Here is a 56,899-nt window from a genome sequence, read left to right as displayed (position 1 = left end):
ATGCGGTGACCGTCGGAGCATCCGCGGTGAACTGCTCCCGCGCGGGCACGAGCTCAAGAGCACCTGCGCGGCCGTGCATCAGAGCGTTCGCCACCGTGAGGATCGGGGGCTGGGATCGGTAGTTCGTCTCCAGCCGCACCACGGTGGCGTCAGGGTGACGACGCTCGAACTCGAGCAGGAATCGCTGCTCGGCGCCGGCGAACGAGTAGATGGTCTGGCTGGCGTCGCCGACCACGCAGATGTCGTGCCGGTCACCGAGCCAGAGTTCGAGCAGGCGGTTCTGCAGCGGAGAGACGTCCTGGAACTCGTCGACGGTGAAGTGACGGTACTGCTCGTGGACGGAGGCGGCGACCCGCGGCTCGGCCTCCAGCATGCCGGCGCACGCGAGGAGCACGTCTTCGAAGTCGAGCTGGCGACGGTCGTCCTTCAGCGCCTCGTACCCGCGCATCAGCTCGACGAGCTGGCCGGCGTCGACCCCGCTGATGGGGCGTCCGAGCGCGGCGTACTGGTCGATGGAGAGCATCGAGACCTTGCGCCACTCGATCTCGGAGGCGATGTCACGGAGGGTCGCGGTGGTGGGCCGAAGGCGGATCGCATCGGCTGCCTGCCCCAGCATCCGCACCTTGTTGTCGATGATCGACGGGGCCGGCGAGCCGGCCAACGTGGGCCAGAAGAAATTCAACTGCGCAAGCGCGGTCGCGTGGAAGGTGCGGGCGGCGACCCCCTCCACGCCGAGCGCGCGTAGCCGGCCCCGGAGCTCGCCCGCGGCTTTGGCGGTGAAGGTGACCGCCATCACACGCGACGGCGAATACGCACCGGTATCGACACCGTGCGCGATGCGGTGCGTGATGACGCGCGTCTTTCCGGTCCCTGCTCCAGCGAGCACGGCGACGGGTCCTCGCAACACGGATGCTGCCGCCCGCTGCCGCTCGTCGAGGGCATCGAGTGCGCTCACGCGCGATCCTCGTACCAGTCGATGATCAGGGCGCGGGCGATCGATGCGGGACCTGGGAGTCCGACCGGTCCGTCTCCGGCGAGCGCGGATCCGATCTCGGCGCGCGTGAACCAGCGCACCTCGATGATCTCCTCACCGTCGGGGCGCGCCGCTGACTCGTCATCGACGATCGCACGGAACCCGACCATGAGCGACCGCGGGAACGGCCAGGCCTGAGAGGAGATGTATCGCAGGGCGGACAGACGCACCCCTGACTCCTCCTCGATCTCGCGGTACGCGGTCGATTCGAGCGACTCCCCTGCCTCGGTGAAGCCCGCGAAGCAGGAGAACATCCGTCCGCCCCAGTTCGCGTTGGCTCCGAGCAGAAGGCGTTCGCCGTCGCGGCTCTCGACGGCGACGATCACGGCCGGATCCGTGCGGGGAAAGTGCTGGCGGCCGCATACGAGACAGCGCCGAGACCACCCGGCTTGTTGAAGTTCTGTCCCCCCACCGCACGTCGGGCAGAACGGTGCATCGCGAAGCCAGCCGGCGAGGGCGATGGCACCGATGAGCAGCTCTGACTCCTGCCCGTCGATGCGTCCGCCGAGGTCGCGCAGCCCGAGCCAGATCTCATCGGGTGCGGCGTCGAGCGCTTCGGTCTCCGGCGGGGCAGCCGCCAACAGCAGCACCGAGCCGTCGGCATCGCGTCCCAGAAGAGCCCACGTCGCTTCCACGACCGCTGCGGGCGGAACTCGCAGCAATGCGGAATCGACGACTCGGACCCGGCCTTCACGCACCACGATCACGCGGGTCATCGGGTCGTCGCGCAGGCGATCGAGCACGTCCGGCTCCTCGCGGAGTTCGGCTGCACGGTCGAGGGACGGGCGCTGAATGGTCATCGACTCCCTCTTTCACGGGCGTGGCGGAGGCGGGACCGCCCCTGAGCCCACCTACCCTGGGGGCATGGGACGCTCTCCATTCACTCTAGCCGCGGCAGTGACCGCCGCACTGCCCGGGGCGGAGGTCACCGGCGCCCGCGGTCTGAGTGCAGACGGCGACGGACGCTTCGACTCGGCCATCGCCACGCTGGCAGACGGCCGTGAACTCGCGATCCGCGTCGCCGACGACGATGAGACGGCGCGCGAACTCGCGGCCGAGGCGATCGCGCTGCGCGCGCTGACCGACGGCGCGCGGGCCATGCTCCCCTTCCGCGCCCCCGCCTACATCGGCGAGACGCGCATCGGCGACGGACGCGCGCTCGTCACAGAGCTCCTCCCCGGTTTCCAGATCGAGGCCGCGATGGTACCGGCCGGGCGCGGCGCAGCGGAGTCGATGGGTACGTCGATCGCCGCAGTGCACGGGCTGCCCACTTCCGTCGTCCGCGGTGCAGGACTCACCACTCGCAGCGCCGAGGAGAGTCGCGCAGAACTCGAGCGGCTGATCGACACCGCGGCGGCCACCGGCCGGGTTCCCGCTCGTCTGACCGTCCGCTGGCGCGATGCCGTCGCTGACGACGACCTGTGGCGGTTCGAGTCGACCGTGGTGCTCGGCGGCGTCCAGGCGACCTCGTTCCTGTTCCAGGATGACCCCGAACGCGGGCCGGAGGTCGTCGGCCTCCTCGGCTGGCACGGGCTCTCCGTCGGGGACCCCGCCGTCGATCTCTCCTGGCTTTCTGCCGCGGCCGAAGCCTCCGACGACGTGCACGCCGCCTACGCGCGCTCCATCGACCGGGCGCCGGACGGCGGTCTCGAGGTGCGCGCTCGCCTGCTCGCCGAGCTGGAGTTCGCGCGGTGGCTCGTGCACGGCGACTCGATGCACCGGCCCGACATCGTCGACGATGCGGCAACCCTGCTCGTCGCCCTCGCCGAGGGACTGCACTCCGAAGACCTCAGCATCATCGAAGAACGCAGCGCCGGCGTCGACTCCGCCCTGGATGCGCTCGACCGCGTGCCCAAGGACGCCGTCGTCGAGGTCGACACCTCGATGCACACCGATGCCTACAACCCCGAAGAGCTGTGGATCGAGATGCCGGAGGAGTCGGACTCGACCCAGACCGACACGGCCTCCGCTGAGCCCTTGCCCGATGCCGCAGCCGATCGGGATCAGGATGACAGCGGCCACCGTTCCGAGATGCTGAACGTCGAGACCGAGGACCTGTCGGCCGCGAGGAGCATCTTCGCAGGAACCCATGCCGCCGACGACCGCAACGGATCGCGTCCTAGCGCGTCGGACACGGGCGCCGAGTACGACGAGGCTGACTCGAACGAGGCTCAGCGTGCGGCGCGAGCAGCACTCCAGCGATGGAAGAGCTCCTCCTCGGAGTAGACGCGATCGCCGCGGATGATCAGGTCGTCCGCCACGTAGTACAACGCCACATCGATGTCGTCCAGCGGCACGTCGAAACGACGGTGGTACGCGAGTCGATAGAGCGCGAGCTGCAGCATCCGCTCGTCGCGTTCCTTCGCTGTGCGCGGAGCCTTACCCGTCTTCCAGTCGACGATCTCGATGCGTCCACCGCGATCAGCCCGTCGGTACACGGCGTCGAGCTTGCAGATGACGATGTGGGATCGTGGTTCGCCGTCGTTCTCGGGCAGACCGGCACCGAGTGCGAAGTCGATCTCGATCTCCACGGCGATCGGTTTCAGCCCGCCCCATTCGCTGCGCTCGAAGATCTCCTGCAGAACCGAGAGGTCGGCAGCGTCGGCAGCGGCGCCCGGCCCGTCGGGTGCCTGCGTCGTGGCATGCGCGGGATCGGGGGGCACCTCGTCGGCATCGATCTCCCAGAGCGCCTCGTCGACGCGGCTGCCGACGCCGACGAGCTCGGAGCGCTGCTCGACCCAGGCGTGGAAAAGGGTGCCGAGGCGAGTCTGCCGGTACGGTCGCTCGGGCATCGGCCTGACGATCGACGACAGCGTGCCGGAGAAGTCGGTGACGTAGTCCTTGAATCGCGATGCCGGCACGCGGGTGGGGGCCTCAGCGTCGGTACCGCGCTGGCGGGCCGCACGCTCCGCGAGCAGACGCGTGAGTTCGATCGACGGCTCAGCCGTACCGGAACGGGTCGCCTCGCCCACCACAGCAGCGGCCGCAGCGACGACTTCTCGCCGCGCACCCAGCGGGTCGAGCGGCCAACGAAGGGTTGCTCCGGGGCCGTCATAGGGGTTCTCATCCGGATCCACCGTCTCGATGGGATCGAGCCCCCGCACCTCGATAGCCTCGGCGAGATAGGGACTCGGTGTACGCGGCGCCTTCTGCCCCGCCCAGTGCGCACCACTGAGCAGCAGATCGGTCCGCGCACGGGTGACCGCGACATACGCGAGACGCCGCTCCTCCTGCTGCTGGTAGGTGCGGTAGGCGTCTTTGAAGCGCTTGAGTGCACCGCCCTGCGGATTGGCCTTCGTAGCCCCTCCCGACAACGAAGCCTGAGCGAGCTTCTGACGTTTGTCGGGATCGGCCTCGTCGCCCATCGCCTCCACCGGATCCCACTCGAAGCGGGGCAGCGCATCGCGATCACCTCGCAGAGCGAACGGCACGACGCCGAACCCGAACCAGCCGGAGGTGTCGGACACGCGGCTGGGAAGTTCGTCGACCACGAGGCGGACCACCGCGACGGCGTCCCACTCCAGCCCCTTCGACCCGTGGATCGTGAGCAGCTGCACGACCCCGGCCTCCGGAGGCTCAGGACGAGGCATCAGCTCATCCGTGCTCTCGGCCTTGTCGAGCCAGGCGAGCAGGCTGCCGATACTCCCCCGTTCGTCTGCGGCGAGGAACGCCCGCACCTCATCGGCGAAGGCTCTCAGCTGCGTCGCCGCGATGCGAGCCGGCCCTCTGGTCTCGTTCGCGGCCAGCTCGATGTCCAGCCGCAGCTCGAGCTCGATGAGACGGATCAGCTCCGGGATCGGCTGCGAGGACGCACGGCGAAGCCGTTCCAGCATCTCGCCTGCCGCACGCACCCGTACGCGACCGTCGGGGGTGATCGTCTCGAGCAGCCGATAGTCGTCACGCACCGCCCGCACCACGTCGACCGCATCGATGATGGAGACTGCTTCGTCGGCGCCGCGCGAGGAGCGCAACCGTGCCCGTACCTCTTCGGGCAACGGCGCCATCGCGGTGTCGCGCTCGGAGAGCGTGCGACCGAGATCGTAGAGAGCAGCCATGTCGGCCACGCCGACTCCGAAGCGTGGCCCCGTGAGCAGACGGATCAGCGCCGAGCCCGCGGTCGGGTCGTGCACGACCCGCAGAGTCGAGACGACGTCGACCACCTCCGGCGTCGCGAGCAATCCGCCCAAGCCCAGGATGCGGTGCGGGATGCGGCGAGCGGCGAGCGCGGCCGCGAAGGTCTGCATGTGCCGCTTCGACCGGAAGAGGATCGCCCCGGTGTGCGGTCTCGCCCCTTGCGTCTCGCCGGAGCCGGAACCGCGGGCCTCGTGTGCAGCCCGACGCTGGGCGAACCACTCCGCCACCGCGGATGCCTCCTCATCGACCGTGAACGGATACTCCACGGTCACGGTGCCATCGCCCGCTCCCGGGCGGGGCTCGAGAGGCGGTACATCGAGCCCTGGCCGCTGTAGCGGGCTCAGCACGCTGTTCGCGATGTCGAGGATGCCGCGGTCGTTCCGCCAGCTCGTCATGAGGCTGTAGGTCTCTGCCGTCGCGGTGCTCGAGAAGGTCCGGGAGAAGGCATAGAGGTTGTCGGCGCTCGCACCCCGCCAGCCGTAGATCGACTGATGGGGATCCCCGACCGCCATCACCGCGGAGTCCCGGAAGAGTTCTGCGAGGAAACGCGTCTGGATGACGGACGTGTCCTGATACTCGTCCAGCAGCACGACGCGGTGCTGCTCACGCAGCTCGGCGCGCACGTCCGGTGCAGACTCGACGATGTCGTAGGCGCCGCTGACCTGGTCCGCGAAGTCCAGCACTCCACGCCGTTCCTTCTCCGCGATGTAGTCGCGTACCAGGCGTGACAGCGTCGGCAGGCTGAGAAGGTTCATCGCCGCCTTCTCGACATCGCCGTTGCCGCGGTACGGCTCGAACGCGACGGCCTGCTCGTGCGCGATGCGTTGAGCCAGATCGAGGTCCACCCGATGATCGAGGGCGTCTCCCGCGAGTCGTTGCACAGCATCGATGACAGTGCCCAGCGCGAACTCGATGCTCTCCAGTTCCGGGATGTCACTGCGGAGCACGACCTCGCGCGCCAGCATCCAGGAGGCGGCCTGAGAGAGCATCGCCACGTCGGGATCCCGACCGATGCGCGCCGCGTGCTCGCGGACGATGCCGTCGGCGAAGGCGTTGTAGGTCGAGACCCGAGGGCGGATCATCAGATCTTCGGCCGACCGAGGCGTCACAGGGTCCCACCCGGTGACGCGATGCGCGGCGAGCTCATCGAGCACATGCGCGCGCACCAGTTCACGTTGCCGACCCTGCGCGGCCTCGTCGACTCGGCGGAGCGAGCCCTCTGCCACGATCGCGGCAAGGTGGGGCAGCAAGCCCCGGCGTCCGTACTCATCGATGACCGCGAGGCGATGACTGATCCGCTCCGCGAGCTCCCCCGCAGCCTTTCGAGTGAAGGTGAGGCCGAGGATCTCGTCTCGCCGGACATGCCCGTTGGCGACGAGCCAGACCACACGCCCCGACATCGTCTCGGTCTTGCCGCTGCCCGCGCCGGCCACGACGAGGGCAGGCTCCGGCGGCGCTTCGATCACCCGCTGTTGGGCAGGCGTGGGCGAAGGCAGGCCGAGCGCCGCGGCGATGTCGGTCGCAGAGATGCCCTCGCCGCCGCTCCAGCCCGTCACGAGCTCACCGCCGGCACCGTGTGGATGCGACATGGATGCACGCGACGCTGGGTGTCGGCGCAGTGCGACTCGACCTGCGCGGTGAAGCTCGATGCCGTCATCCCGTGGGCGGCATGCGACACCCGCCGCAGGAATGCCGAACGCGACTCGTCATCGAGTGTGTGCTGATGCGCGATGCGGTAGTCGCTCTTCGCGAGGGTCTTCGAGACGATGACGAGGCGCGCCCCTGCCAACGACTCCGGCGGAGCCCCCTCGACCAATCCCTGCTGGACAGCCACCTGATAGGCGGCCAGCTGCGCATGTTCGAGCACCCCGGAGTCTGACTCCGGGTCGTTCTTCCCGGTCTTCAGGTCGACGACAACCGTCGGACCGTCCTGACCACCGGACATCCGCTCCCATCCGCGTCCTCGGGCCTGGGCGTGCTCGCCGGCGCCGGCGGGGTATGCCTCGACGCGGTCGATGTACCCGTGGATGATCGCCTGATTCGCACTGTCGTCTCCCACCGGGTGCACGGCGGGAGCGGATTCGGTGTCGGCCGCGGCTGCGACGTCGACGGCGAAGCGGAACTCCATCTCGCTGCCGATCACACGTCCGCCCTCCCGGCGCACATCGCCCAGATACGTGTGCAGCCGACTGACGAGCAGGTCGGCACGACGTCGCTCTTTGCGGCCGATCCACTCGGTTTCGAAGTCGAGCTCCGGCCAATGCTCGGCGACGATCGCCCGCATCTGCTCGAGGTCGCCGTCTGGAACCCGCTCCATCGCCTCATGGACGATCGTGCCGATGCCGGCGGTCGGGGGCATCACCGTGTCGCCACCGAGAGCCGAGACGACCCAGTTCAGGCCGCACTCCTCATAGGACTCCATCTTCGACGGCGACACCCGCGCGCCGGCGACGGCCAGATCCCGCAACGGCGCATCGGTGGAAGCAGGTGTCACTCCGTACCACTCGCCGGGATCAGCGCCGGGGACGCCCTCCCGTGCGAGCACGGCGAGCTGTCCGGCGGCGTCTCGTCGAGTCGATTCCGCGCGGGCCGTGGTGAGGGTGCGTCGATGCCGTGCGACCAGACCCCGCAGAGTGAGCGGATGCTCGGCCGAGGCATGTCGCTCCGGTGGCTCAGGGGCAGGCAGGAAGCCGAAGAACGCGCTGGGCGTCAGGTCGTCATCGTCCACTGCCGTGATCAGGAGTCGGTCGCGCGCCCTCGACACGGCGCGGACGAACAGCCGCAGCTCGTCGTGCAACGCTGCACGCCGCCGATCCAGAGCTCCTGGCGGCTCGATGAACTCCCCCGTGCGTGCGGCCTGGATCGCGTCGGCCAGACGCCACGTCTGGAGCAGACCGCCGCGCAGCCGTACGTTCGGCCAGATGCCGTCTTGCACCCCGGCGACGACGACCGCGTCGAACTCCGTCCCCAGCGCCGTAGCCGGAGTCAGCAGTGTGACCTTTCCCGGCCGGTCAGGAGTGGACAGCGAGTCTTCGGGGACCTCGCTGTCGAGGATGTCCCGCACGAACGTCTCGGGCTTCTCGTTGGGCGTGCGCTCGACGAAGCGCTTCGCGGCATCGAACAGCGACACCAGCGCATCGAGCGAGCGCGCGGTCTCCGCACCGGTCGGCAGCAACGAGATCTCGCGCCAGGCGACCTGCAGCCGCCTGCCGTCGACGGCGCGCGCCTGATCCCACACCCGCCACAGCAGGTCGTGGATCGTCTCGCCGGAGGCCGCACCGCGCGCGACGGCCTCGATCGTCTCGGCGAAGCGCTCGGCGGTGCGCGACTCCGGCGCGTCGATCAGCGTGAGGTGTGACGGATTCGCCATCGCCTGACGCAGCAGTTCGCGGGCCGGCGTCGAGCCTCCCTGCTCGAGCTCGATGTGCCGGAGTCGAGCACGCAGTCTCCGCAGTCCGATCGCATCCGTCCCGCCGAACGGGGTGCGCATCGCCTCTTCGAGTGCCTGTGATGTGCGCTCATCGACCGGAGTCAGGGCCAGCCGCACGATGCCGACGATGTCGCGCACGATCCCTTCGCTGCCGAGCGGGCGCTGCACCCCGGCGGCGCGTGTCGGGATCTCTCGTGCCGCCAGCTCGGTCTCGAGCGTGGTCACCTGGCGGGTGTCGTGCGCGATGACCGCCATCCGATCCCAGCGGATCCCGTCGGTGAGGTGCCAGCCTCGCATTACCCCGGCGATGCGATCGAGCTCTTCGTAGGGCGAAGGCGCCAGAAAGGTCGAGACTCCGGCATCGACCTCGTCGGCGGTCACCGGCACGGGCGCCCGGCGGTGCTCGACGCGGCCGGACACACCGATCGCCTGCGTCACCGTGCGTGTGAGAGCCGTGAGAGCCGATCGCTGGCGATGCGTGCCGTCGAGCACGTGCACCTCGCCCAGCACGCCGGCGAGCTGGGCGAAGAGCTCGGGACTGGCGCCGCGGAACGATCCGGAAGAGATGTCGGGGTCGCCGAATGCGAGCACGGCGATCCCGCGGCTGCGCAGAGCCCGCACGATGCCGATCCCTCCTCGGGTGAGCTCCTGGGCATCGTCGATGAGCACGACCCGCAGAGGCGCGAGGGCGCCGAGGGTCGTCGCCTCCGCCGTCTGGAGGATCATGCTCGCCTCGCTCAGCAGATCGGCGGCGTCACGGTGGGCGGCTCGGAGCGCGTCGAGCACAGCGCGGTACTCCACGAGGAAATCCGCTGACGCGGCCCAGACCTCGTTGCCGGATGCCCGCAGCTCATCCGCAGTCGCCCCGATCTCGGTGCACTCGGCGAGGAACGCCCGCAGCTCCGACCTGAAGCCCTTCGAAGCGCGCACGGAGGCGCTCAGCGCATCGGGCCAGCGGATCCGCTCGTCCTCCGCATCCCCTGCCAGCAGCTCCGCGATGATCCGGTCCTGATCGGCACCGGTGAGCAGCGCGGGCGGCTCTGCCCCCTCTCGCACCATCGCCCCGCGCACCAGCTGGAACGCGAAAGAGCCCAGCGATCGTGCCAGCGGCCCAGGGGTCGCCTGACCGATCCGCACCCCGATCCGGTCTCGCAGCGCCGTCGCCGCCTGACGGTTCGGGGTGAGGGCGAGCACCTGCTCCGGGTGCATCGCCTCGGCATCGAGCAGGTGCACGACCCGGTCGATGAGGGTGGACGTCTTCCCGGTTCCCGGTGCACCGATGATGACCCCGGACGCGGTCGGCTCGGCGGCGATCACAGCACGCTGAGCGGCATCCGGTGTCATGTCCTCCACGCTATCCGGACGCGCGGACATCGTCGTCCGGCCGCGCCCGATACATCCTCGTCCCCGTCTGTGCGCTCACGGCGAAACCGGCCATGAGGGCCGATCCGGCCCGGTGCGCGCGGGGTAGAGTTGGCGCAGTCCCCGAACTTCAAGGAGCACGCGTGGAAATCCGCATCGGCATCATCAACACCGGCCGTGAACTGAGCTTCGACACCGGCGCGAGCGCCGACGAGGTCCGCACTCAGGTCACCGCAGCGCTGGAGCAGAGCACGACTCACGTGAGCTTCGCCGACGTGAAGGGCAACTCCTACATCGTCCCCACCGCGAACCTCGCCTACATCGAGCTGGGCACCGAGGAATCGCGCCGCGTGGGCTTCGTCGCCTGAACCGTCGATGTACATCCTCCTCGCACTCATCGGCGCGTGCGCTCTGGGTATCGCCGCGCACTTCCTGATCCCCGACCGGCAGCTGCGCGGCGTGGCACTCGTTCCTGCGATCGCGACCGCCGTATCGGCGATCACGTACACCGGCCTGCAGTGGGCCGGCGTCGGTGAGGAGAGCATCTGGCTGTGGCTTGCGAGCGTGCTCGGCGCTGCCCTCATCGCGGGGCTCGCCGCACTGGCCCTCACCGTGCTCCGCAAGCGCTCGGATGCTGAGGCCAGGGTCGCGCTCGGCATCTGACCGACGCTGAGCCGACGAGGTTTCGCCTAGGAAGCGAGGCCCATCGCGTCCATCCGTCGCGCGTGCGCGCCCATCAGCTCGGTGTAGACCGGTTCGATACGCTCTTCGTCGACGTCGAGACGCTCCGGCCGAAGGGCCGAACGGCAGACGAGAATCGTGTCGCCGACCAGGCGACGTGCCCACATCGACAGCAGTGAGCGCCACTCCTCGTCGCTCTCGATCGTCTCCTGCATGATCGCGACGATCTCGTGACGAGCGTCGTCTTCGCGGAGGATCTCGGCCACGCGACGCCCTGTATCGCCGTAGCTGGAGGCCAGCGCGAGATAGAAGTCGTCGAGCATCCCGGCCGTGGTGTACACCGCGAGCAGCGTCTCCCGAGGGCGGGCGCCGATCGTCTTGCGGCGGAACGCGTCGAGGTTCTCCCGGAACGGGAGCATCAGCTGCGTCGGGTCGTCGCCACGCTCGGCGATGAGCTCGACGATCCCGCGGTGCTTGGTCAGGGCTGCGCCGGCCGCGCGCGACAGCGATTCCTTCTCCGACAGCTCAGGCGTGGCGCGGATGAGGCGGGTGAGCGTCTCGAAGTAACCCAGCTGCAGGTAGGCGGCCTGGCCGAGGAAACGGTTGAGCTCCGGGGCGAGTTCGGCGAAGTCGATGCGCGTCGTGTCACCCTGCTCACCCCTGCCGCGCAGGGCGAGGGTGCGCCTCGGCGCGTCTTCGCGCTGCCAGAACCACTTAACCACGAGGTCGTCCTCCCGAGTCCACCACGTCGTTCACAATACTCGTGCGCGGGCGTCCTTCCTGGTCGGCGGCACCCCTCGGGTAGGCTGGGCGTGTCCCCGCCGTCGGAGCGGGGCCCCGCGCCTGTGGCACAAGAGACGGCGTGGATCCGTTAACGTGGCGATCCCGCAGGGTCGCCGGACAGGCAATCTGAATATAGTGACAACTTTCGCTGATCTCGGCGTCGATCAGGACATCGTCGACGCACTCGCCGCCAAGGGCATCATCGACGCGTTCCCCATCCAGGAGCAGACCATCCCCCTCGGCCTTCCCGGCCAGGACATCATCGGTCAGGCGAAGACCGGAACCGGAAAGACCTTCGGCTTCGGCATCCCGGTCGTCCAGCGCCTCGGAAAAGACCCGGAGCACGGCGTCAAGGCACTCATCGTGGTGCCGACGCGTGAGCTCGCGGTGCAGGTGTACGAAGACATCGACCTGCTCACCAGCAACCGCTCAACCAGCGTCGTCGCCATCTACGGCGGCAAGGCATACGAAGGCCAGATCGACCAGCTCAAGGCCGGCGCGCAGATCGTCGTCGGCACGCCCGGTCGTCTGATCGACCTCGCGGGCCAGCGACTGCTCGATCTGTCGAACGCGACTGAGGTCGTACTCGACGAGGCCGACAAGATGCTCGACCTCGGCTTCCTCGCCGACATCGAGAAGATCTTCCAGAAGGTCCCGGCGGTCCGGCACACGCAGCTGTTCTCCGCGACCATGCCAGGACCGATCGTCGCTCTGGCACGTCGCTTCATGACCAACCCGATCCACATCCGCGCGAACGACCCCGACGAGGGCCTCACGCAGGCGAATATCAAGCACCTCGTCTACCGCGCGCACTCGATGGACAAGGACGAGGTCATCGCCCGCATCCTGCAGGCAGAGGGTCGCGGCAAGACCGTGATCTTCACACGCACCAAGCGTGCGGCCCAGCGCCTCGTCGACGAGCTCGGCGACCGCGGCTTCAACGTCGGCGGTGTGCACGGCGACATGGGCCAGGACCAGCGCGAGCGTTCGATGGCCGCGTTCAAGGCGGGCAAGCGTGACGTGCTCGTCGCGACCGACGTGGCCGCCCGAGGCATCGACGTCGACGACGTGACGCACGTCATCAACCACACCATCCCCGACGAGGACAAGACGTATCTGCACCGCGCAGGTCGTACGGGTCGCGCCGGCAAGACCGGCATCGCGGTGACCTTCGTCGACTGGGAAGACCTGCACAAGTGGGCCCTGATCAACCGTGCCCTGGAGTTCGGCCAGCCCGAGCCGATCGAGACGTACTCGTCGAGCCCGCACCTGTACGAAGATCTCAACATCCCCCAGGGCACGAAGGGCCGTCTGAGGTCGGCCCCGAAGACCGAATCCGTGAAGACCGAGCGCACGCGTCGCCCCGAGCGCGCGGCAGATGTCGCGGCCGAGGGCACCGATGAGACCGGTACGCGTCGCCGTCGTCGCCGTCGCAACAGCACCACCCCGGTCGGCTCGACGTTCGCAGAGGGCCCCACCGAGGCCGTGTCCGACGAGGGACAGTCCGCTCCGTCGGCAGACCGCAGCGCCGAGGGCGCCGGTACGCATGACGGTGCCGGCAAGGAGCACCACGACGGAAAGCCGACTCCGGCTCGTCGTCGTCGTCGCCGCCGTGGCGGCTCTGGCGCGGGCGCCGCTCCCGTCACCGGAGCCTGAACCCCGCACTGACCTCAAGGGCGCTTACGGCCGGGAGTCCTTCCCGGCCGTAAGCGCCCTTCGTGTGTGCGGAACGCGATGCCGGTCGGAGGTCACTCGATCCCGGCCCGCTGTCCCCTGACCTCGTCGACGCCGACAGCGCCGTCCCCGGAGTCGCGCAGCAACCGGGCGGGGACTTGTGGCGGATACACCCAGGCGACGAGAACGACCGAGATGATCATCAACAGGAACCACGAACTCAGCTTGCTCAGTGACACCGGCTTCCATCCCTCCGCCTGATCGGGGTATGCCCACGCGCCCGCCCAGGTGCCGATGTTCTCCGCGAGGTAGATGAACACGGCGACTCCCCCGAACACCGCGAGCAGTGGCAGCCTGATCGTCCGGCGCCAGATTCGCGCATGCATCACCGTGGGCAGCCAGAGCAGCACGACGCCGGCGAGCAGCACCCAGCGGGCATCCCACCACCAGTGGTGCGCGAAGAAGTTGACGTAGATCGCCGCCGCGAGGATCGCCGTCATCCAGCGTCGCGGGTACTGCGTGAAACTCAGGTCGAACAACCGGTACACGCGGACCATGTACGAGCCGATGGCCGCATACATGAATCCGCTGTACAGCGGGACTCCGCCGATCCGCAGGAATCCATCCGCAGCGTACGCCCACGAGCCCACGTCGGTCTTGAAGAGCTCCATGGCCGTGCCGGTGATGTGAAAGAGCACGATCACCCACAGTTCGCGACCGCTCTCCAGTCGGAACACCAGCATCGCGACCTGAATGAGCACTGCGGCGATCGTGAGAGCGTCATTGCGGGCGAGCGCTGCATCGTCGGGATACCAGAGGCGCGCCGCGACGATCACGACCAGCAGCGCCGCACCGAAGATGCACGCCCACGCCTGCTTGACCACGAACACAGTGAACTCGATCAGGCCCGCGCGGATGCCGTTGGACGGAGCGCCGACGAGGAGGCGATGAGCCCACGCGTCGACGCGTCGCTCCAGGGAAGTCGCTCGCTGCATGCCTCGGACGGTATCGGTCCCGCTCGACAGGCCGCCGGGAGGTGACCGACAGAATGCCGAGGATCAGGGAAAACGCGGGGCGGTGCCGGTGCCGCGTGCTATGAGCCTTTCCACCATCTCCTCGGAGGTGGTGTTCTCTCCTGGACGGTTCGGCTTGCCGGTGCCGTGATAGTCGCTCGAGCCGGTGACGATGAGGTCGTGCTTCGCGGCGATCTCGCGCAGCATCCTCTTGCCCGCCTCCGTGTTCTCGCGGTGCTCGATCTCGAACCCGCCCAGGCCCGCCGCGATGAGTCGCTCGATGAACGGCACGGGCATCATGCGGTCCCGCCCCGCCGTCACGGGATGCGCGATGATCGCCACTCCCCCGGCTTCGGTGATCAGACGCACCGCGGTCAGCGGATCGGGGGCGTAGTGCGGCTCGTAGTATCCCTCTCGTGGGTGCAGGATGCCGTCGAAGGCCTCGGTCCGGTCGCGCACGATGCCACGGGCGATGAGGGCGTCCGCGATATGCGGGCGTCCGACGGTCGCATCCAGCGTCGTCTGGGCGACCACGTCGTCCCACTGCAGGTCGTAGTCGCGGCCGATGTTGCGGACGATGCGCTCCGCACGACCGATCCGATCGCCGCGGATGCGTTCGGTCTCGGCGCGCAACGCATCGTTCTCCGGGTCGAAGAGGTAGCCGAGCACATGGACGCTGCGCCACTCGTGCTTCGCCGAGAGTTCCATCCCCGGGATGAACGTCATCCCGAGCGAGACGGCAGCGTCTCCGGCCTCAGTCCACCCGGTGGAGCGGTCGTGATCGGTGAGGGCGAGCGTGCGCACCCCGTGCGCGTGAGCCTGGGCGACCACCTCTGCCGGTGACTCCGTGCCATCGGAATGGTTGGAGTGCAGGTGCAGGTCGGCGGGACCTGTGAACCCCTGGGACGAAGTGGCCATCCTCTGAGCGTACCCAGCGCCACCCGGACCGGGCGCGCGGACGCACGGAAGCGGATGTCGGGGCAGGGACTTCACAGGCGGCGCTTCTAGGCTGGAGGGGATGTTTCGACTACTGGGGATCCTCTTCACCGTGCTGTTCGCGATCGCGACGGCGGTCGTGGTCTGGCCGCAGTTCTTCCGCCTCGAGCAGACATATCCGTTCGCACAGCTCGTATCGGTGCGCGGTCTCGTGCTCGGTGGACTCCTCATCGTCGCGGTGCTCGCGCTCCTGCTGCTGTTCGCTCGCCCGCTGCGGGGCTTCGCCGCCTCCGTGCTGATCGTGGCGCTGCTCGGAGCCGGCGCGACCGCGGCGATCGGGGCCACTCGCGGCTTCGGCGCCTCCGCCCTTCCGGACAAGACCGACGGCAGCGTCCGAGTGCTCACCTGGAACACCGCGGGCGAAGCCGTAGCCGCCGAGGTGATCGCCCAGCAGATCCTTGATCAGGGCGCCGACATCGTGGCGCTCCCCGAGACGACCGAGGCCGTCGGCGAGCGCATCGCCATCATGCTGCGAGAACAGGGACACCCGATGTGGGTGCATCACGTGCAGTTCCGCCCCGACGTACAAGACGGCCCGCAGTCTTGGCAGACCACGGTGCTGGTGGCCCCCGACCTCGGCGAGTACTCGGTGATCGAGTCGTCGAAGGACGGCACGAGCAACACCGGCTCGGTGCCCAGCGTCGTGCTGATGCCGATCGACGGATCCGGCCCCACGATCGTCGCCGTGCACGCGGTCGCTCCCCGCATGGAGGAGATGCAGCAGTGGCGCAGCGACCTGCAGTGGATCGCCGATCAGTGCCCCCAGGGCGATTTCCTCCTCGCCGGTGACTTCAACGCGACGATCGACCACATGGCCCCGCTCGGAGTGGAAGGCGGTGACATCGGCTACTGCCGCGATGTCGCCTCCCGCACCGGCAACGGCCTCACCGGCACCTGGCCGAGCTCGCTGCCTGCCCTGGCCGGCGCCCCGATCGACCACGTGATGGCGTCGCAGAACTGGAAGCCGACGGGCTCGGTCGTACTCGACGATGCCGGGGGAAGCGACCACCGCGCCCTGGTCGTGCAGCTCGAGCCCGCCGGCTGACTCCCGTACCAGCCCGCCAGGTGACAGACTGGAGGGATGAGCACAGGAGAGCGCGACACGATCGCTGAACCCACCGTCGAAGCGTCTGTCGAGAACGGCACCACGAACCGCAAGCAGCCCTTCCCCCAGGGCTTCCTCGACACCATCTCCACCGGCTGGGCCGAGCGTCCCGAGACGCTGCCGGCTCCGCGGGCGCAGGCCTCGTACGCCGCCGTCCGCCGGGCAGCGGTGTCCGCTGCCTTCCCCGGCAAGCGCCTCGTGATCCCGGCCGGATCCCTCAAGCAGCGCAGCAACGACACCGACTACGTCTTCCGCGCGCACTCCGCGTTCGCCCACCTCACCGGATGGGCATCGGATGCCGAGCCCGATTCGGTCCTCGTCTTCGCACCGACCGACGCCGGCCACGACATCACGCTCTTCTTCCGCGAGCGTGCGGACCGCACGACGACGGAGTTCTACGCCGATGCCACGGTCGGCGAGTTCTGGATCGGACCGCGTCCGTCGCTGGCGGGCGTCGCGGCCGACCTCGACATCGCGACCGCGCACCTGGACGAGCTCGAGGCCGTCCAGGGCGAGCTGGTGCTCGACGACGATGAGGCTCTCACCCGTTTCGTCTCCGAGCTGCGCCTGATCAAGGATGAGTTCGAGATCGCCGAGATGCGCCGTGCCGTCGAGATCACGGCGAACGGCTTCGACGACATCATCCGCGAGCTTCCCGCCGCGACGGCTCACGCACGCGGCGAGCGCGTCGTCGAGGGTGTCTTCCACCGCCGCGCGCGCGAAGACGGCAACGGTGAAGGCTATGACACGATCGCGGCTTCCGGTCCGCACGCCTGCTACCTCCACTGGACGCGCAACGACGGCACGCTCGTCCCCGGCGACCTGATCCTGGTGGACGCGGGTGTCGAGGCCGACAGCCTGTACACCGCCGACATCACCCGCACCCTCCCCGTCTCCGGCACTTTCACCGAGGTGCAGCGTCGGGTCTACGAGACGGTGCGCGAGGCCGCTGACGCCGCGTTCGCCGCCGCCCGGATCGGAGTGCGCTTCCGCGACGTGCACGGCGCCGCCATGAAGGTCATCGCCGAGCGCACGGCCGAGTGGGGGCTGCTGCCCGTCAGCGCCGAAGAGGCTCTGGACGCCGATAAGGGCGGCCAGCACCGTCGGTACATGGTTCACGGCACCTCGCACCACCTCGGCATCGACGTGCACGACTGCGCCCAGGCCCGCCGTGAGATGTACTACGACGGCATCCTGGCACCGGGAATGGTGTTCACGATCGAGCCGGGACTGTACTTCCAGATCGACGACCTCACGGTGCCGGCCGAGCTTCGCGGCATCGGCGTGCGCATCGAAGACGACATCGTGATGACCGAGGACGGCCCCGTGAACCTCTCGGCCGGCATCCCCCGCACGGCCGACGAGGTCGAGGCGTGGATCGCCCGGTTGCAGGGCTGACGTCGTCGGATGCATGAGGGCGAGCTCGCGCTCGATGCCGGGGTCGCGGCGCGCCTGATCGCCCGCCGCTTCCCCGAGCTGCGCGGAGAGACGCTCCGACCGGTCCCCCTCGTAGGGACCGTGAACCGGATCATCCGGGTGGGCGATGGACTCGTCGCCCGCTTCCCGCTGCTCGGGGCATCAGGGGTCGAACTCGAGAACGAGGTCGCCGCGCTCGAGGAGTTCCGCTCGGCGAGCCCGTTCCCCGCACCGCGACCGTACGGCACCGCCGCGCCTTCGGAAGAGTTCGCCTCGGCCTGGGCGGTCCAGACGTGGGTCGATGGCGAACCGGCCGACCCCGTACGTTCGGCCGCGTCCGAGTCACTCGCCCGTGACCTGGCAGCCTTGATCCGTGCCTTGCGCGCCACCGACGTGCGCGGCCGCGTGTTCGACGGGCACGGCAGAGGCGGGCGCCTCGGCGACCACGACGAATGGGTCGCGGAGTGCCTGGCCAGGAGCGGACACCTGTTCGATGTGCGACACGCCGAAAGGCTCTGGGCAGCGCTGCGCGAAGTCGCGCCCGCCGAGACCGCGGTGATGAGCCACCGTGACCTCACGCCGTTCAATCTCCTGGTCGCCGAGCACGAGGGCGACACCCGTCTGGCCGGAGTGCTCGACGGCGGGGGCTTCGGCCCTGCAGACCCCGCACTCGACCTCGTCGCCGCCTGGCACCTCTTCGACGCCCCGGCACGGCGCCTCATCCGTGATGGCCTGGCTGCCGGCGACGCCCAGTGGCAGCGCGGCGGCGCCTGGGCGCTCCAGCAGGCACTCGGACTCGGTTGGTACTACGAGGAGTCGAACCCGGCGATGAGCGCTCTGGGAGTCTCGACCGTGCGGCGTTTGCTGGACGACGCCGACCTGTCGAACCTCGTCGGCTGACCGACCTCAGCCGGACGCGCCACCGAGGACGAACTCCGCCACGATCGGGGCGAGCGAGGCTCCGATCTGCTCGGCGGGGAGTTTGCGTCCCTTCACCTCGAAGGTGTGTCCGCCGCCCTCGACCCAGACCACGCGCGCATCCTCACAGGTCGCGACCGCCTCTTCGAACTGCGAGATCGGCTGGATGAAGGGATCGTTCGTCCCCTCCACGAAGAGCTGCGGCACTGTGATGCCCGGCAGATGTTCGACGCGCGGCTTCTCCGGTCGTCCTGGCGGATGCAGCGGGTAGCCGAGATAGACGAGCCCGTCGACACGCATGCCTTCGGCGACCGCCATCGATGCCATGCGTCCGCCGTACGACTTCCCGGTCGCCCACAGGGTCGCTGAGGGGGCGGACTCTCGGGCGAAGGCTGCGACGGCGTTCCAGGTCGCGATCGCGTGCGCAGCAGGTCCCGGCATCCGTCGCCCCTGCTCCACGTACGGAAAGTTGAAACGCAGGGTCGAGAAGCCGCGGTCGCTCAGGGCATCGACGTAGCCCGTGAGGAATGGGTGATCCTTCCCGGTGCCTGCACCGTGAGCGACGATCACCGTCGCCCCGTTGTCACCGAGTGTCCAGTCGGCGGACACCGCGGTGGTTCCGTTCGGCAGCGCGACCTGGATCTCGACCATCAGGCGGAGGGAGCGGAGGTCACCGTCATGCCCGTTCACCCTGGATGCCGTCGGCACCGGGGGCGGCATCCGGATCGACCGGTGTCACCGTCGACGGAGCGGCGGTCCCCTCTCCTGCCGGACCAGGCTCAGGCGTCGCACCGGATTCCGGCTCGGCGACCGGGTCGGCAGGTCGCGGCGGGATCACGGGCTCTTCAGGAGTCGGAGCGGGCTCCGGAGCCGTCGCGCCTGGCGTGATCCGCTCGCCGTATCGCGGCGGCTCATCGAGGTTGACCGGCGGTCGCACCGGTGCGACCTTGTTCGCTCCGAGAACCTGACGTGCCTTGCCCAGCGATGTGGACAGGACCGTGACTTCGTAGTGGTCGGCGGCGAACTGCGTCACGCTGGCGAAGTCGCGCCGGCGGCGGACGATTGCGTAGGTGACGAGGCTCAAGAGCATCCCGACCGCGACGCCGATGAGGACGAAGCCGAGGAAGAGCTGGATCGGCACCTCGGGGTTGCCGAGCACGAGGATCGCGGCGAGGAACAGGCCGATCAGCACGCCGTTGATGGCCCCGGAGCGCGCGGCTGCCGCATACCCCAACTTGCCGGTCACGCGTTCGACCGTGCGCACGCTCTGGCCGACGATGGCGATGTCACGCGCCGGCACCTCCCCGGCGATCAGCTTCGAGACCGTCTTCTGCGCGCTCTCGTAGTCGCGCATCGACGCGACGATCTCGCCGGTGTCTGTGCCACTCGCGGGCCGGTTCAGCATGCTCATCCGGCTATTCTTCCACGCGCACCGTCGGACGGCCCGAGGCGCGACCATCCCGCCGGAGACCTGAGCCGCCGACTACTCTGGAGAAGTGAGCACACAACGGGTTTTCGCCGCGCGCCTGGCCGGGTGCGCCGTCTTCGATCCCGTCGGCGACCGGCTCGGCAAAGTCCGGGATGTCGTCGTCGTGTACCGAAGTACCGCGGCACCACGTGTGATCGGCCTCGTCGTCGAGATTCCGGGACGACGACATGTGTTCCTCTCGATCGGTCGGGTCACCTCGATCCGCTCGGGCCAGGTCATCACCACCGGACTCATCAACGTGCGGCGCTTCTCGCCCCGGGCGGGTGAGGTGCGAGTGCTGGCCGAGATGCTCGGCCGGCGCGTGAGCTTCGTCGACGACAGCGGCACCGCCGTGATCGAAGACGTCGCGATCGAGCCGAACCGCCTCGGCGAATGGGCCATCAGCCAGCTTTTCCTCCGCCGCCCGAAGACCAGCGCCTCCCCCTTCGCGAAAGGTCCGACGACGTTCGCCGCCTGGAGCGAGGTCGCCGAGCAACGTGCACCCGGTGAATCGCAGTCGGCTGAGCAGCTCGTCGCCTCGTACTCCGAGCTGCACGCCGCCGACCTCGCCAACACGCTCCTCGACCTTCCGCAGCAGCGCATGATCGAGGTTGCCGAAGAACTGTCGGACGACCGCCTCGCCGACGCCCTCGAGGAGATGCCCGAAGACGAGCAGGTGCACATCCTCGACCGTCTCGGTGACGAGCGCGCGGCCGACATCCTCGACCAGATGGAACCGGACGATGCGGCCGACCTCCTCGCCCAGCTCGCCCCCGACCGCCTGGAGCAGCTCCTCGAGCTGATGGAACCGGAGGAGGCCGAAGACGTCAGGATGCTGCTGCGCTACGGCCCGGACACCGCCGGCGGTCTGATGACACCGGAGCCGATCATCCTCTCTGCCGACGCCACTGTGGCCGAGGCTCTGGCACTGATCCGCCGTCACGAGCTGCACCCGGCGCTGGCCGCCGCTGTGTTCGTTACCCTGCCGCCGTTCGAGACGCCGACCGGGCGCCTGCTCGGCCTCGTGCACTTCCAGCGCATGCTGCGCTACCCGCCGCATGAGCGCCTCGGAGCGATCCTCGACGACAGCCTCGAGCCGGTCCCCGTCACCGCGTCCGCGGCCGAGGTGGCACGACTCCTGGCGAGCTACGACCTCGTCTCGCTCCCGGTGATCGACGCGGCGCACCGGCTCGTCGGCGCGATCAGCATCGACGACGTGCTCGACTACCTCCTCCCCGACGACTGGCGTTCGCACGACAGCGACGACACCACGTCCGCGGCGAAGGAGATGCGCTGATGCCCCGCTCTCCGCGCCTCGATGCACCAGGCCGCACCACGACACGGCCCCGGGCGTCTTCCCGCGACCGCTTCGGGCGCTTCACGGAGTGGGTGGCCCGCGCGATGGGCACACCGACCTTCCTGCTGCTGCTCAGTCTGTTCTGCGTGGCCTGGATCGTCTGGAACACCCTGGGCCCCGACGAGCTGCGCTTCGACGACGCCGCCCTCGGATTCACCGCCCTGACCCTCATGCTCTCCCTGCAGGCCTCTTATGCCGCGCCGCTGATCCTGCTCGCCCAGAACCGCCAGGACGACCGCGACCGCGTGCAGATCGAGCAGGATCGCCAGCGCGCGGAACGCAACCTTGCTGACACCGAGTACCTCGCCCGGGAGATCGTGGCGCTGCGGATGGCGCTCGAGGAGCGCAATTCGCAGGCCGTCACGCGAGACGTTCTCCGACAGGAACTCAAGGCCCTTCTCGCCGAGCTCGAAGACGCGCCGGAGAAGCCTCGACCCGGCTCCGACTCGTGACCGACGCGGAGCGCGTCCGTTCGGCCGTCGCCGCGGTGACGGATCCGGAACTGCGCCGCCCCATCGGCGACCTCGACATGGTCCGCGAGATCGCCGTCGACGGCGACCGCGCCCACGTCGGCATCGTCCTGACGATCGTCGGCTGCCCCGCGGCGGCGAAGATCGAGTCAGATGTGCGCAACGCCGCGGCCTCGGTTCCCGGCATCACGGAGGTCGAGGTCGAGGTCGGCGTGATGACACCGACCGAGCGCAAGGCCCTCACCGAGAAGCTCCGCGAGGGCAGACCGGCACGGCACATGCCATTCGGCCCTGATTCCCTCACCAGAGTGATCCTCGTCTCCAGCGGCAAGGGAGGCGTCGGCAAGTCGACGGTGACGGCCAACCTCGCCGTCGCCCTCGCCGATCGGGGACTGTCGGTCGGTCTCGTCGACGCAGACGTGCACGGATTCTCCATCCCCGGACTCCTCGGCATCCCGGCCGGCACCCAGCCCACCCGTATCGACGATCTGATGCTGCCGCCGGTGGCGCACGGCGTGAAGACGATCTCGATCGGCATGTTCCTCCGCGACGGCGAGTCTGTGGTGGCGTGGCGCGGACCGATGCTGCACCGCACGGTCTCGCAGTTCCTCACCGACGTCTTCTTCGGAGACCTCGATGTGCTCCTGATCGACATGCCCCCGGGAACGGGCGACATCGCGATCTCGATCGGCCAGCTCCTCCCCCACGCGGAGGTGCTCGTCGTGACCACGCCGCAGACGGCCGCAGCTGAGGTCGCGATCCGAAGCGGCCTGGTCGCACGGCAGACGGGGCAGCGCGTGATCGGTGTCATCGAGAACATGGCGGCCTACACACTCCCCGACGGCACCGTCATCGACCTGTTCGGTTCCGGCGGCGGCGCTGCCGTCGCCGAGGCACTGTCCGAATCGGGGACCGCCGTGCCGCTGCTCGCCTCGATCCCGCTGAGCCCGGCGCTCCGCGAGGGCGGCGATGCCGGCATCCCGATCGTCTCCGGAGAGACGAAGGATCTCGCCGCTGCGACGATCAGCGACATCGCCCGCACCCTCGCGCAGCAGGGCCGCGGCCTGTCCGGTCGTTCACTGCCGATGTCGATCGGCTGAGCGCGCATGGGAGAATGAACCGTGCCGCCACGCTCCCTGACCGTCGATGAGAGTCTGCTGCGGCGGATGGCGCGAGATGCCGCGATCTACTCGCTGACCCGCCCCGTCGCCCTCCTCATGTGGGTCGCCCTCGCCGCAGCTCTCGTGCTGAGCATCCTGAACCTCAGCACACCCGTCGCGCCAGGGGAAGAGGGCCCGTTCGGTGCGGGTTGGATGCCGGTGCTCATCATCGCGCTCGCGGGCTTCGCCATCGTGATGTCGGTGTCGGGCGCGCGAACCGCCGTCCGGATCGCGATGCCCGTCGAGACCGTGGTGTGGGTGTCGCTCGAAGATGACCGACTGCAGATGGGAAGTGGCCGCCGGCGGTCGGAGATCCCGTACCGCACCTTCCAGAATCTACGCGTGGGCAAGGATGCCGTGCTGCTGAAGCTGCGCGGCGCATCGGTCGCGACCGCGATCCCGCGTGCCCTCCTCACTGACGAGGACATCGCAGTACTTCGCTCGCGGATCGTCTAAGCCTCGATGGATGTGGTCCAGGCCGCGTCCGCATCGCCGGCGCCGCGCGCGCGTCTCCGACGCGCAGCCAGCCTGCGGATCATGATCACCACGGGCAGCAGCACCGCCATCGGCGGACAGAACACCGCACCGAGTGCCAGCAGCGTACCCACGGCGTAGTCGCTGCCCCCGTTCCGGCCGAGCCCGACGGAGCCGTTCCCGAACGCATCCCCCGCGAGCAGGAACTCACCCTCATACGTATCGAGCGAGTCGATGCAGGTAACGGTGTGAAGACCCGCATCGATCGCGGCAAACTGCGTGCGCTGCTCGAACCCGCGCTTCGGAGTCATCCACCACAGCGTGTCGTCCCAGGAGAGCGAGGGGCCGGCTCGCTCTGGCAGCTCGATGCCGTCCGGCGCCGTCACCGTGCACTCCATCGTCCCGAACGCTGCGGAGATCCCGCTCCCCCAGACACCGACCCGCTCGCCCGCGGAGAGCTCGATCTTCACCGAGCGTCCGATCGGCACCGCGTCGGCATCGCCGACTGACGAAGCGATCGGGGTGACCCACAGAGTCCAGATCAGCAGTCCTGCCAACGCGCACAGCGCGGAGAAGCCGAAAGCCACGGCATCGCGATCGGCGAGCCGCCCGCGGCTCACGTGGCTTCGGGATCGAACGGCGGCCGGTTGGTGGCGCTGAACTCCTGTGGAACGGCACGGGGAGCGATCGGTTCGGCGATCGTCTCGCGTGCCTGCACCGGAGTGGCCGGCTGCGGCTCCTCCATCAGTGCGTCGCGGATGATCCGGCGCGGGTCGTACTGACGCGGGTCGAGCTTGCGCCAGTCGACATCGTCGATCTCCGGCCCCATCTCGTCGCGCACCCTCGACTTGGTGGCGCGGAGGTACTCGCCGGCCTTGCGGACCATGCGGGAGAAGCCCTCTGCTGCCCGCGGAAGACGCTCCGGACCGATGATCATGACCGCGATGAGGCCGATCAGCAGCATCTTCTCGAAGGTGAGCCCGAACGTCATCTGTACAGGCTACCGCCGCGCCTGCGGTCCCCGCACTCACGGAGCGAATACTCTGGAGAGGATCACAGGGGCAGGCAGGGAGAAACAGGCCATGAGCGAGCATGACGCGAACGCGCGTTTCCTGCGCGAGTCCATCGTGGAACCGGACGCCATCACCCGAGCCCGTGCGCATGCCGTCGAGCTGGGCGCGATGCCGATCAGCGCCGTCGTCGGCTCTCAGATCGCGGTGCTCGCCGCCGCGACCGGTGCCCGCTCCATCGTCGAGATCGGGACAGGCGCCGGAGTCTCCGGCCTCTGGTTGCTGCGTGGCGCGCCTCAGGCCGTGCTCACCTCGATCGACAACGAACCGGAGCATCTCGCCGCCGCGCGGCAGGCCTTCTCCGACGCGAAGGTGCCGTCGACCAAGGCCCGATTCATCACCGGACGCGCCATCGACGTGCTTCCACGCATGAACGAGGCCTCTTACGACATCGTGCTCGTCGACGCCGACCCCGAGCACGTCATCGAGTATGTCGAGCACGGGCTGCGTCTGGCTCGCACCGGTGGACTGGTGCTGGTGCCTCGCGTCCTCGCCGGCGGCCGCGTCGCCGATCCCGTGCAGCGCGACGAGGTCACCTCCGCCTACCGCTCTCTCGTGCAGGAGACCCAGGAGTCCTCGGCCGTGCTGGCCACGCTCTCCCCCGCCGGTGAAGGCCTGCTGCAGCTGATCAGCCTCGCCGAGCGCGACTGAGCGCAGAGCTACCGGACGAACAGAAAAAGGCGGTGGATCCGTGGATCCACCGCCTTTTCGGATCCGCAGATGCGGATCCCAGGTCGATCAGGCCGGCGTCACGACGGCGGCAAGCACGTCGTGAAGCTCCTTGGCCTCGGCGTCGTTCACGGAGACGACCAGGCGGCCGCCGCCTTCGAGTGGAACGCGCACGATGATGAGTCGTCCTTCTTTCACGGCTTCCATAGGTCCGTCTCCGGTCCTCGGCTTCATCGCTGCCATCGTGGCTCCCTTTCCTCCGGTGGTATGGGATGAGTTTATCGGGTGTCACCGGGACCTGGAGGTCACAGAGCAACAATTGGGTCGAGCTTCGCCTTCAGGGCACCTGCCAGAACGTGCTTCCGAGCGCATACACGTGGTAGATCCAGAGCCACTGCCCCACGAGACACGAGGCCAGGATCCCGACCCGCCAGAGGCGGGATCGGGGAACCGCGACCGCACCCCACAGCGGGCTGAGCGGCAGGAGCAGGCGGAATGTGCTCGACTGCGGGAAGAAGACGGCGAGCAGATACAGCAGGTAGCTCGCGCTCCACAGGCGGAGATCCGAGCCGAGCGCCCGCACCTGTGGGGCGTACAACAGAGCCGCCGCAGCGCCCGTGACCAGGAGCACGAGCGCGATGGGCCCCCACCATTGCGGCATTCCCCAGAGCGTGAACCAGAACTGCGAGGCCTGGATCCAGCCCTCGAACGGCAGGAATCCACCGACACCACCCGTGATCCAGTGCTGACGCCAAGCGAGTTCGGTCGCGAGATAGGCGCCGGGGTCGCCCGTCACGATCCCGGCGATCACCTGCCACGCGAACCCCGTTGCGCTCGCCAACGCCCCGAGTGCGAGGATGTGCGCGATCTCACGCCCGGTGAGCGGGTCGTCCTTGCGGTGCAGCCAGCGCAGCACGCCGTGCAGGCCGAGATACAGGGCGAAGGCGAGGACACCAGGACGCGTGAACGCCATCACCGGGATGAGGACGTAGAGCCACGCGTAGTTCCGCCGCGTCGTCGCATCGAGGGCGAGGAACAGCAGCAACAGGAACAGGGTCTCCGCGTAGCCCACCTGGAACATCGCCGCGATCGGCCCCGCCGCGAAGAACACCACCGCCCACATCGCCGCGGAGCTCCCGATGCGATCACGAAGCAGCCGGTGAAGCGCGAGGCAGGCCAGGTACCCTGCCACCAGCGACAGCAGGAACGCGCCGGCGCCCCATGACCCCAGCAGCAATCCGAGCACCTTCGCCGCATATGCGAACACCGGCATGAACGCCCACGCGTTCTCGGCCACATCGCCTGAGTCCGTCAGCGGAAGCTCTGTCGGGTATCCGTTCTCGGCGACCAGCCAGTACCACTGCGCGTCCCAGCCGAGAACGAAGTCGGCGAGCCCCGCACCTGCCCCGAAGCGGGAGACGCCGGTCGACAGCGATGCCGCCACGAGCAGGAACACGGTGGTGATCACCCGAGCGACGAGGTAGATGACTCCGATGCGGACGGCGACCGGCATCCGCGCCCAGCGACGGGCTGTGCTCAGAGCGAGGTGAGCCATGCGCGCAGGCCCCGCTCGACGGCGTCGATCTGCGCGAGCGGCACGCGCTCCTCGTCGTGATGAGCGAGATGCGGGTCGCCAGGACCGTAGTTCACAGCCGGGATGCCGAGGGCCGAGAAGCGGGCGACATCGGTCCAGCCGTACTTCGGCCGCGGCTCTGCGCCCACCGCCGCCACGAACTGCTTCGCGATCTCGGCATCGAGCCCTGGGCGCGCACCCTCGGCCGCATCCGTGATCTCGATGTCGAAGCCGGCCAGGACACCGCGAAGGTGGGCCTCGGCGTCGGCGGCCGACTTGTTGGGGGCGAACCGGTAGTTGACCTCGACCTCGCAGGCGTCCGGGATGACGTTCCCCGCGACTCCCCCGGTGATGCGCACGGCACTCAGGCTCTCGCGGTACAACAGCCCTTCGACCAGCACCTCCTTGGCGCGGTACTCGGCCAGCCGGGTGAGGATCGGCGCCGCACGGTGGATCGCGTTCTCGCCGATCCAGGCGCGCGCACTGTGCGCGCGCACGCCGGTCGTGCGCACGATCGCCCGAAGCGTGCCGTTGCATCCCCCCTCGACCTCGCCGTTCGAGGGCTCACCGAGGATCGCGAAGTCGGCCTGGAACAGGTCAGGACGCACGGCCGCGAGCAGACCGAGGCCGTTCTTCGACGCCTCGATCTCCTCGTTGTCGTACCACATCCAGGTGATATCGATCGCGGGGTCGGTGAGCTCTGCCGCGAGCTTCAGCTGCACCGCGGTGCCCGCTTTCATGTCGACCGTTCCGCGCCCCCAGAGGTAGGGGACGCCGTCGATCTCGATGTCGCGGGTGGGTAGATTCGCGTTGATCGGCACGGTGTCGATGTGCCCGGCGATCGCGACCCGCTGCGCGCGGCCCAGATCGGTGCGGGCGACGATCGTGTTCCCGTGCCGGAAGACCTCGAGGTGGGTCAGCGGGGATATCGCCGCCTCGATCGCATCGGCCAGCGTCTTCTCGTCGCCGGAGACGCTCGGGATGTCGCAGATCGCACGGGTGAGGTCGACGGAGGACGCGGTCAGATCGAGCACCATGGGTCAAGCCTACTTACCCCGTCATGCGTGAGGTGGCCGCGCCCCGGGAGCGCTAGCGTGGAGGGATGAGCGACGCACGCACGGTATGGGCCATCGGACTGACCACGATCGCCGGAGACGGCACGGTCCTCGACGCGTGGTACCCCGAGGTCCGCACCGGCGAGCTGGCCACGGACGAGGCGGCGCTGGCCGAGCTCGCACCCCTCGCCGGTCGTGACGAACAGCGCAATGTCAGCGTCGAGGTTGTCCAGCTGCAGATCGACCTCGACGCGGCCCCCGCCTCGACGGCGGACGCCTACCTTCGCCTGCACGCGCTCTCCCACCTCGTGGTGCGCCCCAACGAGCTGAACCTCGACGGCATCTTCGGGCACCTGCCGAACGTCGCCTGGACCAACGCCGGTCCTGTGCTGCCCGCCGACGCAGCCCGTCTGCGGCCGCTCCTGCAGCGCGCCGGCATCCAGGTGCAGGGGCTCGACAAGTTCCCCCGTCTGACCGACTACGTGCAGCCGTCCGGCGTGCGGATCGCAGACGCCTCCCGCGTCAGACTGGGCGCCTACCTCTCCCCCGGAACGACGGTCATGCACGAGGGGTTCGTGAACTTCAACGCCGGAACGCTGGGTGCGTCGATGGTCGAGGGCCGCATCTCGCAGGGTGTCGTCGTCGGCGACGGCAGCGACATCGGCGGCGGATCCTCGATCATGGGCACGCTCTCGGGTGGCGGCACGCATCGAGTGTCGATCGGCGCGCGCACCCTGCTCGGGGCGAACGCCGGAATCGGCATCTCGCTCGGCGACGACTGTGTCGTCGAAGCGGGCCTCTACGTGACCGCCGGCACCAAGATCGTGCTGATCGACGGCCCTGTGACCGCTGACGGCGGGCGCAAGACCGTGAAGGGTGCAGAACTCTCCGGCCAAGATGGACTGCTCTTCCGCCGCAACTCCCTCAGCGGTGCCGTCGAGGCCGTTCGCCGCGCCGGTGTGGGCGTGACCTTGAATGAGGCCCTGCACGCCTGAGGGCGAGGCCTGAACGACATCTGAGCACCTGCGCCGGAAGCCGACGACCCGCGCAGGAGGCGGCATGCAGCCGACGGCATGCGTGCCCTGGTAGACTGATCCTGTTGCCTGGACCGCCGGTCCGACAACATCGTCGTCGTCACGGGGTCTCCGAGGACCGAAGCGAGCGGAACTGCTCCCACCACCAGCTATAGCTGGCCTTTCGAACGGCGAACCGATGCGCAATTCCTGCGCCGTCGCCCACCTCACCCCTTATCTTGCGCCGTTCACTCGTGCGCTGACGGAGTTTCTGCATGTCAACTTTCCTTGAACTCGGCGTCCCCGCCGAGCTCGCCGCCGTTCTCGCCGATTCCGGCAAGACCGAGGCGTTCGCCATCCAGCGCGACACTCTTCCCGACTCCCTCGCGGGTCGCGACCTCCTGGGCCGCGGACGCACGGGCAGCGGCAAGACCATCGCCTTCGCTCTGCCGCTCGTCGCGCGTCTCGCCGCTTCCGGCGGACAGCGCCGTGCCGGCCTCCCGCGCGGACTCGTCCTCGCCCCCACCCGTGAACTCGCGACGCAGATCGCCGCGACCATCGCGCCTCTCGCCGAGGCCGCGGGCCTGCGGGTCACGACCGTATTCGGCGGCGTCAGCCAGCGCCCGCAGGAGCAGGCGCTGCGCGGCGGCGTCGACATCGTCGTCGCCTGCCCCGGCCGGCTCGAAGACCTCATGAAGCAGCAGGTCGTGCGCCTCAGCGCGATCGAGGTCACTGTGCTCGACGAGGCCGACCACATGGCCGACCTCGGCTTCCTGCCCGGCGTCACCCGCATCCTCACGGCGACTCCCGCCGGTGGCCAGCGCCTGCTGTTCAGCGCGACCCTCGACCGCGGCATCGACACCCTCGCCCGCCGCTTCCTCTCGAACGCCGTCAGCCACGAGGTCGACGAAGAGAGCGTGCCGGTCGGCGAGATGACGCACCGCGTACTGGTCGTGGACTCCCCCGACAACAAGACCGCCCTCGTGCGCGAGCTCGCGTCGGGCACCGGACGTCGAATTCTCTTCACCCGCACCAAGCACCAGGCGAAGAAGCTCGCGAAGCAGCTCACAGCCGCCGGCATCCCTGCCGTCGACCTGCACGGCAACCTCTCGCAGAACGCCCGTGAGCGCAACCTCGGCGCCTTCTCCGCCGCCCCCGAAGACGGCGGAGTGCGCGTTCTCGTGGCGACGGATGTCGCGGCCCGCGGAGTGCACGTCGACAACGTCGACCTCGTCGTCCACGTCGACCCGCCCGTCGAGCACAAGGCATACCTGCACCGTTCAGGCCGTACGGCTCGCGCCGGCGCTGCCGGCACCGTCGTGACGGTCGTGCTCCCCGAGCAGCGCCGTGACGTCAAGGACCTTCTGCGCAAGGCCGCGATCAGCGCTCCCCTGGAAGACGTGACGACCGCTGCGATCACCGCTCTGGTTCCCGAACGCGCACCGCACGTGCGCCCGGCCCCGGTGCAGGCACAGCAGCAGCAGCGCCCTTCCTCGAAGCAGCGTCCTGCCGGCGGCGAGAAGAGCGGTGCGGCCAACCCGCCCTCGCGTCGCAGCCGTCGCCCCCGCTCCGGCGGTGCAGGCACCGGCCAGGGCGGGAGCTACTCCACCCAGAGCGGTGGCCAGTCCCGCCAGGGCGGCCAGTCCCGTCAGGGCGGCCGCAGCTCGCAGGGCCGCTGAATCCATCTGAGCCCGATGTCTGTCTGAACTCAGACGATATCGACGCAGCGCCCCCGCCATGCATCTCGCATGACGGGGGCGCTGTGCGTTCCGGCAGTTGGTGAGGGGCTGCCTAGGCGGGCACCCCGGCCACGGACCGCTCCGGCTCACCCTCAGCGCTCGCTGCTTCTCCCGCCGCGGGACGCAGCCGGCGGATTCCCGAGGGAAGCGCGATGGAGATCACGGCCGCCAGCGCGAGCACTCCTGCACCTACCCAGATCGCGGGGATCGCTGCGTCCACGTAACCGGTCGGGGTGAGAGTACCGCCCGCGCCGACGAATACCGCTGTCAGCACGGCGACGCCGAGAGCGACGCCGATCTCGCGCAACGTGGAGTTGGTGCCGGAGGCCTTGGCATGATCGTCCGGCTGCATGTTGACGAGCACCGCCGTCGAGCTCGGTGCGAAGACGAGCCCCATGCCGATCCCCGCCAGCAGGAAGGGCGGCCACATCGCGGCATAGTCGAGGGTGGCGGAGAGCGTGAGCGCGATCCAGCTGAGCGCGACGGCGAGCATGGTCAGGCCGAGGAGGATCGGGAGACGCGTTCCGGTACGCGGCGACAGCATCCCGGTGAGCGGCGCCACGATCATGGGCGCCAGCGTCCACGGCATCGTCATGATGCCCGCCTCGAGCGGCGTGTGCCCCTGAACCACCTGAAGGAACTGGATCAGGATGAACACCGCGCCGAAGATCCCGAAGCTGAAGGTCACACCCACGAGGTTCGCCACCGTGAAGCTGCGGTCGCGGAACAGCCGCAGCGGCAGCAGCGGGTGAGCGGTGCGCCCCTCCCAGATGACGAATGCCACGAGCAGCAGCGCACCGGCGACCAAGGAACCGACCACCTCGAGGCTGTCCCAGCCCGCGTCGTTGCCGCGCACGATTCCGTACACGACACCCAGCACACCGGGGCCGGCCAGCAGCAGGCCCACCAGGTCGGCTCGCACTCGAGCACCGAAGCTGTTGGGGAGAGCGACCAGGATGAGCGGCACGGCGAGGATGCCGACCGGGACGTTGAGCCAGAAGATGGTCTGCCAGTTCCATCCCTCGATCACCGCTCCTCCGATGAGCGGTCCGGTGGCGACCCCGAGCCCTGCGACACCTCCCCAGATGCCGATCGCGGCAGGGCGCAAGCGCTCGGAGACACTGCCGACGAGCAGGGTGAGCGAGAGGGGCATGAGGGCCGCCGCACCGACACCCTGGATCGCGCGCGCGAGGATCAGGATCGACGGTTCGGTCGCGAGCGCTGCGCCGGCGGAGGCGAGCGTGAACACGGCGATGCCGGCCAGGAACACCGTACGGCGACCGAAACGGTCCCCGAGGCCCACGGCGAGCAGCATGAAGGTGGCGAAGCTCAGCGTGTAGGCGTTGATGACCCACTGCAGCTCTTCGATGGATGCGCCGAGCTCGCGTGAGATGACAGGGAGCGCGCCGGTGACGACGAGGTTGTCGAGCGTCGCCATGAACATCGGCAGCGAGGCTGCGACGATCGTCAACCAGACGGGCAGACGTCGGGCGGATGAAGTCATGAGAACCCCTTGTTGTTATTGAATGATTACTTACCTCCGAACAGTAGTAATCAACTGATAACCTGTCAAGCGTGAACGAGAAGCAGAGCGAACGCATCCCCGCCACCGAGCGTCGCGAGCAGATCCTCGCCGCGGCGAGCCTGGTGTTCGGCGAACGCGGCTACTTCGGCGCCACCACCGACCAGATCGCCAAAGCGGCGGGCATCAGTCAGCCCTATGTCGTCCGGATGTTCGGCACGAAGGAGACACTGTTCGTCGAGGTTCTGGCGCGGGCGAGCGGCAAGCTTCTCGACACCTTCGCCGCCGTGATCGCAGAGTGGAGGAGCGTCTCGGGGGCACCCGACCGGGAGCTGGGCCGCCGGCTCGGTTCCGCCTACGTGAACCTGGTCGAGGACCGAGGCATCCTGCTGTCACTCATGCAGGCGTTCAGCATGGGCCACGATGCCGTCATCGGCGAACGCGCCCGCGCGGACTTCCTCAAGATCTATCGGATGCTGCGCGATGACGCCGGCTTCACCCCGGAGGAGGTGCGCACATTCCTCGCCGAGGGGATGCTGCTCAACACCCTGCTCGGTCTGCGCCTCCCGGAGCAGTACGGCACGGATGAAGCGACGACAGAGCTGCTGGAGTGCACATTCCAGACCAAGCTGCAGCTCGTGCTCGACGTGGTCGGCGAAGACGCCAAAGAGCCGGCGACGGCGTGAGGAACGCGTCGCCGCCCCTCCCCTAGCGGGTTGGGAACGACCGCTCGGGCGATCCCGTGTACAGCTGCTGCGGGCGGCCGATCTTGGTCTGCGGGTCGAGCTGCAGCTCACGCCACTGCGCCAACCAGCCGGGCAGACGACCGATCGCGAACAGCACCGTGAACATGCGCGTGGGGAACCCCATCGCCTTGTAGATCACGCCGGTGTAGAAGTCGACGTTCGGGTACAGACGACGCTCGCGGAAGTAGTCGTCGGCGAGGGCGAGCTCCTCGAGCTCCTTGGCGAGGTCGAGCAGCGGATCGGTGACACCCAGCGAGGAGAGCACCTCGTCGGCTGCTTCCTTGACGAGCTTGGCGCGAGGGTCGTAGTTCTTGTAGACCCGGTGCCCGAAGCCCATCAGCTTCACGCCCTCTTCTTTGTTCTTCACCCGCTCGACGAAGCGCGAGACGCTCTGTCCGGAGTCGCGGATCTGACCGAGCATCGTCAGCACAGCCTCGTTCGCGCCACCGTGCAGCGGGCCGGACAGGGCCTGGATGCCGGCGGAGACGGACGCGAACTGGTTCGCGCCGGTGGAACCCACCAGACGCACAGTCGAGGTCGAAGCGTTCTGCTCGTGGTCTTCATGCAGGATGAGGAGCAGCTCGAGAGCCTTCGACATCACCGGGTTGACCTCGTACTCCTCGCTGTGGACGCCGAAGTTCAGCTTGAGGAAGTTGTCGACGAAGCTCAGCGAGTTATCCGGGTAGAGGAAGGCCTGGCCGACACTCTTCTTGTGCGCGTAGGCCGCGATCACGGGAAGCTTGGCGAGCATGCGGATCATGTTCAGTTCGACATGCTCAGGGTTGTGCGGGTCGGTCTGACCCTCGTAGTACGTGGAGAGGGCTGCGACAGCCGAAGAGAGCACCGACATCGGGTGCGCCGTGTGCGGCAGCGCCGAGAAGAACCGCTTGAGGTCTTCGTGCAGCAGCGTGTGGCGACGGATCTTCTCGTCGAAGTCTGCGAGCTCGGAAGCCGAAGGCAGCTCGCCGTAGATCAGGAGCCAGGCCACCTCGAGGTAGCTGGTGGAGCCCGCGAGCTGGTCGATCGGGTAGCCGCGATAACGCAGGATGCCCTTGTCGCCGTCGATGAATGTGATCTCGGACTTCGTGGAGGCCGTGTTGACGAATCCGTAGTCGAGCCCCGTGTAGCCCGTCTGGCGAGTCAGCGTCGAGAAATCGATGCTGTCGTGCCCAGCCGTGCCGCGGAGCACCGGGAATTCAGCGGTGGTGTCGCCGATCGTCAGCTTCGCCGTCTGGTCTGCCGCTGCACTCACGCGGACCTCCTCGTAGTGTCCGCACCCGCTCGTCGCGGTGGTGTCGAACAAGATCTTGATCAAGCCTGAACTGGCGATCTCACGGCGCTGAGGCACCTGGTCGGGTCACGACCGGATCGCCTTTACAGCCTAGTAGTCACGCAGGCCTACTGTGACATCCGCCAAACAGATGGCCTCCGCAAGGAGGGAACCTACAGCTTGCCGCCGGCGAGCCGGCGAGCAGCCTCGAGCACGCGGTCGGTGGGCGCCGTCAGCGCGAGCCGGACGTGCTGTGCGGACTCCGCTCCGTAGAACGGGCCAGGGCCTGCGAGGATGCCGAGATCGGCGAGCCGCCCCATCGACTCCCAGGCATCGCGCCCCTCGGTCGCCCACAGGTACAGTCCTGCCTCCGACCCGTCGATGCGGAACCCCGCGGCTTCCAGAGCAGGACGCAGGGCATCGCGCCTGATGCGATACAACTGCTTCTGCGCGGCGACATGCTCATCGTCTCCGAGAGCTGTGGCCATGGCATGTTGCACCGGGGCAGGCGGCATCAGTCCGAGATGCTTGCGGGCCGTGAGCAACTCGCCGACGATGCGCGCACAGCCGGCCACGAAGGCCGCCCGGTAGCCGGCCAGATTCGACTGCTTGCTCAAGGAGTAGACACTGAGCAGATTCGCGCGGCTTCCGCCCGTCACCCGCGGGTCGAGGATCGAGGGGATCGGCTCCGTCGCCCAGACGCCATCCCAGCCCAGTTCTGCGTAGCACTCGTCGCTCGCGATGACCGCTCCGAGTTCGCGTGCACGGCGCACGGCCGCGGCGAGCTCGTCAACGGTCCAGGTGCGACCATCGGGGTTGCCGGGGGTGTTGATCCAGATGAGCTTGGTGCCATCCGGCCAGTTCGCGGGGTCGTCTTCGGGCAGCGGAGTCGCACCCACCACGCGGGCGCCGACCTCGTATGTGGGGTAGGCCACGCGCGGATGCACGACGATGTCTCCGGCACCGAGGCCGAGCAGGGTCGGCAACAGTGCGACGAGCTCTTTCGAGCCGATCGTGGGCAGGACGTTGTCGACCCTGAGGTCGAGCACTCCCCTGCGGCGCGCATACCAGTCGACGATGGCTTCGCGCAGGCTGGGCGTACCCACGGTCTGCGGGTACGCGTGCGCATCGGTGGCCTCGGTCAGCGCCCGCCGGATGATCTCGGGAGTCGGGTCGACCGGCGAGCCGACAGAGAGGTCTACGAGCCCTTCAGGGTGCTGTTCGGCACGCTCGCGGAACGGGATGACAGCATCCCACGGGTAGTCGGCGAGGTCGCGGATGCTCACGGAAGCGCCTACTCGCCCTGCGGCGGGAGCGCTGCGATGACGGGGTGGTCGAACGCGTAGACGCCGACCTTGGCAGCACCACCGGGAGAGCCGATCTCGTTGAAGAACTCGACGTTGGCCTTGTAGTAGTCCTGCCACTCATCGGGCAGATCGTCTTCGTAGTAGATGGCCTCGACCGGGCAGACCGGTTCACATGCACCACAGTCCACGCACTCGTCCGGGTGGATGTACAGAGACCGTTCACCCTCGTAGATGCAGTCAACGGGGCACTCGTCGATGCAGGCTCGATCCTTGACATCGACGCACGGGAGGGCGATCACATACGTCACCCCAACAGTCTACGACTCGCGGGACTCGTGGTCCTGCGCGGCCGGCGCCTCCGTGCGAATCGGAGCGCGGGAGACCGAGGGCCAGGCGATGACCAGCAGCACGATTCCGGCCACCAGATAGGTCCAGACCTGACCGGCGAACGAAGCCGGGACCACGACCGATCCCCCCGGGCCGACACCTGAGATCAGCACCAGCATCCCGACCACCCCGAGACCGGCGGCCACCGCAGCGCCCCGGTCGTGGGTGAGCGCGCGCACGGCGATGAGGATCGCCGCACAGGCGATCGCGGCGATGATCATGCCGATCGGAATCGGCCCCCACATCACACTGTGACTGATCGTTCCGGCGACGCCGTAGACGCCGCCGACCAGGGCAGCAGCGATCCACGACAACACTCTCGAAACCCAGCTCACGCGCACCTGTCGATCTTACCGACGAGCCCTGGACCCGGTGTGGACGAGGGTCAGGCGGCAACGCCGACGAGGCGCAGGAGGGCGGCCACGACCGCCGCTGCCACGACGACCACGAGGAACGACTGCCTGAGCCACAGGAGCCCTCCCGCGACCAGCAGCGCGGGTACGCGGGCATCCACAGTGATCGCCTGGCCGTCACCGAGCGTCTGCACGGCGACGAGCGCCGCGAGGAGAGCCACCGTCAGAAGGTCCGAGATCCGGGCCGTGCGGGGCGCCTCCAGCACCTTGGGTGGCACCAGGTATCCGGCAGCCTTCAGTGCGACACAGATCAGCGCCGCGAGGAGGATCGCACTCCAAAGGCTCACGAGGTCACCTCCGAGCCGGTATCTGTCCGGCCGCCTGTCGGGGCTGCGGGACGCCCCAGCCAGTTGAACCAGCCGACCACGATCGCGACGACGGCGGCGACGAGCACCGGAAGCCCCGGCATGAGGAAGGGTGTGAAGGCCGCGGCGACCACCGCTGCAGCGACACCCACCGCTACCGCCTGGCGCTGCTTGAGGCGCGGCCAGAGAAGGGCGAGGAAGGCCGCCGCAGCCGCCGCATCCAGCCCCCACGTCCGGGGGTCGCCGAGCACGTCGCCGACGAGGGCTCCGATGAGGGTTGTGACGTTCCAGCCGATGAATATGCCGATGCCGGTCACCCAGAAGCCCACCTGCCGCAGCCGCGAATCGCTCTGCGAGATCGCCACCGCTGTCGACTCGTCGATCGTGAAGTACGCTGCGGCGGCCTTGCGAACAGGACCTCCTCCGACGATCGGCGACATGCGCATGCCATAGGCGACGTTGCGCACGCCGAGAAGCGCGGCTGACGCGATCGCAGAGGGGAGGGCAGCGAGGCCGCCGGCGGTGAAGACGCCGACGAAGGCGAACTGCGATCCTCCGGTGAACATCAGCAGGCTCAGCACACAGGTCTGCCAGACATCGAGGCCGGACGCCACGGCCAAGGCACCGAAGGAGACGCCGTAGGCGCTGGTCGCGAGCACGACCCCGAGTGCTTCGCGCCAGACCTCACGCTCCGCGGTCATCACGCCGTCCGCGCCTCGGTGTTCGCTTCAGTGAACGCATGGTCATAATTCTGAACACTGCGGATCGGATAGTCAAGCGAACGAACGTTTGACATGATGAACACATGGAGGAACTCCGCACACGCATCGCCCGTACCCTGCGCCGTGAACGGGAGGCAGCGAACCTTTCGGTATCCGAACTCGCTCGGCGCGCGGGCATCTCCAAGGCGACGGTCTCCCAGCTCGAGAGCGGCGCCGGGAACCCCAGCGTCGAGACCCTGTGGGCGCTGGGGGTCGCGCTGGGAGTGCCGTTCGCGGTGCTCGTCGATCAACAGACCAACGCGCCGACGCTCATCCGCGCGGACGACCTCGCTGGCGTGCCGTCCTCTGCCGCCGCGTACAGCGCGACGCTGCTGTCGGCGAGCCCACCCGGGGCCCGTCGCGACGTCTACCTGATCCAGGCAGAACCCGGCGATGCCCGCCGATCGGACCCGCATCACCCAGGAACCATAGAACACGTGGTCCTCATCGCCGGACAGGCACTGATCGGTCCTATCGGCGAGCCCGTGCTGTTGAATCCGGGCGACTACCTCACCTACGCCGGCGACGCCCTGCACATCTTCGAGGCGACCGCCCCCGGTACGAGTGCCGTCCTCATCTCCGAACTGCGCTGAGCATCATTCCGATCCGGCAGCGGGCGATGGATCGGGAATCTCGTGCGGCCGGTACTGCGGCAACCGAGAGGCCGGAAGGATCGCCAGCGCGCTGATCCCCGCGAGCAGGAGCAGTCCGAGCTTGAGCGTGCCGAGCCGAGACGCCTCGTTGACGGCGACAGCGGCGTCGACCTGCACCGGCGTCGCATCTGTGGCCTCGAGCGCAGCGCGCAGATCGTCGTTGCTGATGAAGTTGAGGTCGTCCATGTCGACTTGAGCGACGAGCGACGGCGGCAGCTCGGGGTGCTCCACGACCGCGCGTCCGACGCTGAGACCCAGAAGCGACACCAGCAATGCCCCCGCGAGGGCCGTACCGACTGCCGAAGCGAGATTCTGGGTGGTCCCCCGTAGAGACCCGACGTCTCCGGCGAGCTCGGCGGGGGCCGCCGTCACGAGTACGTTGAACACCAGTGTGACGAGCGCACCCTGTCCGATGCCGAACACGATGAGACCGGCGATCGTCGGAATCGTCTCCCAGTTGTTGTTCACGACGAACGACAACCACACGAGAGCGGCCGTGGTGAGGATGAAGCCGACCACGCCGATGGCTCGAGGCGGGAAGCGCTTGTACAGCCGTACGACGAGTGTGGCCGTGACGAAGACCGTGAGGTTGAACGGCATCATCGCCATGGAGGTGTCGAACGGGGTGCGCCCCTGGACGATCTGGATGTAGAGCGGAATGGTGAAGTTCACGCAGGCTTCCAGCGCCACCACGATGAACATTGCGTACACGGCCGCGCGCTCCCGCGACGATCCGAGGACGCTCAGGTCGATGAGCGGAACCTTCCCATGTGCCATCCGCTTCCTGGTCCAGAGGAAGAAAGCCTGGCCGAGCACCAGGCCGACCACGATGAAGATGGGTGCCGGCGACAGCCCGAGCACATTGAAGGGGGCACTTGCGGTGGCCGCAACAGCACCCCAGGAATTGAGATTGTTGAACCCCAGCGTCAGCAGCACTATCGCGGCGCCGATGAGCAGCGATGCGACGAGATCGATGCGGATCGACGCGTCCCCGCGGTCCCCGCGAAGCGTGAAGCTCAGAGCGAAGACGAGGACGGCGATCCCCAGCACGATGAAGAACATCGGCCGCCAGCCGACCAGCGTGCCCAGGGTCCCTCCGATCAGGAAGGCGCTGACCCCGGAGATCGCCCGCGCGGACCCGATCGCGCCGATGGCGGTCGCCTGCTGCGGGCCGCGGTAGTTCTCGGCGATGAGTGCCACGATCGACGGCACGATGATGGCGGCCGCTGCCCCTGCGACCGCCTGCCCTGCGATGGCCCAGCCCACCGTCGGCGAGAGGAGCATCATCACCGACGAACCCGCGAACAGCGCGATGACGATGCGGAAGATCGTGACCCAGCCGATCCGCTGCCCGAGCTTCGCACCGGTCATCACGAGTGCGGCAACGGCGAGGCCGTACATGACGATCGTCGTGCTCGCGACCGTCGGAGGGACACCGAACTCGCTCACCATTCCGCCGAGCGAGATCGGTAGCGCCGCGACGTTGAACGACATCAGCACCTGCGCGAAGAACAGACTGACCATCGGCAGCCATGAGGTCTTGGTCGGATTCTGTGACGTCTGGGTCATGACGGCTCCTACGGTGCGGACGAAGGGACGGACTCGGGGTGATGCGAGCGTGCAGGCGCCGATGCGAACAGGTTGAGGCCCAGCGCGCGCGAGAGATATCCGATCGCCATCTGAGAACGGACCGAGTTGCCCGCCTCGTCGAGACGTGGCGAGAAGCCGGCCGCCGCGCCCTTGCCGGGAGCGACCGCGACGATGCCTCCGGCGACACCTGACTTCGCCGGCAGGCCGATCTCGAACAGCCAGTCGCCCGATCGCTCGTACAGACCGGTGGATGCGACGACGGAGAGCGTGTCACGGCACACCTCTTCGGAGACCACCCGTTCACCGGTGACGGGGTTCACACCGCCGTCCGCGAGCGTCGCGCCCATCACCGCCAGATCGTGCGCCGTGACGCTGAGCGCGCATTGACGCGTATAGACGTCGACGACCTCGTCCGGATCCCCCGCCAGTCGGTCATAGCTGCGAAGCAGACGACCGATCGCGCGATTGCGGTCGTTCGTCTCCGCCTCAGATGCGTAAACCACCCCATCGAGGCTCAAGGGGCGTCCCGCGAACGCCGACAGCCCTTCGCGGACACGCTCCCACTGCTCGACCGTGGTCGCACCCGGCATCAACGCGGTCGTCGCGATCGCTCCCGCGTTGACCATCGGGTTCATGGGGTGCCCGCTGTTCAGTTCCAGCGCCATCACGGAGTTGAACGCGAGTCCGGTGTTGTTCACTCCGACGATCTGCCGAACGCGCTCGTGCCCGTGCTCCTGGATCGCCAGGGCATAGACGAACATCTTCGAGATCGATTGGATGGAGAAGGGATGGAGCGCATCACCGGCGTCGTGCAGCCCGCCGCCCACCTCGATGACGGCCAGACCGAACAGCTCCGGATCGACCTCGGCGAGCACGGGAATGTAGTCGGCGACCCGGCCACCGCGCTCCTCCGAATAGCGGGAGTGCGCGTCGCGCACGATCTCCTCGACACGATCCCACCCGGGCAATGTGCCGGTGGACACCTCTTGCCGGACATCGCGCCACGCCACGGGGTCGAGCACATCTCCTCCTCGGATCCGTGACGCCCCCAGCCGTCAGAGTCACCGTAGCGCTCGAACCCCTTCTGCGGCTAGAAGCTCCTCAGATGCAGGCCTCGGATCAGTACCAGTTCATCGCCTGAGAGTGCGACCACGCGCTGCACGGGGTGCCATACACCGATGAGATGTAACCCAGCCCCCAGGCGACCTGCGTCGCGGCACTCGTCTGCCAGTCGGCACCGGCCGATGCCATCTTGCCGCCGGGAAGGGCCTGCGGGATGCCGGTGGCGCCACTCGGGTTGTAGGCCTGGTAGTTCCAGCCCGACTCTTTGTTCCACAACGACTCAAGGCAGGAGAACTGACCGTCGCCCCACCCGTACCGGCTCGACATCTGCTCCCGGGCGCTCGCCTTCGCGCCTTCGACGGTGTTGGACGCAGCCAGCGCCGCGGCCGCCTGCTGCGCCGCGGCGGCCTGCGCCGCCTGTTCCGCAGCGACGCGCGCGGCCTCTTCCTCGGCCTGCTTCTGCTGGGCGGCGGTCAGGGCGCCCCGGAGCGTCTCGGTGTTCGAGACCACCTTCGCCGTCTCGGCCGCGGTCTCGTCGGCCTGGACGCCCACGACGAGCACCGGTGTGACATCGCGATCGGCGAGCTCGTCGATATGGTCCTCGAGGTCGGAGGTGTCGACAGATCGCGTGACACCGACGTCGAGCCCCGAAGCGACGACCTCTGCGTCCAGCGCCACGGCCGCCGCGATGGCATCCTTCCCCTCGACCACCGCCGCCGTGGCGTCTTCGGTGATCTGGGACAGCGGCTCGGTGCCGACCAGGACAGGTGCGGTGACAGCAGCCGCAGGATTCACAGCCGCGACCGCGGGGGTGGCGGCGAGGCCGACGCTGAGGGTGATGCCGACGAGTGTCGCTGCTGCGACCCCCAGGATGGTCATCGGACGGTGGGCAGCGGCGCGGGCATCCGCCGCCGCGGAGGCGCGCCGAAGCGCACGGGTTTTCTGAAGCATGGGTTCGACTTTCGGGTGGTCGTACGCCCTTGCAGGAGACTCATCGGGAGCTCGTCCCAGGCGCAAGTGAACGAGTCTGACCCATCAACCTGAGCGAAAACCATCCCTCACCTGGGATTTACATGAGAAGAGGGCCTCGCACATGCCGTATGGCAGTGCGAGACCCTCTCACTCGGAGATGCTCCGAGTGGTGTCTCAGACGCTGGCGTCCTGACGCTTCATACGCGCAGTCTCACGCGCACGGGTGTTCGCGTCGAGGTTCACCTTGCGGATGCGGACGACCTCAGGGGTCACCTCGACGCATTCGTCGTCGCGGGCGAACTCGAGGCTCTCCTCGAGGGTGAGCTGGCGCGGGGGCGTCATCGACTCGAAGGTATCGGAGCTCGCCGCGCGCATGTTGGTGAGCTTCTTCTCCTTGGTGATGTTGACGTCCATGTCGTCGGCGCGCGAGTTCTCGCCGATGACCATGCCCTCGTAGACCTCCTGCGTCGGCTGCACGAAGAACGACATGCGCTCCTGCAGGGCGATCATCGCGAACGGAGTGACGACACCCGTGCGGTCCGCGACGATCGAGCCGTTCTGACGCGTCGTGATGGAACCCGCCCACGGCTCGTAGCCGTGGGAGATCGCGTTGGCGATGCCGGTACCGCGCGTGGTGGTCAGGAATTCGCTGCGGAAGCCGATCAGACCACGCGACGGAACGACGAACTCCATGCGCACCCAGCCGGTGCCGTGGTTGGTCATGTTCTCCATGCGACCCTTACGACCTGCGAGCAGCTGAGTGATCGCGCCGAGGTGCTCTTCGGGAGTATCGATCGTGAGGTGCTCGAACGGCTCGTAGGTCTTGCCGTCGATCTTCTTCGTGACCACCTGCGGCTTGCCGACGGTGAGCTCGAAGCCTTCACGGCGCATGTTCTCGACGAGGATGGCGAGGGCCAGCTCTCCGCGGCCCTGCACCTCCCACGCATCGGGACGACCGATGTCGACGACCTTGAGCGAGACGTTGCCGATGAGCTCCTTGTCGAGACGGTCCTTGACCATGCGAGCGGTGAGCTTGTGGCCCTTGACCTTGCCCATGAGCGGCGAGGTGTTGGTACCGATCGTCATCGAGATGGCGGGGTCGTCGACCGTGATGGCCGGCAGGGGGCGCACGTCTTCGGGATCGGCGATCGTCTCACCGATGGTGATGTTGTCGAAGCCGGCGATGGCGACGATGTCGCCGGGGCCGGCGGACTCGGCCGGGTAGCGCTCGAGAGCACGGGTCTTCAGCAGCTCGGTGATGCGAGCGTTCTGGTGCGTGCCGTCTGCACGGACCCAGGCCACGGTCTGGCCCTTCTTCAGCGTGCCGTTGAAGACGCGGAGCAGCGCGAGGCGGCCGAGGAACGGGCTGGAGTCGAGGTTCGTGACCCAGGCCTGCAGCGGGTGCTCGTCGTCGTACGAGGGCGCGGGCACGTGCTCGAGGATCGCCTCGAACAGCGGCTCGAGGTCGTCGTTGTCAGGCAGCGAGCCGTCGGCCGGACGGTTCTGCGATGCGGCGCCGGCACGACCGGAGGCGTAGACCACCGGCACGTCGAGCAGAGCATCGACGTCGAGGTCGGGCACATCATCGACGAGGTCGGATGCCAGGCCCAGCAGCAGGTCGTGTGCTTCTTCCTCGACCTCCGCGATGCGGGCGTCGGGGCGGTCGGTCTTGTTGACCAGCAGGATGACGGGGAGCTTGGACTCGAGCGCCTTGCGCAGCACGAAGCGCGTCTGCGGGAGCGGGCCCTCACTCGCGTCGACGAGCAGCACGACACCGTCGACCATGGACAGGCCGCGCTCGACCTCGCCACCGAAGTCGGCGTGACCGGGGGTGTCGATCACGTTGATCGTGATCTCCTTGCCGTGGGCGTGCTTGCCCTTGTATGTGATCGCCGTGTTCTTGGCGAGGATCGTGATGCCCTTCTCGCGCTCGAGATCGTTCGAGTCCATGGCACGCTCATCGACGTGGGCGTGTTCGCCGAAGGAACCCGTCTGGCGGAGCATGGCGTCGACGAGAGTCGTCTTGCCGTGGTCGACGTGGGCGACGATTGCGACGTTGCGGAGGTCAGAACGGAGGGCGTGCGCCATGCAAGTTTCCTAAAAGGGTGTGGGGTTTTGCCGGGAAGCCGACGTTCCAGGATAACGCAAGCTCAGGGCATGTTCCTGAAAGCAGGTCGTAGCATCGAGATCGTGACCCAACCGCAGGCTTCCGGCGACCTCCCCGACCTCTCCCCCGCGCCGTCTCACGGGCGCCTGTGGTGGGAGATCGCGATCGTCCTGGCGCTCGGTCTCGGGCAGTCCGCGGTGTACGCGATCGTGCAGCTGGCCTATCGCCTCACCGACGAGGTTCCGATCGCCGACCAGGTCGCGAAGCTCAATCCATCGCGAAGCGACCGGGAGATCTTCGACCTGATCTACCAGGTTCTCGCGATCGGGTTCTCGATCGTCCCGGTGCTGCTCGTCTGCTTCCTGCTCTGGCAGTCGCGCCGCCCGCACCTGGAACGCCTGGGTCTGGACGGCACCCGGTTCGCCGGGGATGCGGGACGCGGCATCCTCCTCGTGCTCGCGATCGGCATCCCCGGTCTCGGTCTCTATTTCGCCGGCCGCGCCCTGGGCTTGACGGTGGCCATCGACCCGGCGGGGATCGACGCATACTGGTGGACCGTCCCCGTCCTGCTGCTCGCCGCGGCCCGCGCCTCCTTGCAGGAGGAGTTCGTGCTGCTCGGATACCTCTTCACTCGACTGCGGCAGCTCGGCTGGGGGCCGTGGTCGATCATCATCGCGACCTCGATCCTGCGCGCCAGCTACCACCTCTACCAGGGGTACCCCGCGTTCATCGGGAACCTGGCGATGGGACTGCTCTTCGGCTGGCTGTATCAGCGCACCGGCCGGCTGATGCCGTTCCTCGTGGCGCATTTCGTGATCGATGCCGCCGCGTTCGTCGGGTACCCGTGGGCGGCGTCGATGTGGCCAGGGCTCTTCGGCCTGCCGGTCTGAGTACCGAGAAGTCGGCACGCTCTCCCCTCCTCCACGTCGGGTTTGCCCTAACCTGGGTGCTTCCAATGACGGAACACGGAGGGATGTCCTATGAAGATGAACCGGATGACCAAGGCGGGGGCCGCAATCGCGATAGCCGCAGGAATCACGTTGCTGAGTGTGACGCCGGCGTCGGCCAGCGTTTTCGGGCCGTACTCGTCGGCGGCGCAATGCAACGCCGATCGAACCGACTATGTCCGAGGCGGCGGGAAGGCAGCCCCCTGCATCCCCGGCACTGGGGGCTGGTACTTCCAGTCCTACTGAATGCCGTCGCTGAGTGCGACGGACCTCAGCCGCCGTTGACACCTCTCGGGGGCTCATCCTAGGCTCGGGGCACCCACGACGACGTGGGCAAGACAATCCGGGGGGATTCGAATGAAGAAGAAACTGTCCGCAACCGCCGCAGGCATCGTCCTCGTCGCAGGAATGGTGTTCGGCGGAGCAGTCGCCGCGCAAGCCGCATCCTGGTTCGGTCCGTTCACAGACCTGTCGTACTGTCAGGCTGAACGACGGATCTTCATCCAGGAGGGCTACAGCGTCGGATCATGCGTGCACCGCGCCGGCCAGCCGGGGTACTGGTTCTCATACTCCTGAATCCGGTTGGAAGCGCGTGCTCACGTGCCCCCTGTCCTCGCTGCGAGGACAGGGGGCACGTGCATCGAGAGGCGAGAGCCGTTCGGGCCTGCTCAGCCCATTCCGACGATCAGCACTGCCGCGACTGCCCAGACGACGATGATTCCGAGGGCCAGTAACGCCCTGGCATCCCACGAGCGTCGAAGCGGTGCGCTCGCCTCGTGCCCCGCGGCCGCCTGCCAGCGGTCACGAATGTCGGTGAAGCTCTGCAGCGACCTCGAGACCTGCGTCTCCTCGTCGCGCATCTTGCTGCGTCTCGGCCGCGCGTGCGCCGGTCCACCCCAGCAGGTGAGGTCTGTGCCGTCGTCGAAGGAGAACTGCAGCTGCCATTGGAGATCGATGTCACGAACCCGATGCCAGCCGAATTCGGTCCGACGAAGCATGTTCTGCACGATTGCGCCATCGTCTCGAATGCGGACCATCGAGACGAAACTGATCTCGTAGACGATCCAGAGCCCGAGCAGCACCCAGGGTGCGAGCAGGAGCGTCTGCATCCACCCGCCTCGCACGACGGCATCGCCGAGGAGGAACAGCGCCAGCAGAAGGCTCACGATCATCGCGACCGAGCCCGAGGACGAGCGGAAAGTCCGCTCGTCCTCGGGAGAGTTCGGTACCGCCACGATCAGAGGCCGCCCAGGGGGATCGACGCACCCGGGATGGCTTCGAGCAGGCGACTCGTGTACTCCTGCTTCGGGTTCGCGAAGGTCTCATCGACCGTGCCCTGCTCGACGATCTTGCCACGCTCCATGACGCAGACCAGATCGCTCGAGACACGCACCACCGCAAGGTCGTGCGTGATGAACAGGTAGGTCAGGCCGAGCTCGGTCTGCAGGTCGGCGAGGAGCCTGAGGATCTGAGCCTGGACGAGCACGTCCAGAGCGGAGACAGCCTCGTCCAACACGACGATGTCGGGCTTGAGCGCCAGAGCACGCGCGATCGCGACGCGTTGACGCTGTCCGCCCGAGAGCTCGCTCGGATAGCGTGTGGCCAGATCCTGCGGCAGCGACACCTGATCGAGCAGCTCGCGGACACGCTCGCGACGTGACGTGCGGTCACCCACGCCGTGGATCTCGAGCGGTTCCGCGATGGTGTTCTCGAGGTTCCGCAGCGGATCCAGTGAACCGTACGGGTCCTGGAACACGGGCTGCATGCGACGGCGGAGCCCGAACGACTGCGCACGGGAGAACCCGGACACATCCATTCCATCGATCTCGATCGTCCCGGAAGTCGGGTCCTCGAGCTTGAGGACCATCTTCGCGACGGTCGACTTACCCGATCCTGACTCGCCGACCAGCGCCAACGTCTTCCCGCGAGGGATCTCGAATGACACGTCGTCGACAGCGCGGAACATCTCGCTGCGGAACCCGCCCTGCCGGATGCGATAGTCCTTCGTGAGCCCAGCCACTCGGACGGTCGGCGGGATGGCGGCGAGGTCCGCGAGCGTCTCCACACCGCGATCCTCGACCACGGCCTGGATCCGCTGGGACGCCACGCTCGGCGCGGCTGCCACGAGGCGCTTCGTGTAGGGGTGCTGCGGGTTCTGCAGGATCTCCCTGCTCGGCCCCGACTCCACGATCGCGCCATTCTGCATCACGATCAGCCGCTCTGCGCGCTCGGCCGCGAGGCCGAGGTCGTGGGTGATCAGCAGCATCGAAGTGCCGCGGTCACGCGTCAGGCTCGCCATGTGATCGAGGATCACACGCTGCACGGTGACGTCGAGCGCCGACGTCGGCTCATCCGCGATCAGCAGCCGCGGGTCCGCAGCCAGTCCGATACCGATGAGCGCACGCTGGCGCATTCCCCCGGAGAACTGATGGGGGAACTGACGCAGCCGCTTGGCGGCATCGGCGAGCCCGGCCTGCTGAAGCACCTCGATGGCACGGGCACGAACTGCGGCACGACCCTGGGCGAGCCCGTTGGCACGGACCGCCTCCTCCACCTGGAAGCCGATGCTCCAGACCGGGTTGAGGTTCGACATCGGATCCTGCGGCACATAGCCGATCGCCTTGCCGCGAATCCGCTCCATCTCCCGCTCGGAGAGGGTCGTCAGTTCCTGCCCCTCCAGGGTGATGCTGCCGCCGGTCACGCGGCCGGTCCCGGCGAGGAGCTTGATGATCGAGGTCGCGGCCGTCGACTTTCCCGAACCGGACTCGCCCACGATGGCGACGGTTTCGCCCGCCGCCACATCGAAGCTGATCCCGTGGAGGACCTCTCGTGTGCCGTTCTGCGTGTCGAATGCGACGGTAAGGTCGCGAACGCTCAGCAGGGGTACTGTCGTCGAATCACTCATCGGCGTGCCCTCGCCCTCGGGTCGAGGGCGTCTCGGATGAGCTCGCCCAGCAGGATGAACGCGAGCACCGTTATGGTGAGCACGATCGACGGATAGATCAGCGCCATCGGCGCGACACGCAAGGACCGCTGGGCCTGACTGATGTCGTTGCCCCAGGACATGACGTCGCTTCCGAGTCCGACGCCGAGGAAGCTCAGCGTGGCTTCGGCGACGATACCGCCGGCCAGAGCCAGCGTCGCCAGCACGAGGAGCGGAGCGAAGGCGTTCGGGATCACGTGCGACAGCAGAGTGCCGAAGCGCCCCTTGCCGAGCGCGGCCGAGGCCATCACGAAGTCCGCCTGTTTCACTCTGAGCACTTCTGCCCTGACGACACGCGCCGTCGCAGCCCAGGCGAACCCGCCGATCGCGAATGCGAGCGTGAACACATTGCGGTACTGGGAGAACACCGTCATCACGACCACCGCCGCGAGGATGTAGGGGATCGAGAAGAAGATGTCGCCGATGCGGGACAGAACAGCATCGAGCCATCCGCCGTAGTAGCCGGCGAAGGCTCCCATGATCAGTCCGAGGGTCGAGCTGATGATGGTTGCGAGAAGACCGACGCTGATCGATGTGCGAGAGCCCCAGACGATGCGCGACCAGATGTCGCAACCCTGGAACGTGTATCCGAGAGGGTGCCCGGCAGCCGGCCCCGCATTGGAGTTCGCGAGCTCGCACTGGTTGTTCGGCGGCGTCTGCGTGAACAGCGTCGGCCACAGAGCCATCAGCAGGATGATCGCGACGATACCGAGCGAGATCCAGAACGACGGACGTGTGCGCAGATCTGTCCACGCGTCCCGCCAGAGACTCGCGGGCTTGCCTTTGACGTTGATGGCGTCCGTCGGCGGCTGTTCGGCCACCACCGGAGCGACGTAGTGGGAGGGACGGTCACTTGACATAGCGGATCCTCGGGTCGAGTAGTCCGTAGAGCAGGTCCACGAGCAGGTTGACGAGAACGTAGATGATGACGAACACCGTCACGAAGGACACGATGGTCGGTCCTTCATGCCTCAACGTCGCCTGGAACAGGGTCTGACCCACGCCGGGAATGTTGAAGATGTACTCCGTCACGGTCGCACCGACCAGAAGCACGCCGAAGTTCGTCGCGGAGTTGGTGATCACCGGGATCAGGGAGTTGCGCAGAACGTGGACGGGAATCACGCGGTTGCGCGAGAGCCCCTTGCCGTATGCCGTGCGAACCCAATCCTGGTTGAGAGTGTCGAGCACGGAGCCGCGCATCAGACGCATGCTCGTGGCGTACAGGCTCAGTCCCAGCACGATGGCGGGAAGCCACAGGTCACCCCAGTCGTTCTGGCCGCCGACTGTCGGACGGAACCAGCCCAGCTTGATCGCGAGGAAGTACTGCGCGAGGAAGGCGACGACGAAGATCGGCATCGACAGGAATACGAGGGAGATGATCAGGGAGAGGTGATCGAAGAACTTGCCCTTGCGAAGTGCGGACAGGGTTCCGATGATGATCGCGAGCGTGAACTCGATCGCGATCGCCATGATGGCCAGGCGCCCCGTGATCGGAAGCGTGCGCGCGAGGACGGTGCTCACGGACTCACCGGAGAACGTCGTTCCCATGTCGCCCTTGAAGACGCCGGTGATGTAGTAGAAGTACTGGACGAGGAACGGGTCGTCCAGGTGGTACTGCGCTCGGATCGTGGCGAGCAGCTGCGGGCTCGGTGGCTTGTCGCCGAAGAGCGCCGCGATCGGGTCACCCGGCATCAGGAAGACGAGCGCGTAGATGAGAAGCGTCGCACCGAAGAAGACCGGGATCAGCTGGAGAAGTCGCCGCAGGGTGTAGGCGAGCATCCTTGCTCCTTTCGTGGAGTCGGAGTCAGCCGGAGTGCACGACGCGAGGCGGTGACGTCGCCGCCACCGCCTCGCTGCCGTTCACTCCAAGGGCCTACTCGGCCTTGGTGATCTCGTAGTAGAGCGGAACAGAGTTCCAGCCGACGGTGACGTTGTCGACCGAGTCGCCGAAGCCGCCGATGGAGTTCTGGTACCAGAGCGGGATGACGGGAAGGTCGTTGAACAGGATCTCCTGAACCTTCTCGTAGGCCGCGTTGGCGTCGTCGGCGCTCGTCGCTGCCGCACCCTCTGCGAGCAGCGAGTCGACCTCGGGGTTCGAGTAGTCGCCGTCGTTCGACGATGCACCCGTGCCGTACAGCGGCTGCAGGAAGTTGTAGACGGCGGGGTAGTCACCCTGCCATCCGGAACGGTTCGCCGTCTGGATGGTGCGCTTGCCGGCGTCGTCACGAGCGTTGACCGCGGCGCGGAGCGTGGCGAGGTCGACGTACGGTGCACCGGACGCCTCGATACCGAGCGTGTTCTTCAGCGAGTTCGAGACCGCGTCGACCCACACCTGGTGTCCACCATCGGAGTTGTACGCGATCTGGAAGGTACCGGACCACGGGGAGATGGCGTCAGCCTCGGCCCACAGCTCCTTGGCCTTCTCGGGGTCGTACTTGAGGACGTCGGATCCGGGAACGCTGTCGCTCCAGCCGTCGATGACGGGAGTGGTGAAGTCGCTCGCGGGGGTACGCGTGTCAGCGAAGATCTTGCTGGTGATCTCGTCGCGGTTGATCGCGAGCGAGATCGCCTGACGACGCAGGGTGCCCTCGTCGCCCGAGAAGTGGGCGAGCTGACCACCGATGGTGAACGACTGGAAGATCGCAGCGGGCTGGTTGGTCGCACGCTCGCCGAGCTCGTCCTCGAACACCGCGAGGGAAGCCTCGGGGATCTGGTCGATGACGTCGATGTTGCCACCGAGCAGGTCGGCGTATGCACCCTCAGGAGCGGTGTAGAACTTCAGCGTGAGGCCGCCGTTCTGCGCGACGCGCTCACCCTTGTAGTCGTCGTTCTTGACCAGGTCGATCTGGACGTCGTGCTGCCAGGCACCTTCCTTGGCGAGCATGTACGGACCGTTGCCGATCGGGTTCTCACCGAAGGCGTCCATGTCCTCGAAGGCCACGTCGGGCAGCGGGTAGAACGCCGAGTAGCCGAGGCGAGTCACGAAGTCGGATGCGACATCGCTGCTCAGGTCGATCGTGAAGGTCTGGTCGTCGACCTCGGTGAGGCCGGTGAGCTCCGCGTCCGCATCCGGGTTGAAGCCGGCGATGTCGGCGAACCAGGACTGGTTCAGCTGTGCGTTGGAGAGCTGTGCGCCGTAGTTCCACGCGTCGATGAAGTTGTGGGCGACGACGTCTTCACCGTTGGTGAACTTGTTGCCCTCCTTCAGCTTCACGGTGACCTTGTTGGGCGCGTCGACCGTGATCGACTCGGCCATGTCGTTGACGAGGGCACCGTCGCCGTCGTAGAAGGCGAGACCCGCGAAGACGGAGTCGAGAATCTTGCCACCGTTGACCTCGTTGGTGTTGGTCGGGATCAGCGCGTTCTCCGGCTCGCCGCCGTTTGCCGAGATGATGGCCGACGTCGAGCCCTTGGAGCCCTCGTCGCCCGAGTCGTTCCCGCCTGCACAACCGGCCAGCGCCAAGGCGCCGATCACGAGCAGAGCGCTGCCCGCGAGGGCAATCCTGTTTCTTTTCACTTTTCGTCCTCCTGTGGACAGTGCTGAGTCTGCGCGTTCACCATCGAGCACGCAGGGATACCTGAGCGTAACCCGCCGCCTCGCGAACCACGGTGCTCAGCTAACGAACTGTTACTGAGTGGTGACCAACCGTAACAACAGCGAAACACCGCGAAACAGAAGACGGTGCCGCGCTCCTCCACAGAAGCGCGGCACCGTCTGCTCAGATGAGCACCTCGATCAGGCGAAGGCCTCCACCGGCGGGCACGCGCACACGAGGTTGCGGTCGCCGTACGCCTGGTCGATGCGTCGCACCGGGGGCCAGTACTTGCCGGCGACCAGCGCATGAACGGGATATGCGGCGTCCTCGCGCGAGTACGCGTGGTTCCACTCCCCCGCGATGAGCGAGACAGCGGTATGCGGCGCATGCACCAGCGGGTTGTCATCCGCAGGCCAGCGACCGGCGGCCACTGCTTCTGCCTCCGCCTTGATCATGATCATCGCCTCGATGAAGCGCTCGATCTCGTCGAGGTCTTCCGACTCGGTCGGCTCCACCATGAGTGTGCCGGCGACCGGGAACGACATCGTCGGCGCATGGAAGCCGTAGTCGATGAGCCGCTTGGCGACGTCGTCGACGGTGATGCCGGTGGCCTCCTTCAGAGGGCGGAGGTCGAGGATGCACTCGTGCGCCACGCGACCGTTCTCGCCGGTGTACAGCACCGGGAAGTGAGCGCCGAGGCGCTCCGCCATGTAGTTCGCCGAGAGCACGGCCGCAGCGGTCGCCCGGCGCAGCCCGTCTGGGCCCATCATGCGCACGTACGCCCACGAGATCGGCAGGATGCCCGCGGAACCGTAGGGAGCGGCCGAGATGACGCCGCCCTCGAATGTGTGGCCGCCGAAGTGCTCGTCGCTCTGGGCGAGCGGGTGCGAGGGCAGGAAGGGCGCGAGGTGAGCCTTCGCCGCCACCGGCCCGATACCGGGGCCGCCACCGCCGTGCGGGATCGCGAACGTCTTGTGCAGGTTGAGGTGCGAGACATCGCCGCCGAGATCGCCGAAGCGGGCATAGCCGAGCAGCGCGTTGAGGTTCGCACCGTCGACATAGACCTGGCCACCTGCATCGTGAACGGCCGCCGTGATCTCGACGACCTGCTCCTCGTACACACCGTGCGTGGAGGGGTAGGTGATCATGAGCGCCGAGAGGTCATCGGCGTGCAGGGCGATCTTCGCGCGCAGATCGTCGAGGTCGACGTTGCCGAGCTCGTCGGTCGCCACGACCACGACCTTCATGCCGGCAAGCACGGCCGAGGCCGCGTTCGTGCCATGCGCCGACGACGGGATGAGGCAGACCGTGCGGTGCGCATCACCATTCGCATGGTGATAGCCGCGGATGGCGAGAAGACCAGCGAGCTCACCCTGCGAACCGGCGTTCGGCTGCAGCGAGACCGCGTCGTATCCGGTGACCTCGGCGAGCCAGCCTTCGAGCTGGTCGATGAGCTCGAGGTAGCCCTGCACGTCGGCAGCCGGAGCGAACGGGTGGATGCCCGCGAACTCGGGCCAGGTGATGGCCGCCATCTCGGTGGCGGCGTTGAGCTTCATCGTGCAGGACCCCAGCGGGATCATGCCGCGATCGAGCGCGTAGTCGCGATCGGAGAGGGTCTTCAGGTACCGCATCATGGCGGTCTCACTGCGGTGGGAGTGGAACACGGGGTGCGTGAGGTACTCGTCTTCACGCAGCAGGTCGGCGGGAAGGGCTCGCAGCTTCTCGTTGCTGAAGAGCCCGAACGCCCGCTCGTTCTTCCCGCCGAAGACCATGGCGACCTGGTGCAGCTCGCCGAGCGTGGTGGTCTCGTCGACCGCGATGCCGACCGTGTCGGCGTCCGCCACGTGCAGCAGAATGCCGTAGCCGTCGTGCGCCTGCGCGGCGTACTCGGCGGCACGGCCGGGAACGCGCACCTGCAGGGTGTCGAAGAACTCCGCGTGCACGACCTCGGCGCCGGCCTCTGCCAGCCAGTCGCGCAGCAGGGCGGCCTTCGCGGTCGTCTGGGTCGCGATCCCGCGGAGTCCGTCCGGGCCATGGTAGACCGCGTACATCGACGCCATCACAGCCAGCAGAACCTGGGCGGTGCAGATGTTCGAGGTCGCCTTCTCGCGTCGGATGTGCTGCTCACGCGTCTGCAGCGAGAGCCGGTACGCGGGCTTGCCGTCGGCATCCACCGACACCCCGACGAGGCGACCGGGGAGCTGACGCTCGAGACCGGAGCGGACCGCCATGTAACCGGCGTGCGGGCCTCCGAAGCCCATCGGCACGCCGAAGCGCTGGGTCGTGCCGACGGCCACGTCGGCACCGAGCGAACCCGGCGAGGCGATCAGGGTGAGCGCGAGCAGATCGGCGGCTGCGACCGCGAGGGCGCCGGAGAGGTGCGCGGCGTCGAACACGGCGGAAGGATCCCAGACCCGTCCGGACGCGCCGGGGTACTGCACGAAGACGCCGAACAGATCGGCCGGCAGCTCCTCCCCTGCGGCGAAGTCGACGGAGACGATGTCGATGCCGAGAGCCTCAGCGCGCGTCTCGAGCATCGCTCTGGTCTGCGGAAGCGCATCCGCGTCGACCGCGAACACGGTCGATGCCGACTTCGAGGCGCGTCGGGCCAGCAGCATCCCCTCGACGACGGCCGTGGACTCGTCGAGCATCGACGCATTGGCCGTGGTCAGGCCGGTGAGCTCGGACACCATCGTCTGGAAGTTGATCAGCGCCTCCAGGCGCCCCTGCGAGATCTCCGGCTGATACGGCGTGTACGCCGTGTACCAGGACGGGTTCTCCAGCACGTTCCGCTGGATCACCTGCGGGGTGATGGTGCCGTAGTAGCCGAGACCGATCATCGGTCGGTTCACCGTGTTGCGCGAGGCGAGGGTGCGCAGCTCGGCGAGAGCCTCGGTCTCACTCGCGGCAGCGGGGATACGCGATGGCGCATCCGTCGCATCAGACGAGGGGCCGGTGTAGATCGATGCGGGAACGGCCTGGCGCATCAGCACCTCGACCGAGCTCAACGCATCTTCCGCTCCAGCGGTGTCGAGGCCGAGGGCTGCGAGCATCGTGCGCTGCGCCGCATCCGTGGGTCCGATATGACGATCGGCGAAAGTGACCACTGGTGAATCAGCCCTCCGTGAGTGCGACGTAGGCGTCGCGGTCGAGCAGTCCGTCGAGCGCGCCGGCTGCGATGCTGATCTTGAGGAGCCAGCCGCCCTCGAACGGCGCAGCGTTCACGAGCGACGGGTCATCGACCGCCGCGTCGTTGACCTCGACGACCGTGCCGGTGACGGGGGCATACAGCTCGCCGACCGACTTGGTCGACTCGATCTCGCCGACGACCGCTCCCGCGGTGACCTCGGTGCCGACGGCGGGGAGCTCGACGAACACGACGTCACCCAGCTTCTCGGCGGCGTAATCGGTGATGCCGATGGTCACGGTGTCGCCGTCAGCGGCGATCCACTCGTGCTCTTCGGTGTAGTGGAGTGCGGTGAGGTCGGTCATTTGGTCCTCCGATAGAAAGGCAGGGCGGTCACGGTCGCGGGAATCCTGGTCCCCCGCACATCAAGGAATACTGCGGTTCCCTCTTCAGCGGAAGAAGGGTTCACGTAGGCCATCGCGATCGGATGACCGAGCGTCGGGCTGAGCGCACCGCTGGTGATCTCGCCGAGGGCCGATCCGTCATGGTCGACGACGGCGTATCCGGCGCGTCCGGCGCGCTTGCCCTCGGCGACGAGTCCGACCAGGACCGGGGCATCGGATGCTTCGCTCGAGTCAGCGGCAGCGGAGAGCGCATCCTTTCCGACGAAGCGCTCCTTCGCAGTCACGACGACGCGCCCGAGGCCCGCCTGAGACGGCCGGGTGTCAAGGCTCAGCTCGTGGCCGTAGAGCGGCATCCCCGCCTCGAGCCGAAGAGTGTCGCGAGCAGCGAGCCCGGCGGGGACGAGGCCGTGGGCTTCGCCCGCTGCGAGCAGAGCATCCCAGAGCGACGCGGCGCTGTCAGCGGCTACGAGAAGCTCGAACCCGTCTTCGCCGGTGTAGCCGGTGCGCGCGAGGAGAACCGGCTTGCCGTCGTGGTTTGCTGAGGCCCAGGCGTAGTACTTCTGCTCGGACCAGGGAATGCTGACGTCGGTGATGACGCTGGTCGCCGCGAGGATGGCCTCGGCGTTCGGCCCCTGCACGGCGATGAGGGCGTAGTCGTCGGAGACGTCGTGCACCGCGACGTCGAACCCGTCGGTGCGTGCCGCGAGGGCGGCCGACACGGCGTCGCGGTTGCCGGCGTTGGAGATGATGAGGAAGTCGTCGTCCTGCAGGCGGTAGACGATCACGTCGTCGATGATCCCCCCGGACTCGGCGAGCAGGAGCGAGTACTTCGCCTTGCCGACGGCCAGAGCCGAGAGGCGACCGGCGAGGGCGTAGTCGAGGAAGTCGGCGGCGCCGTGGCCACGGACCGTGAACTCGGCCATGTGCGAGATGTCGAAGATGCCTGCACTCTGACGCACCGCGTGGTGCTCGGCGAGGTCAGATGTGTAACGCACCGGCATCTGCCAGCCGCCGAAGTCGGTGAACGACGCACCGAGCGCCTCATGGCGCTCGCGCAGCGGGGTGTAGCGGGGGTCGGACATGGAGTTCTCCCGGGCTGTATCGGGCGGAACGGCGGCACCGTCGTTCCTCGGAACTCCCCCTCTGTCATGGGCCTGAGAGCTTCACCCATGCACGGAGGCAGGGCTTTCACCGTCGGCGGATCCGCAGTATCGCTGGATCGCTTTTCAGAGTGGCCGGAACCGCGCGGTACGCGTACCTGAGAGATTGGCGGGGAGGCTTGCTCCTTCGGTGCCCGGCTGCGTTCGCCGGGGCTCTCCCGCGTGGGTCATTCGGCCTGTCTTCAGTTGTGCGTTCAGTCTAGCGGGTGCCCTCCGAACCTCGAGGCCCGCCGGGCAAGACAAGGCTCCGGTCGCACTTCCTGTCGCCGTGAACGTGTTCGAGCGACAGGAAGTGCGACCGGAGCGGATGGGGCGAAGGGCTGTGCGTCAGTGCGCCATGCTTCTCAGTGGGCGAGACTTCTCAGTGCGCGATGCCGAGTTCGGTGCGGACTTCGTCGCGGAGGCGGCCGAGGTTGTCGGGCTCGGGCGCGGCGCCGAGGAGCGTCTTGGTGTACTCGTGCTGCGGGTTCAGGATGACCTCGTCCGCGGGTCCCCGTTCGACGACGTCGCCCTTGTAGAGCACCATGATCTCATCCGAGAAATGCCTCGCCGTGGCCAGATCATGCGTGATGTAGAGCACGCCCAGGTTCTCCTCGCGCTGCAGATCCGCGAGCAGGTTCAACACCCCGAGTCGGATCGACACATCGAGCATGGACACGGGCTCGTCGGCGACGATGAACCGCGCCCCCGGGGCGAGGGCTCGGGCGATCGCGACACGTTGCCGCTGCCCGCCGGACAGCTCGTGCGGGCGGCGCTCGGCGAAACTCTCCCCCGGGGTGAGACGCACCCGCTCCAACAGCTCCACCGCCCGCTCCCGCACCTGCGTGCGGGACAGGTCCGGGTGATGCAGACGGATCGGCCGCTCCAAATGATGCACGATCGTGTGGAACGGGTTCAACGACGCGAACGGATCCTGGAACACCATCTGCACGTCCGCGCGGTACCGCTCCAACGCCCGCCCCCGGGTACCCGACGGCTTCCCATCCAGAAGAATCTCCCCGGATGTCGGAGTCTCCAACTTCATCAGCATCCGCGCGATCGTCGACTTCCCCGA

At 67.8% G+C, this 56,899-nt stretch carries 52 protein-coding genes and 1 riboswitch (2 of these 53 running past the window's edge); of the genes, 18 read left to right on the top strand and 34 right to left on the bottom strand.

Annotated features, from left to right (window positions below; genetic code table 11):
- On the bottom strand, positions 1–955 hold the 5' portion of the coding sequence (locus ACIQTX_RS09035; RefSeq protein WP_105526907.1) for an ATP-dependent helicase. 767 nt of this gene lie to the left of the window's left edge; only the first 955 of its 1,722 coding nucleotides appear in the window; it begins with the start codon at positions 953–955; its stop codon lies off the left edge, out of view.
- Entirely contained in the window at positions 952–1,833 is an 882-nt protein-coding gene (gene nudC / locus ACIQTX_RS09030; protein WP_105526908.1) for an NAD(+) diphosphatase, read from the bottom strand. Before nudC ends, ACIQTX_RS09035 begins: the two co-directional genes overlap by 4 nt.
- Positions 1,834–1,897: 64 nt before the next feature.
- Between nudC and ACIQTX_RS09025 the strand changes: the two genes are divergently transcribed.
- Positions 1,898–3,259, top strand: coding sequence for a phosphotransferase (locus ACIQTX_RS09025; RefSeq protein WP_402971429.1), 1,362 nt, complete (start codon positions 1,898–1,900; stop codon positions 3,257–3,259).
- Here the strand turns inward: ACIQTX_RS09025 and ACIQTX_RS09020 are convergent.
- Positions 3,205–6,756: a UvrD-helicase domain-containing protein gene (locus ACIQTX_RS09020; RefSeq protein ID WP_402971426.1), complete on the bottom strand. Its 3,552-nt coding sequence runs from the start codon at positions 6,754–6,756 to the stop codon at positions 3,205–3,207. The two genes, ACIQTX_RS09025 and ACIQTX_RS09020, sit on opposite strands and share 55 nt — an antisense overlap.
- Positions 6,720–9,941 carry an ATP-dependent helicase gene (locus ACIQTX_RS09015; protein ID WP_402971423.1) on the bottom strand — a complete coding sequence of 1,074 codons (3,222 nt, stop codon included), beginning with the start codon at positions 9,939–9,941 and terminating at the stop codon, positions 6,720–6,722. The genes ACIQTX_RS09020 and ACIQTX_RS09015 overlap by 37 nt, the downstream gene beginning before the upstream one ends.
- A gap of 161 nt (positions 9,942–10,102) precedes the next feature.
- Here ACIQTX_RS09015 and ACIQTX_RS09010 point away from each other — a divergent pair, with 161 nt between their 5' ends.
- Together ACIQTX_RS09010 and ACIQTX_RS09005 are read left to right on the top strand one after the other, a co-directional pair.
- Positions 10,103–10,327 carry a DUF3107 domain-containing protein gene (locus ACIQTX_RS09010; RefSeq protein WP_028503648.1) on the top strand — a complete coding sequence of 75 codons (225 nt, stop codon included), beginning with the start codon at positions 10,103–10,105 and terminating at the stop codon, positions 10,325–10,327.
- 7 nt (positions 10,328–10,334) lie between these two features.
- A complete protein-coding gene (locus ACIQTX_RS09005) occupies positions 10,335–10,622 on the top strand; it encodes a hypothetical protein (RefSeq protein WP_402971420.1) in 288 nt (95 codons plus the stop codon).
- A 26-nt stretch (positions 10,623–10,648) separates the two neighbouring features.
- Here ACIQTX_RS09005 and ACIQTX_RS09000 read toward each other — a convergent pair whose 3' ends face one another.
- Positions 10,649–11,362 (bottom strand): ferritin-like fold-containing protein, encoded by a 714-nt coding sequence (locus ACIQTX_RS09000; protein ID WP_402971417.1) that lies wholly within the window; start codon positions 11,360–11,362, stop codon positions 10,649–10,651.
- 196 nt (positions 11,363–11,558) lie between these two features.
- On the opposite strand from ACIQTX_RS09000, the gene ACIQTX_RS08995 reads away from it, so the two are divergent.
- Positions 11,559–13,079, top strand: coding sequence for a DEAD/DEAH box helicase (locus ACIQTX_RS08995; protein WP_402971414.1), 1,521 nt, complete (start codon positions 11,559–11,561; stop codon positions 13,077–13,079).
- A gap of 92 nt (positions 13,080–13,171) precedes the next feature.
- Here the strand turns inward: ACIQTX_RS08995 and ACIQTX_RS08990 are convergent, their stop codons facing one another.
- Positions 13,172–14,092, bottom strand: a complete 921-nt coding sequence (locus tag ACIQTX_RS08990) for a DUF817 domain-containing protein (RefSeq protein ID WP_402971411.1) — start codon at positions 14,090–14,092, stop codon at positions 13,172–13,174.
- 63 nt (positions 14,093–14,155) lie between these two features.
- The gene (locus ACIQTX_RS08985; protein WP_402971408.1) at positions 14,156–15,028 is read right to left on the bottom strand and encodes a PHP domain-containing protein; all 873 of its coding nucleotides are present in this window, start codon (positions 15,026–15,028) and stop codon (positions 14,156–14,158) included.
- Between the two features lie 100 nt (positions 15,029–15,128).
- On the opposite strand from ACIQTX_RS08985, the gene ACIQTX_RS08980 reads away from it, so the two are divergent.
- Genes ACIQTX_RS08980 through ACIQTX_RS08970 form a run of 3 tightly spaced genes read left to right on the top strand, consistent with a single transcriptional unit; the run spans position 15,129 to position 18,527 of the window.
- Positions 15,129–16,151, top strand: a complete 1,023-nt coding sequence (locus ACIQTX_RS08980; RefSeq protein ID WP_402971404.1) for an endonuclease/exonuclease/phosphatase family protein — start codon at positions 15,129–15,131, stop codon at positions 16,149–16,151.
- A gap of 36 nt (positions 16,152–16,187) precedes the next feature.
- Positions 16,188–17,609 (top strand): aminopeptidase P family protein, encoded by a 1,422-nt coding sequence (locus tag ACIQTX_RS08975; RefSeq protein ID WP_402971401.1) that lies wholly within the window; start codon positions 16,188–16,190, stop codon positions 17,607–17,609.
- A gap of 9 nt (positions 17,610–17,618) precedes the next feature.
- Positions 17,619–18,527 (top strand): phosphotransferase, encoded by a 909-nt coding sequence (locus ACIQTX_RS08970; protein ID WP_402971398.1) that lies wholly within the window; start codon positions 17,619–17,621, stop codon positions 18,525–18,527.
- Positions 18,528–18,533: 6 nt separating this feature from the next.
- Here the strand turns inward: ACIQTX_RS08970 and ACIQTX_RS08965 are convergent, their stop codons facing one another.
- Positions 18,534–19,196 (bottom strand): alpha/beta family hydrolase, encoded by a 663-nt coding sequence (locus ACIQTX_RS08965; protein ID WP_402973003.1) that lies wholly within the window; start codon positions 19,194–19,196, stop codon positions 18,534–18,536.
- 25 nt (positions 19,197–19,221) lie between these two features.
- Complete coding sequence (locus tag ACIQTX_RS08960) at positions 19,222–19,956, bottom strand: general stress protein (protein WP_402971395.1); 735 nt, start codon at positions 19,954–19,956, stop codon at positions 19,222–19,224.
- An 85-nt stretch (positions 19,957–20,041) separates the two neighbouring features.
- Here ACIQTX_RS08960 and ACIQTX_RS08955 point away from each other — a divergent pair, with 85 nt between their 5' ends.
- Genes ACIQTX_RS08955 through ACIQTX_RS08940 form a run of 4 tightly spaced genes read left to right on the top strand, consistent with a single transcriptional unit; the run spans position 20,042 to position 23,456 of the window.
- Positions 20,042–21,310 carry a magnesium transporter MgtE N-terminal domain-containing protein gene (locus ACIQTX_RS08955; RefSeq protein ID WP_028503638.1) on the top strand — a complete coding sequence of 423 codons (1,269 nt, stop codon included), beginning with the start codon at positions 20,042–20,044 and terminating at the stop codon, positions 21,308–21,310.
- On the top strand, positions 21,310–21,822 hold the full coding sequence (locus ACIQTX_RS08950; protein ID WP_402971392.1) for a DUF1003 domain-containing protein: 513 nt from the start codon (positions 21,310–21,312) through the stop codon (positions 21,820–21,822). The genes ACIQTX_RS08955 and ACIQTX_RS08950 overlap by 1 nt, the downstream gene beginning before the upstream one ends.
- Positions 21,819–22,940, top strand: a complete 1,122-nt coding sequence (locus ACIQTX_RS08945; protein WP_402971389.1) for an Mrp/NBP35 family ATP-binding protein — start codon at positions 21,819–21,821, stop codon at positions 22,938–22,940. The genes ACIQTX_RS08950 and ACIQTX_RS08945 overlap by 4 nt, the downstream gene beginning before the upstream one ends.
- Before the next feature lie 21 nt (positions 22,941–22,961).
- A complete protein-coding gene (locus tag ACIQTX_RS08940; protein WP_028503635.1) occupies positions 22,962–23,456 on the top strand; it encodes a YcxB family protein in 495 nt (164 codons plus the stop codon).
- On the opposite strand, the gene ACIQTX_RS08935 is transcribed toward ACIQTX_RS08940, so the two are convergent.
- Complete coding sequence (locus tag ACIQTX_RS08935) at positions 23,453–24,094, bottom strand: hypothetical protein (protein WP_402971386.1); 642 nt, start codon at positions 24,092–24,094, stop codon at positions 23,453–23,455. The genes ACIQTX_RS08940 and ACIQTX_RS08935 overlap by 4 nt on opposite strands.
- Positions 24,091–24,465: a translocase gene (locus tag ACIQTX_RS08930; protein ID WP_028503633.1), complete on the bottom strand. Its 375-nt coding sequence runs from the start codon at positions 24,463–24,465 to the stop codon at positions 24,091–24,093. Before ACIQTX_RS08930 ends, ACIQTX_RS08935 begins: the two co-directional genes overlap by 4 nt.
- A gap of 91 nt (positions 24,466–24,556) precedes the next feature.
- On the opposite strand from ACIQTX_RS08930, the gene ACIQTX_RS08925 reads away from it, so the two are divergent.
- The gene (locus tag ACIQTX_RS08925; RefSeq protein ID WP_028503632.1) at positions 24,557–25,195 is read left to right on the top strand and encodes an O-methyltransferase; all 639 of its coding nucleotides are present in this window, start codon (positions 24,557–24,559) and stop codon (positions 25,193–25,195) included.
- A gap of 87 nt (positions 25,196–25,282) precedes the next feature.
- Here ACIQTX_RS08925 and ACIQTX_RS08920 read toward each other — a convergent pair whose 3' ends face one another.
- The 3 genes from ACIQTX_RS08920 to dapE form a co-directional block, all read right to left on the bottom strand.
- On the bottom strand, positions 25,283–25,456 hold the full coding sequence (locus tag ACIQTX_RS08920; RefSeq protein ID WP_067122349.1) for a DUF3117 domain-containing protein: 174 nt from the start codon (positions 25,454–25,456) through the stop codon (positions 25,283–25,285).
- Positions 25,457–25,550: 94 nt separating this feature from the next.
- A complete protein-coding gene (locus ACIQTX_RS08915) occupies positions 25,551–26,768 on the bottom strand; it encodes a hypothetical protein (protein ID WP_402971381.1) in 1,218 nt (405 codons plus the stop codon).
- On the bottom strand, positions 26,750–27,823 hold the full coding sequence (gene dapE, locus ACIQTX_RS08910) for a succinyl-diaminopimelate desuccinylase (protein WP_402971379.1): 1,074 nt from the start codon (positions 27,821–27,823) through the stop codon (positions 26,750–26,752). The genes ACIQTX_RS08915 and dapE overlap by 19 nt, the downstream gene beginning before the upstream one ends.
- Positions 27,824–27,888: 65 nt before the next feature.
- On the opposite strand from dapE, the gene dapD reads away from it, so the two are divergent.
- Together dapD and ACIQTX_RS08900 are read left to right on the top strand one after the other, a co-directional pair.
- Positions 27,889–28,836, top strand: a complete 948-nt coding sequence (gene dapD, locus ACIQTX_RS08905; protein ID WP_402971376.1) for a 2,3,4,5-tetrahydropyridine-2,6-dicarboxylate N-succinyltransferase — start codon at positions 27,889–27,891, stop codon at positions 28,834–28,836.
- A gap of 293 nt (positions 28,837–29,129) precedes the next feature.
- Entirely contained in the window at positions 29,130–30,533 is a 1,404-nt protein-coding gene (locus tag ACIQTX_RS08900; protein ID WP_402971374.1) for a DEAD/DEAH box helicase, read from the top strand.
- A 112-nt stretch (positions 30,534–30,645) separates the two neighbouring features.
- Here the strand turns inward: ACIQTX_RS08900 and ACIQTX_RS08895 are convergent, their stop codons facing one another.
- The gene (locus ACIQTX_RS08895; RefSeq protein WP_402971371.1) at positions 30,646–32,097 is read right to left on the bottom strand and encodes a DHA2 family efflux MFS transporter permease subunit; all 1,452 of its coding nucleotides are present in this window, start codon (positions 32,095–32,097) and stop codon (positions 30,646–30,648) included.
- A 71-nt stretch (positions 32,098–32,168) separates the two neighbouring features.
- On the opposite strand from ACIQTX_RS08895, the gene ACIQTX_RS08890 reads away from it, so the two are divergent.
- A complete protein-coding gene (locus ACIQTX_RS08890) occupies positions 32,169–32,801 on the top strand; it encodes a TetR/AcrR family transcriptional regulator (protein WP_402971368.1) in 633 nt (210 codons plus the stop codon).
- 22 nt (positions 32,802–32,823) lie between these two features.
- Here ACIQTX_RS08890 and ACIQTX_RS08885 read toward each other — a convergent pair whose 3' ends face one another.
- The 6 genes from ACIQTX_RS08885 to ACIQTX_RS08860 all read right to left on the bottom strand — a co-directional run bounded on the left by ACIQTX_RS08885 (position 32,824) and on the right by ACIQTX_RS08860 (position 37,244).
- Positions 32,824–34,113 carry a citrate synthase gene (locus ACIQTX_RS08885; RefSeq protein WP_051251273.1) on the bottom strand — a complete coding sequence of 430 codons (1,290 nt, stop codon included), beginning with the start codon at positions 34,111–34,113 and terminating at the stop codon, positions 32,824–32,826.
- Positions 34,114–34,304: 191 nt separating this feature from the next.
- Positions 34,305–35,417 carry a succinyldiaminopimelate transaminase gene (gene dapC / locus ACIQTX_RS08880; protein WP_402971365.1) on the bottom strand — a complete coding sequence of 371 codons (1,113 nt, stop codon included), beginning with the start codon at positions 35,415–35,417 and terminating at the stop codon, positions 34,305–34,307.
- Between the two features lie 8 nt (positions 35,418–35,425).
- The gene (gene fdxA / locus ACIQTX_RS08875) at positions 35,426–35,746 is read right to left on the bottom strand and encodes a ferredoxin (protein WP_028503624.1); all 321 of its coding nucleotides are present in this window, start codon (positions 35,744–35,746) and stop codon (positions 35,426–35,428) included.
- A gap of 9 nt (positions 35,747–35,755) precedes the next feature.
- Positions 35,756–36,166, bottom strand: coding sequence for a histidinol dehydrogenase (locus ACIQTX_RS08870; RefSeq protein ID WP_402971362.1), 411 nt, complete (start codon positions 36,164–36,166; stop codon positions 35,756–35,758).
- A gap of 44 nt (positions 36,167–36,210) precedes the next feature.
- The gene (locus ACIQTX_RS08865; protein WP_028503623.1) at positions 36,211–36,525 is read right to left on the bottom strand and encodes an AzlD domain-containing protein; all 315 of its coding nucleotides are present in this window, start codon (positions 36,523–36,525) and stop codon (positions 36,211–36,213) included.
- Positions 36,522–37,244, bottom strand: coding sequence for an AzlC family ABC transporter permease (locus tag ACIQTX_RS08860; RefSeq protein ID WP_402971358.1), 723 nt, complete (start codon positions 37,242–37,244; stop codon positions 36,522–36,524). The genes ACIQTX_RS08865 and ACIQTX_RS08860 overlap by 4 nt, the downstream gene beginning before the upstream one ends.
- Positions 37,245–37,348: 104 nt before the next feature.
- Between ACIQTX_RS08860 and ACIQTX_RS08855 the strand changes: the two genes are divergently transcribed.
- Positions 37,349–37,897, top strand: coding sequence for a helix-turn-helix domain-containing protein (locus tag ACIQTX_RS08855; protein ID WP_402971355.1), 549 nt, complete (start codon positions 37,349–37,351; stop codon positions 37,895–37,897).
- A 3-nt stretch (positions 37,898–37,900) separates the two neighbouring features.
- On the opposite strand, the gene ACIQTX_RS08850 is transcribed toward ACIQTX_RS08855, so the two are convergent.
- The 4 genes from ACIQTX_RS08850 to typA form a co-directional block, all read right to left on the bottom strand.
- Positions 37,901–39,526, bottom strand: coding sequence for an MFS transporter (locus tag ACIQTX_RS08850; RefSeq protein ID WP_402971352.1), 1,626 nt, complete (start codon positions 39,524–39,526; stop codon positions 37,901–37,903).
- Positions 39,527–39,534: 8 nt separating this feature from the next.
- Entirely contained in the window at positions 39,535–40,569 is a 1,035-nt protein-coding gene (glsA, locus tag ACIQTX_RS08845) for a glutaminase A (RefSeq protein ID WP_402971349.1), read from the bottom strand.
- Between the two features lie 97 nt (positions 40,570–40,666).
- Positions 40,667–41,560 (bottom strand): phospholipase, encoded by an 894-nt coding sequence (locus ACIQTX_RS08840; RefSeq protein ID WP_402971346.1) that lies wholly within the window; start codon positions 41,558–41,560, stop codon positions 40,667–40,669.
- 195 nt (positions 41,561–41,755) lie between these two features.
- Complete coding sequence (gene typA, locus ACIQTX_RS08835; protein WP_028503618.1) at positions 41,756–43,669, bottom strand: translational GTPase TypA; 1,914 nt, start codon at positions 43,667–43,669, stop codon at positions 41,756–41,758.
- Between the two features lie 102 nt (positions 43,670–43,771).
- On the opposite strand from typA, the gene ACIQTX_RS08830 reads away from it, so the two are divergent.
- Both ACIQTX_RS08830 and ACIQTX_RS08825 read left to right on the top strand, forming a co-directional pair.
- Entirely contained in the window at positions 43,772–44,578 is an 807-nt protein-coding gene (locus tag ACIQTX_RS08830) for a CPBP family intramembrane glutamic endopeptidase (RefSeq protein ID WP_402971341.1), read from the top strand.
- A gap of 414 nt (positions 44,579–44,992) precedes the next feature.
- On the top strand, positions 44,993–45,211 hold the full coding sequence (locus tag ACIQTX_RS08825) for a hypothetical protein (RefSeq protein ID WP_402971338.1): 219 nt from the start codon (positions 44,993–44,995) through the stop codon (positions 45,209–45,211).
- Positions 45,212–45,303: 92 nt separating this feature from the next.
- Here the strand turns inward: ACIQTX_RS08825 and ACIQTX_RS08820 are convergent, their stop codons facing one another.
- The 9 genes from ACIQTX_RS08820 to ACIQTX_RS08780 form a co-directional block, all read right to left on the bottom strand.
- The gene (locus tag ACIQTX_RS08820; protein WP_402971335.1) at positions 45,304–45,870 is read right to left on the bottom strand and encodes a PH domain-containing protein; all 567 of its coding nucleotides are present in this window, start codon (positions 45,868–45,870) and stop codon (positions 45,304–45,306) included.
- A gap of 2 nt (positions 45,871–45,872) precedes the next feature.
- Positions 45,873–47,540: a dipeptide ABC transporter ATP-binding protein gene (locus ACIQTX_RS08815; protein ID WP_402971332.1), complete on the bottom strand. Its 1,668-nt coding sequence runs from the start codon at positions 47,538–47,540 to the stop codon at positions 45,873–45,875.
- The gene (locus tag ACIQTX_RS08810) at positions 47,537–48,478 is read right to left on the bottom strand and encodes an ABC transporter permease (RefSeq protein WP_028503612.1); all 942 of its coding nucleotides are present in this window, start codon (positions 48,476–48,478) and stop codon (positions 47,537–47,539) included. The genes ACIQTX_RS08815 and ACIQTX_RS08810 overlap by 4 nt, the downstream gene beginning before the upstream one ends.
- Positions 48,468–49,397 carry an ABC transporter permease gene (locus tag ACIQTX_RS08805; RefSeq protein ID WP_028503611.1) on the bottom strand — a complete coding sequence of 310 codons (930 nt, stop codon included), beginning with the start codon at positions 49,395–49,397 and terminating at the stop codon, positions 48,468–48,470. Before ACIQTX_RS08805 ends, ACIQTX_RS08810 begins: the two co-directional genes overlap by 11 nt.
- A gap of 94 nt (positions 49,398–49,491) precedes the next feature.
- Complete coding sequence (locus tag ACIQTX_RS08800) at positions 49,492–51,135, bottom strand: ABC transporter substrate-binding protein (protein ID WP_402971328.1); 1,644 nt, start codon at positions 51,133–51,135, stop codon at positions 49,492–49,494.
- Between the two features lie 219 nt (positions 51,136–51,354).
- Positions 51,355–54,207, bottom strand: coding sequence for an aminomethyl-transferring glycine dehydrogenase (gene gcvP, locus ACIQTX_RS08795; protein WP_402973001.1), 2,853 nt, complete (start codon positions 54,205–54,207; stop codon positions 51,355–51,357).
- A 61-nt stretch (positions 54,208–54,268) separates the two neighbouring features.
- Positions 54,269–54,646, bottom strand: coding sequence for a glycine cleavage system protein GcvH (gene gcvH, locus ACIQTX_RS08790; protein ID WP_105526947.1), 378 nt, complete (start codon positions 54,644–54,646; stop codon positions 54,269–54,271).
- Positions 54,643–55,767 carry a glycine cleavage system aminomethyltransferase GcvT gene (gene gcvT, locus ACIQTX_RS08785; RefSeq protein WP_402971323.1) on the bottom strand — a complete coding sequence of 375 codons (1,125 nt, stop codon included), beginning with the start codon at positions 55,765–55,767 and terminating at the stop codon, positions 54,643–54,645. The genes gcvH and gcvT overlap by 4 nt, the downstream gene beginning before the upstream one ends.
- A gap of 154 nt (positions 55,768–55,921) precedes the next feature.
- A riboswitch (glycine riboswitch) is annotated at positions 55,922–56,016 on the bottom strand.
- A gap of 190 nt (positions 56,017–56,206) precedes the next feature.
- Positions 56,207–56,899: the 3' portion of an ABC transporter ATP-binding protein gene (locus ACIQTX_RS08780; RefSeq protein WP_402971320.1), read on the bottom strand. 183 nt of this gene lie beyond the right edge of the window; the window shows 693 of its 876 coding nt (coding positions 184–876); its start codon lies beyond the right edge, outside the window; the stop codon is at positions 56,207–56,209.

The organism is Microbacterium sp. NPDC090281 (genome assembly GCF_044769635.1).
Taxonomy (GTDB): Bacteria; Actinomycetota; Actinomycetes; order Actinomycetales; family Microbacteriaceae; genus Microbacterium.
The sequence above is the reverse complement of the archived record's forward strand: the minus strand, read 5'-3'. Positions and strand labels throughout refer to the sequence as shown.

What these genes read in the sequence shown, in the direction of transcription:
- nudC (WP_105526908.1), bottom strand. Translation starts at nt 1,833, where the DNA reads ATGACCATTCAGCGCCCGTCCCTCGACCGTGCAGCCGAACTCCGCGAG.
- ACIQTX_RS09025 (WP_402971429.1), top strand. Translation starts at nt 1,898, where the DNA reads ATGGGACGCTCTCCATTCACTCTAGCCGCGGCAGTGACCGCCGCACTG.
- ACIQTX_RS09020 (WP_402971426.1), bottom strand. Translation starts at nt 6,756, where the DNA reads ATGTCGCATCCACACGGTGCCGGCGGTGAGCTCGTGACGGGCTGGAGC.
- ACIQTX_RS09015 (WP_402971423.1), bottom strand. Translation starts at nt 9,941, where the DNA reads ATGACACCGGATGCCGCTCAGCGTGCTGTGATCGCCGCCGAGCCGACC.
- ACIQTX_RS09005 (WP_402971420.1), top strand. Translation starts at nt 10,335, where the DNA reads ATGTACATCCTCCTCGCACTCATCGGCGCGTGCGCTCTGGGTATCGCC.
- ACIQTX_RS08990 (WP_402971411.1), bottom strand. Translation starts at nt 14,092, where the DNA reads ATGCAGCGAGCGACTTCCCTGGAGCGACGCGTCGACGCGTGGGCTCAT.
- ACIQTX_RS08985 (WP_402971408.1), bottom strand. Translation starts at nt 15,028, where the DNA reads ATGGCCACTTCGTCCCAGGGGTTCACAGGTCCCGCCGACCTGCACCTG.
- ACIQTX_RS08980 (WP_402971404.1), top strand. Translation starts at nt 15,129, where the DNA reads ATGTTTCGACTACTGGGGATCCTCTTCACCGTGCTGTTCGCGATCGCG.
- ACIQTX_RS08975 (WP_402971401.1), top strand. Translation starts at nt 16,188, where the DNA reads ATGAGCACAGGAGAGCGCGACACGATCGCTGAACCCACCGTCGAAGCG.
- ACIQTX_RS08970 (WP_402971398.1), top strand. Translation starts at nt 17,619, where the DNA reads ATGCATGAGGGCGAGCTCGCGCTCGATGCCGGGGTCGCGGCGCGCCTG.
- ACIQTX_RS08965 (WP_402973003.1), bottom strand. Translation starts at nt 19,196, where the DNA reads ATGGTCGAGATCCAGGTCGCGCTGCCGAACGGAACCACCGCGGTGTCC.
- ACIQTX_RS08960 (WP_402971395.1), bottom strand. Translation starts at nt 19,956, where the DNA reads ATGAGCATGCTGAACCGGCCCGCGAGTGGCACAGACACCGGCGAGATC.
- ACIQTX_RS08950 (WP_402971392.1), top strand. Translation starts at nt 21,310, where the DNA reads ATGCCCCGCTCTCCGCGCCTCGATGCACCAGGCCGCACCACGACACGG.
- ACIQTX_RS08930 (WP_028503633.1), bottom strand. Translation starts at nt 24,465, where the DNA reads ATGACGTTCGGGCTCACCTTCGAGAAGATGCTGCTGATCGGCCTCATC.
- ACIQTX_RS08925 (WP_028503632.1), top strand. Translation starts at nt 24,557, where the DNA reads ATGAGCGAGCATGACGCGAACGCGCGTTTCCTGCGCGAGTCCATCGTG.
- ACIQTX_RS08920 (WP_067122349.1), bottom strand. Translation starts at nt 25,456, where the DNA reads ATGGCAGCGATGAAGCCGAGGACCGGAGACGGACCTATGGAAGCCGTG.
- ACIQTX_RS08915 (WP_402971381.1), bottom strand. Translation starts at nt 26,768, where the DNA reads ATGGCTCACCTCGCTCTGAGCACAGCCCGTCGCTGGGCGCGGATGCCG.
- dapE (WP_402971379.1), bottom strand. Translation starts at nt 27,823, where the DNA reads ATGGTGCTCGATCTGACCGCGTCCTCCGTCGACCTCACCCGTGCGATC.
- dapD (WP_402971376.1), top strand. Translation starts at nt 27,889, where the DNA reads ATGAGCGACGCACGCACGGTATGGGCCATCGGACTGACCACGATCGCC.
- ACIQTX_RS08900 (WP_402971374.1), top strand. Translation starts at nt 29,130, where the DNA reads ATGTCAACTTTCCTTGAACTCGGCGTCCCCGCCGAGCTCGCCGCCGTT.
- ACIQTX_RS08895 (WP_402971371.1), bottom strand. Translation starts at nt 32,097, where the DNA reads ATGACTTCATCCGCCCGACGTCTGCCCGTCTGGTTGACGATCGTCGCA.
- ACIQTX_RS08860 (WP_402971358.1), bottom strand. Translation starts at nt 37,244, where the DNA reads ATGACCGCGGAGCGTGAGGTCTGGCGCGAAGCACTCGGGGTCGTGCTC.
- ACIQTX_RS08855 (WP_402971355.1), top strand. Translation starts at nt 37,349, where the DNA reads ATGGAGGAACTCCGCACACGCATCGCCCGTACCCTGCGCCGTGAACGG.
- ACIQTX_RS08850 (WP_402971352.1), bottom strand. Translation starts at nt 39,526, where the DNA reads ATGACCCAGACGTCACAGAATCCGACCAAGACCTCATGGCTGCCGATG.
- ACIQTX_RS08840 (WP_402971346.1), bottom strand. Translation starts at nt 41,560, where the DNA reads ATGCTTCAGAAAACCCGTGCGCTTCGGCGCGCCTCCGCGGCGGCGGAT.
- typA (WP_028503618.1), bottom strand. Translation starts at nt 43,669, where the DNA reads ATGGCGCACGCCCTCCGTTCTGACCTCCGCAACGTCGCAATCGTCGCC.
- ACIQTX_RS08825 (WP_402971338.1), top strand. Translation starts at nt 44,993, where the DNA reads ATGAAGAAGAAACTGTCCGCAACCGCCGCAGGCATCGTCCTCGTCGCA.
- ACIQTX_RS08815 (WP_402971332.1), bottom strand. Translation starts at nt 47,540, where the DNA reads ATGAGTGATTCGACGACAGTACCCCTGCTGAGCGTTCGCGACCTTACC.
- ACIQTX_RS08810 (WP_028503612.1), bottom strand. Translation starts at nt 48,478, where the DNA reads ATGTCAAGTGACCGTCCCTCCCACTACGTCGCTCCGGTGGTGGCCGAA.
- ACIQTX_RS08805 (WP_028503611.1), bottom strand. Translation starts at nt 49,397, where the DNA reads ATGCTCGCCTACACCCTGCGGCGACTTCTCCAGCTGATCCCGGTCTTC.
- gcvP (WP_402973001.1), bottom strand. Translation starts at nt 54,207, where the DNA reads ATGCTCGCAGCCCTCGGCCTCGACACCGCTGGAGCGGAAGATGCGTTG.
- gcvH (WP_105526947.1), bottom strand. Translation starts at nt 54,646, where the DNA reads ATGACCGACCTCACCGCACTCCACTACACCGAAGAGCACGAGTGGATC.
- gcvT (WP_402971323.1), bottom strand. Translation starts at nt 55,767, where the DNA reads ATGTCCGACCCCCGCTACACCCCGCTGCGCGAGCGCCATGAGGCGCTC.